Below are 57671 nucleotides of genomic sequence, written 5' to 3' on the forward strand. Positions count from 1 at the left end.
AAATGTTTTTCTGGTTTTTTCTAACCCTTTATCATATTTCTCTTGTACTTCGACTTCTTCTGGTTCTTGTTGTTCACCAGTAAAAGCACGCTTGATTTTATCAAAAAAGCCCATATGATCCCCCCTAATCTAAAACAAATTTTTCGATAACTTTGGCTACACCATGTTCTAAGTTACTTGACGTAACATAATTCGCTGCTTCTTTAACAAATGGGACGGCATTTGCCATGGCAACACCCATTCCAGCGTATTCAATCATCGGCAAGTCATTTTCTTCATCCCCAATTGCCATGATCTCAGCTGGTTCTAAACCTAAATCTTTTGCTAGTAAAGAAATACCATAAGCTTTTGTCACACCTTTTGGCATAAATTCTAAAAGCATACTGCGGGTCTTGATGATTTCATAACGTTCATGAAATTCGGCTGGTATTTCTTTGATCTTAGGATCTAATTCCGCTTGCGGATAGGCAATAACTGCTTTATTCAACACAAACTCGTCTGTCAGATCTGCTAAATTTGCCGGTTGAAACTGCAATAATTTATTTAATGTGTTGTATAAAGATTTTTTCCCTGGTGCAGTCGGTAATTGTAAAACCACATGATCTGATAATATATCTAAGGGCAATGCCAATTTTTGCGCAAGATCATATAAACGATGGATATCAGCAACTTCCATCACTTTTTTCTCAATGATTTCTCCTGTATCGTTTTTTTGAACAAGACCACCATTGAAGGTGATGCTATAATCCCCTTCGTCCACTAATCCTAACTCTTGCAAATAATGAGCCATTGCTACTAAGGGACGACCAGTACATAAAACGATCTTAACACCTTTTTCTTTTGCTTTCGCTAAAGCTTGCTTATTCTCATCTGAAATTTGTTTTTCTTCATTCAATAATGTACCGTCTAAGTCGATCGCAATTAATTTAATCATTTATTTCCTTACACCTTCGTTTCCATTTTTCCTTCTTCATTGATATCTTCCATACGGACAGACACAATTTTTGAAACACCTGATTCTTGCATGGTTACTCCATATAAAACATCGGCAGCTACCATGGTACCTTTTCGGTGTGTGACCACGATGAATTGAGTGTCATCTTGGAAATCACTTAAATAACGTCCAAATCTTTTCACATTTGCTTCATCTAACGCAGCTTCTACTTCGTCTAAAATACAAAATGGAACAGGACAAACTCGGATGATTGAAAACAGCAAGGCGATAGCAGTTAATGCTCTTTCCCCTCCAGAAAGCAAGCTCAGACTTTGTAATTTCTTGCCTGGTGGTTGCACTTCGATTTCGATCCCTGTTTTTAATAGATCCGATGGGTCAGTCAATACCAATTCTGCGCGACCACCACCAAACATATTAGGAAAGACTACTTTAAACTCTTGCCTGATTGCTTCAAAGACTTCTTTAAAGCGAGCCCGTACTTCAGCATCCATTTCTTCCATTGTTTCAAACAATTGGTTCTTTGCAGATAACAAATCATCACGTTGTGTGGCTAAAAACGTATGTCGTTCATTCACTTGCTCAAATTGCTCAATCGAACGGATATTCACTGGTCCAAGGTCTGCGATCTGCTCTTTTAAGACTGCTACTTTCGTGCGACTACTTACAATATCGGAAGTTGGCTGGTAATCAGTGACAGCTTTTTCAAAGCTGATTTGGTATTCCGTTTGCAAATAGCTCAGCTGATGATCCAACAACATTTCTGCACGGTCTTTTTGCACTTCCAGTTTCGATTGTTCTGTTAGCTGTTGCTTTTGTTGTTGGTTTTTTTCAGCAAGTACTGTTTCAAGCTGATCGATTTCTTTTTGCGTACGTTCTCGTTGTTCCTTCACTGCCACTAGTTCTGCTTGTAGTTCTTCACGCTGTTGCGCAAGTTCCGTGATTTGGCTCGCTAAACTTTCTTCAGTGATTTCATGATCAGAAAAATCTGCAGTCAATGTTGCTAATTGTTGCTCTAAACTTGTCTGACGTTCAAGTGCTTCATTTTTTTGAACACGTGCTCCACGTAATTGGATCTGTAAATGATTGAATTGCTCTTTCAAGACAGCTAAATCTGCTTGTTCCTGTGCTTTTCGTGCTTGGACTTGTGATCGTTTTTCTTCCATTTGATCACTTTCTTGGTTCAGTGATTTGATCTCTTCATCGATTTGTTGTCGTTGTTGTTCGATTTCCTTTTGTCTTGCCGTTAACTCTGCTTGTTGTTTTTGATATGTTTCGATGAATTGTTGCAATTCTCTCGTTTCAAAGTTTGAGAGTTGCTTTTCTTTTTCAAAGCGTGCTAAGTCATTCGTGATATTTTGCAGTTGATTCGTTATTTCCTGCTCTTCAAACCGCAATTGTTCATTTTGCGTACGCAACTTTTCTTGTTTTTGGCTCAAGTCAGCGACTTTGGTTTGTAGTTCTTGAACAATTTTTTCTTGATTTTGCAACTGCTGATCTGCTTGTTCATATTCAGCTGTCAGCTGTTTCAATTCTTGATTTTGAGAGAAGAGACTGCCTTGATTTCCCCGTTTATTTGCTCCACCCGTCATGGAACCACCAGCATTCATCACGTCTCCTTCCAGAGACACTACTCGGTATTGGTATCGTATGGTCTGAGCAATAGCATTGGCACTAGTTAGATCCTTCGCTAATAAGATCGTTCCCAATAAATTGTGGACCACGGTTTGAATTTCTGCAGGGAATGTCACCTGTTCACTTGCGATACCTAAAAACCCATCTACCGCTGCTGCTTGCGAAAGAACGTGCGCAGGTAACTGTCTAGGTTTAATCGTTGTTAACGGTAAAAAGGTCGCTCTACCCCCTCTTTGCTTTTTCAAATAAGTGATTGCTTGACGTGCATCGTGTTCGTTTTCAACAATGACGTGTTGCGCTGCTCCACCTAGAGCTGTTTCGATTGCAAGGGTAAAAGAGCTAGGTACATCAATCAACTCAGCGACTGCACCTACGATACCAGATAATTGTTGTTTATGTTGTAAAACTAACCGAACGCCCTGGTAAAAACCAAAATAGTTTTCTTGGATTTCTTGTAAACTTTTTTGGCGTGCCTGTAATTGTTGGACTTGGTTCATCAATTGGTACATTTTAGGTTGTTCATTGGTTAATTTAGTTTGTACTGTTTTCCCTTTTGTTTGAACTTCTTCCAACTCATGTTGGTTCTTAACTAAAGCTTGTTGAAGATTTGCTTGTTTTTCAGATAGTTCCTGTTTTTGAGAGGATAACGCCAAGACAGAGGCTTCTACTTCTGATTGCTTCGCTAATGTTTGTTTACTTTTGGACGTTTCTTGTAAATATTGACGTTCAAGATATTTCAATTCATTTCCGACATTCGCTTGTTCTTGCATCAAATCAACATATTGATCTCGTAATTCAGATAATAATTCCTTCGTTGATTTTTGATATTTTTCCAATTCTTGTTGTGTCTTCATCAACTGTTGTTGTGCTTCTTGGATTTCTGTTTCTTTTTCAGTTGTTTCTTTTGTCAATTTTTCCTGAAGTTCCTCAAAATGCGCTACTTTCTTTTGCGCCTCGGCCAAAGAAGCCTGATATTCTTGCGTACTCTTTTGTGTATGCTTTGTCCGCTCTATTAAGACATCTTTTTGCCCTTCTGCTTGTTTTAATCTTTCAGACAATGCCAACAGACTTTGTTGACCTTTTTCAATTTGACGGTCTTTTTTGGCGTTTTGCTTTCTTTTTTCTGATAGTACGGCTTCTTGCGATTGGATATGTGTCGCTAATTTTGTCAGCTCTTGATTGAATTGTGTCAGCTGAGTTTGTTTTTCTTCCCACTCTTTTTTCGCTACGTTGATCTCCGTAATCATCAACGCTATATCCGTTTGGGTTAATTCTTCTTTTAACTGCAAAAATTTCTTAGCGATTTCACTTTGCTCAGCTAGAGGTGTTAATTGCTCTTGCAACTCGTAAATAATGTCTTGTACTCGACTAAGATTATCTTCTGTTTCAAATAACTTTTGTTCCGCTTTTTTCTTGCGTTGTTTATATTTTAATACACCTGCTGCTTCTTCAAATATTCCCCGACGGTCTTCTGGCTTACTACTAAAAATTGCTTCTACTTTCCCTTGTGAAATGATCGAAAACGATTCTTTTCCTAAACCTGAATCTAAGAACAGTTCTTGGATGTCTTTCAATCGACAAGGTTGTTTATTGATAAAAAAATCACTTTCGCCTGTTCGTCGATAGCGACGAGTCACGCTGATTTCTTGATAATCCAATGGTAAATAATGATCGGAATTATCCAAAAGTACTGTAACTTCTGCCACATTCAAAGGCTTACGAGAGTCTGAACCAGCGAAAATAATATCGGGCATTTTCCCCCCTCGAAGGCTCTTAGCAGATTGCTCGCCTAAAACCCAGCGGATTGCTTCAGTGATATTACTTTTGCCACTCCCATTTGGTCCAACGACGGCTGTCACACTATTTTCAAAATCAATCACTGTTTTATCTGCAAAGGATTTAAATCCAGCTATTTCAATTCGTTTTAAATACACGAAGCGTTCCCTCACTTACTTTTACAGTGCTGCCAGTGCATTTTCTGCAGCAGCTTGTTCTGCTAGTTTTTTCGATTTTCCTTGCCCAGTCCCAATCAACTTGTCATCTACATAGACTTCGATCCAAAAAATCCGTTCATGTGCCGGACCTTCCTCTTTTATTAATCGGTATTCAATAAATACATCACCTGATTTTTGCAACACTTCTTGCAACTTCGTTTTATGATCCATCTCATGTGAAAAAGCACCTGCTTTGACTTTTGGAAAGACAACTGTTTGAAGAAAGGCATGGGCTGCTTCAAACCCTTGATCAAGGTACAAAGCACCTAGAAAGGCTTCAAATAAGTCACAAAGAAGAGCTGGTCTGGTTCTTCCCCCAGAATTTTCTTCTCCTTTACCTAACATGATATATTTATCAAATCCACATTCTTTGGCAAACTTGGATAAACTATCTTCACGAACGATCGCCGCACGTGTCTTTGTTAGTTTCCCTTCTGGGATATCTGGATATAAACGATATAAATATTCTGAAACCATTAATTCTAATACGGCATCTCCTAAAAATTCTAATCGTTCATTATCTGATAATTGAAGGTTGCGATGCTCATTCACATAGGATGAATGGGTAAAAGCTTGTTCAAGTAAATTGAGATCGTGAAAAACGATAGTATACTTTTCTTTTAATTCATTTGTCAGCTGATTGTCCATTTTTCACATTCCTTTATGGATATTTTTTCAATACTTCCTTATTATACTGGTTTTTGTCTAAATTTGAAATGGTTCCGACAAAAGGTAAGTAAAGGTTTAATAAACCTCAAGAATCCAATGATTTTTTCGATTAAAGAATTTATTAGCTGATCATTTGATTGATTTGATAAATAGTATTCAAAAGTTGCCAGCTATACGAAAAGACCTCCCAAACCGTTTCCGTGTTTGGGAGGTCTTTCTCATTGCCAGATTCGTTCAATACTTTCGCTAAACGGCATGTATGTCCTTATTTTAAGAACGTGATTCTGCTGTTACCGTTACTTTCGCCCATGGATTTGGTGCATCATATGACCAATCCCAATCTTTAGTACGATCGCTCACTGGTAGTACTTCATTACGGAACAATGTTGGAATTGCGAAAGCTTCTTCAAATGCATATGCTTGCCATTTTTTATATGCTTCTTTTTGGTAATCTGCATCAAATGCTTCACTTGAATTGATATCATTGATCAATTTCGTATTTTCTTCTGATTCAAAACGAGTGTAGTTGAATGCTGCATTTGGTCCCCATAGTCCGTTTGGATTTGGATCAGTTCCTGTACTCCAAGCTGCTTGATATACATCAATTTCAGGATCGTCATTTTCTAATTTATCGTAGAATGAGTTAAATTCGATTAAACGTCCAGTCGTGTATTTCACATCTAAGCCGATTTTTTTCCATTGTTGCACATAGTAATCAGATAATGGTTGCGCTGTTTCGCCACCTGACATTGAAGCAAAGTTGATCGTTAATTTATTTCCGTCTTTATCTTCACGTAACCCATCACCATCTACATCTTTATAGCCAGCATCATCCAATAATTTGTTTGCTTTATCGATATCTTGCGTAAATCCTTTTAGATCGTCATCGTGGAATGATTCAAATACAGGAGGAATCAATGAAGTAGCATTGCTTCTTAACCCTGCATAGAAACGTTCTCCTACTGCATCGTTATCTAATGCATAACCCATTGCTTGTCGCAATGATTTATCTGCCATTTTAGAATTTGGATCGTATTCAACACTGCTCTTTTCAGCATTCCATTTACCTAATTTGAAGCCTAAGTAAGTGTATGATGTTTGTTCACGTCCTAAGTTTGTGTAACCTGAGACATCTTTATATGTGTCATACGTATCTGTAGGCATTTGGAAAATCATGTCATAAAGTTTTGAGTTCAAAGCTTCTGTTGCACTAGCAATCGGCAATGATTTCATCGTGATTTTTTTCAATTGTGGTTTGCCATTCCAGTAATATTCATTTGGTAGATACTCTACTGATTCTCCTGCAACGATATTACTCATGTAATATGGACCAAAAGTCACTGGATTTTTACGTACTTGATCACTTGATTCCATGTCTTTGATTGCTACACCTTCAAGTGTGTGTTTTGGAGCTGCATATGCCCAAATCCCACCACCTGATTGAAGCATACTTGGTTCCACTTTTTTATATTCGATTTCAACTGTCTTATTGTCCACTTTTTTGATACCTGAGATTGTCGGAGCGCTACCGCTATGGTATTCTTCCATCCCAACGATGTTTCGGAAGTTATCATCATAACGGATACCTGTATAATCCTTGTTACCGATAATTTCATAAGGGAAAATCACGTCATCTGCGGTTACATCTTTACCATCTGACCATTTTACATTGTCTTTTACTTTGATCGTTGCTTTTTTCGTCTCTTGGTCTAAATCTAAACTCGCTGCACCATCATTTGTGATCTTGAAGTCCGCATCATTTGTAAATAGTGCTTCATGAGAAGGTGCCATAAATGCTGCATCGTAAGAATCTTGATAAAATTCCCATTGGAACAATCCTTTGAATTGACTATCGGTTGCTACTGCAGCCTCCAATTCGCCATCTTTTATTGCATCTTTATCATTTTTCGTTGAGATTGGAAATGTTAATTCCTTCTTCTCACCGTTATTTGCTGAACTCCCAGAAGAGTTAGAACCTCCGCCGCTTCCACAAGCAGCTAATGCCATTACTGAAAAAAGTGTAACAACGCCTAAAATTGATTTCTTCATTCCTTATTTCCCCCTTTGCTTTCTTCTTTATCCTAATCGTTGGCGTGCATCGGCAGAACGCTTAAACGCTTGTCCAACATAGTTTATACTCAACATCAATACTAAAATTAGAATTGACGCAGGTAACCAGATCCATTGTCGATTCACTAAAACCTCACCGTTGCTGGCATAACCGATTAGTGTTCCTAAACTAGGAACATTTGCTGGTAAGCCAAACCCTAAGAAAGTCAAAGTGGTCTCGATCCCAATATTTGCTGCAAAGTTCATCGTTAAGTTGGTAATGATCAATGAACTTAAGTTAGGCATGATTTCACGGAACATGATTTTAAAATCACTTGTTCCCATTGTTTTTGAAGCACTCACATAATCACGCCTTGCTTCTGATAAAGTTTTACTTCTGAATAATCGAGCTTTAGCAACCCAATAAAATGCACTCATAATGAAGATGAACGACCAAACATTATATCTAGAGATAATCGATACAAATACGATAATAATCAACATAATCGGTAAAATCATAATGAAGTCAACGATACGCATCAAAATATTATCGATGATCCCCCCATAAAACCCAGAAATGATCCCTAGTCCAACCCCGATAATCGAAGTGATGACTGTGATTGCAAAACCAATGGTGACGGAGTTTCTTGCACCGATAATCAGTTGTCCTAAAACATCCCGACCACCTTCATCTGCTCCTAAAATAAATTTTGTCCCCTCGGTAGAGATAGCACCTGGAGCTGCATATTTATCAAAGATGCTGACATACATTACTTTATCTTGGTCTGTAAATAACGCACCGATAAAGATAACTAACAATAAAATAACGAGTAAACCTAATGAAAAAATGGCGATTTTATCTTTTTTAAATTCACGGGCAATCATTCGTAATCCCATTGGCGGGATACTTTCTTGCACAACGTCTTTCTTTTTATCACTCATTTGTCTTTTCTCCTTTCTGATTGAATTTTATTGGATACGGATACGTGGATCAACAATGCTCATGATGATATCTGAAAGCAAGGTTCCGATCAACGTCGCAATTCCTAAAATCAATACTAAGGAGGTAATAACTGTATAGTCACGTTGTCCGATCGAATCAATAAACAATTTACCGACTCCTGGGTAGCCAAAAATCTTTTCAATAACTACTGAACCAGCAATCAAGGAAGTAATTTCATAACCCATTTGTGAAGCCATCGGCAATGCCGCGTTTCGGAAAATATGACGACTAAATACTTTATTGGTTGGTACCCCTTTTGAACGGGCAGTTCGCACAAAGTCTAAAGATTTTGAATCAATGACTTCGCTACGTAAATACTGAATCGTTACAGCTGTAGCTAAAAAGGCTTGAGTGATCGATGGTAAAATGATGTATTTCATGCGATCAATCAACTGGGTGAAAAAGCCCCCTTGGATTCCTAACGTCTGGGAGCCGCTGGTTGGGAACCAACCTAGACGATAACCAAATACAAATAACATAATCAATCCAAAGATAAATAACGGAACAGCAAAACTAAAGAAATTGTAGATTACAACAGCTTTATCCAAAAATGAGTTTTGGTATCTGCCCGCCAACATACCTAGTGGTACAGCAATCAAATAAGTAATGATAACTGTTAAGATCGACAAGTAAAGAGTATTGACGATACGCTCACCAATCAAATCAGAAACTGAACGTTTGTATAAGAAACTTTGACCGAAGTCTCCTTGTAACGCATTCCCGATCCATCGGAAATACTGGACATACCAAGGATCATTCAAACCAGCTGCCTGTCTCATTTGCTCGATGACTGCTGGATCTTGGTTGGGGTTGATCAACCCGGTAAAAGGATCTCCAGGCATCGCTTTTGCCAACATAAAGATCAAAATACTAAGAATAATAACTTGTGGGATCATTAATAATACACGTCGTAATATCGTTTTCCACATTAGCTGGCACCTCCATCTTTCAACGCTACTTTATGCGTCGGTGTGATCGTACGGAGATCGTACACTCGACCAGTTGCATCGTAGTACTCCTTTTGATTTTGGATGTACTCACGTTCCACTCTTCGTCGATTCTCTTTGTGTAACTCCCGATTTTCGACATCAATCCGAGGGATAGCAGACAGTAAACGTTTCGTATAGATATGACGTGGATCATTATAAATATCTTCTCGTGTACCAATTTCAACGAATCGACCTTTATACATAATTGCGATATTATCACACATATGTTTCACGACTCCCAAGTCATGAGAAATAAATAAATAACTTAAACCAAATTCTTGTTGGATTCGTTTCATGAAATTTAATACTTGCGCCTGAACGGATAAATCCAATGCAGAAACTGGTTCATCTGCTACGATGAGTTTTGGGTTTGTCGCAACTGCACGTGCAACCCCTAAACGTTGACGCTGTCCACCTGAAAACTCATGTGGATATTTATACAGCGCATCTTCCGGCATCCCTACGATATCCAGTAGATTTTTCACTTTTTTCTTTTCCTCTTGATCACTCAAACGTTCAAAGTTACGGATCGGTTCTGCAATAATATCCAATACTCGCTTTTTAGGATTCAAGCTGGACATTGAGTCTTGGAAGATCATTTGAACATCTTTGTTATAGCCAATTTTTTGTCGGTTACTTTTTTTAGTGACATCTTTACCTTCATAAATGATTTGTCCTGAAGTCACTTTTTCTAATCCAACGACTGCTTTCCCTGTCGTTGATTTACCAGAACCAGATTCTCCGACTAAGCCATACGTTTTTCCTTTTTCAATAATGAAGTCGACACCATCTACTGCATATACATGATCCGTTACTCGATTAAAGAATCCACTACGAATAGGATAGTGTACTTTCAAATCGCTGATTGTAATTAATTCTGTCATCTACACCTCTCCTTTTTCGTCTCTAAAGTGGAAATGTTTGTAGCAAGAGCAACGAACCAAATGATTCGGAGCAATTTCATGAAGGACAGGGTTTTCTTCGTGATCACTGGCTGGAATCCAAGGAATCCGAGGAGCAAAACGACAACCAGTTCGTGGCATATTTTTCAAAGAAGGAACAACGCCTTCAATCACATGGAGCTCAGCTTCATGGTTCCCCTCTTGAGGAATAGAGTTCAACAATGAACGGGTATAAGGGTGTTTAGGATTTTCAAAAAGTTCTTTGACCCCAGCTACTTCAACAAATTGACCGCCATACATTACCGCTACCCGATCAGCCATTTCTGCCACAACACCTAAGTCATGCGTGATCAGAATGATTCCTGTTTTGGTTTCTTCTTGTAAGTCTTTTAATAAATCAAGAATTTGCGCTTGAATCGTTACATCTAGCGCTGTCGTTGGCTCATCTGCAATAACAATCGGTGGCTTACACGCAATCGCAATGGCGATGATTACCCGCTGTCTCATCCCCCCAGATAATTCATGAGGATATTGTCGTCCGACTCTGGCAGGATTAGGAATCCCAACTTGCTCCAACAATTCCAAGGCACGAGCTTGCCGTTGTTCAGCGTTCATTTTGGTATGATAAGATAACCCTTCCTTAATTTGATCTTCAATACGCATCAAAGGGTTTAACGCAGATAACGGATCTTGGAAAATCATCCCAATATCATTCCCGCGGATTTTGTTATACAAAGTTTCATTCAATTCAATCAAGTTTAAATCATTATATAAAATTTCGCCTGTGATCTTTGTGTTGTTTGGATCAAGTAACCCCATAATAGTAGTCGCTAATGTACTTTTCCCGCAACCAGATTCTCCAACGATTGCTAAGATCTCGTTTTTATCTAATGTAAAAGAAACGTCATCTACTGCATCGTAATACTCATCTTTAAGACGGAAGCCTGTATGTAGGTTCTGAACATCTAATAGTTGATTATCTGACAATCTAATACCCCTCTCTGCTCCCTGGTTGGAAGTTTTCTTAATAAAAAATGATATCCCACAGAATAAAACGTTTTATAATAAGCGTTATTCTAAGGATAGTGCAATATATTATTAATAATTATATATAAAACCCCTCTACAATGCAAGAAAATTTCAGTCAGTTGCCAGAATTGTCAGAAAAATCTATTTAAAATAAAGATAAATCACTTGAAAAATTAAAAAAAAGTGAGTAAAGATCCGATTGATCTTTACTCACTTTCATGCTGATGATTAGTTAAGATGATTGCTGATGTAGTCAACTGCCCCACCAACTGTTTCAATTTGTTCTGCATCTTCGTCAGAAATTTCTGTTCCAAACTCATCTTCAAGTTCCAAAACAAATTCCATGATGCTGATTGAGTCAGCTTTTAGGTCATCTTTGATATTTAATTCATCAGTTACTTTATCTGTATCAATTTCAAAATGATTTGAAATAATTTTCGCTACTTTATTAAATACTTCTTCACGTGACAATGTTTTCACCTCCAACAATTATCAAAATTGCCGATTTCCTTCACCAAGGCTAATTTTACTGACATTTTCTAAGATTGTCCACCTTTTTTTCTATAGGGTCGTCGACGAGCAACCAGAAACATTATTCTGCAGGTTTTTCGAATTGTTCAACTAACTGCCCTACCACATTGGTTTCCAACATAGTGTGGATTTGTCTGATGGTATGTCTCACTGCATCTGGTCCAGTCGCACCGTGAGTTTTGATGACTGGTGCCTTTAATCCAAAAAGAACTGCTCCGCCATGTTTTGAATAATCCATTTCTGATTTTAATGAACGTAACCCATCTTTCAACAATAGTGCGCCCATTTTTCCTTTAAACCCTTCATTTAAAATGGCAGCTTTCAAAAGGTCCATCAGATTCATGGCTGTTCCCTCAATGGATTTCAATACTGCATTGCCTGTAAATCCATCGGTTACAACAACATCTGCTGCCCCGTTCAATAGTTCCCTCGCTTCAACGTTTCCAATAAAATTCAAACTGGTTTCATTTTGAAGTAATTCGAAAGCTTTTTTAGTTAATTCGCTTCCTTTTGTTGCTTCCGTCCCATTATTCAATAAAGCAACTCGAGGTCTACCGATTCCTCGGACTTTTCTTGCATAAAATGAGCCTAAGATGCCATATTGTAATAAATGTTCCGGTTTATTTTCAGCATTTGCACCTAGATCAAGCATATCAAACCCTGCATTGGGTTGACCGACTACCGGTAAAGTAGACATCAGACCAGGGCGTTCGATGTTTTTGATACGACCAACAATAAAGAGTCCAGCTGCTAATAATGCGCCAGTGTTCCCCGCTGAAAAAATCGCGTCTGCTTCACCATTTTTGACAGCTTGTGCTGCCAAAACCATCGAAGCATTCTTTTTACGGCGAATGGCTTTAACTGGTTCATCATCACTATCGATTTTTTCATCTGTATGAATGATCGTCACATTGTGTTCTGTTGTTAGATATTTTCTTATTTCATTTTCCTTACCATAAAGGATAAATTCCACATCTGGGAAATCTTTTTGAGCTAAAGCCACACCTTCCACAATGGCTTGTGGTGCGTGATCTCCACCCATTGCATCTACGGCAATTTTCATTATTTCCACTCCTTTTTTATCATCACTATAAAGTATAGCACAGTCTATTAATCAAAATAACGATTATCTTGATTTTCCAAGTCTAAACTGCGGACCAAATGTTGGTATTCTGGCAATAGTTGCCAATCCTTTAACTGCCATAGCTTTTGTGCCTCATCACGAGCTACCTCTAATATATTACTATCTGTTACAAGATCAGCAATTGCAAATTGCGGTAAGCCTGATTGGCGAAAACCAAATACTTCTCCTGGTCCACGCAACTCTAAATCTTTCTCACTTAGAATAAAGCCATTGTTCGTTTCTGTCATTATTTTCATTCGCTCAATCCCTAATTCATTTTTAGGATTAGCTACCAATACACAATAAGAAGCATCACTACCACGTCCAACACGTCCACGTAATTGATGTAACTGTGCTAATCCAAAACGATCAGCATCCATGATCAACATGACTGTAGCATTCGGAACATTTACACCCACTTCGATGACCGTCGTTGAAACCAAGATTTGCATCTTGTTTTCTTTAAATGTTTCCATAATTGCTTCTTTTTCCTGGTTCTTCATTTTACCATGTAACAATCCGACTTCATACTGAGGCACAAAAAGCGCACTTAATTTTTCATAAATTTCAACAGCGTTTTTAACGTCTAATGCTTCTGACTCTTCAATCAACGGGCAAATGACATACATTTGATGTCCTTTCGCCAGTTCCTTCCATGTCCAATCTAACACACTATTTAATTGTGGCGTACGAACCCATCTCGTCTCTATTGGAATCCGGCCAGCTGGAAGTTCGTCAATTACCGAAACATCCATTTCTCCGTATGCAGTAATCGCTAAAGTCCGAGGAATTGGTGTGGCTGTCATAAATAAAACATCTGGACGCCAGCCTTTTTCACGGAGTACTTTTCGCTGATTCACACCAAAACGATGTTGTTCATCCGTAATAACTAAACCTAAGTGTTGAAATTCGACTCCTTCTTGAATCAACGCATGGGTACCGACAACGATATCGATTTCTCCTTGTTCCAGCAATTCGAGTAGTTCTCTTCGTTCTTTGGCTTTCGTCGAACCCGTTAACAGAGCAAGTTTAACTTCTTGCGCATCAAATAATTGAAGAAGGCTTTCCATGTGTTGTTGTGCCAAAATTTCAGTTGGTACCATCAATGCGCCTTGAAACCCTGCAGTGACCGCCGCATATAAGGCAATTGCTGCAACAATCGTCTTTCCGCTACCTACATCACCTTGCAATAGGCGTTGCATATGTTGCGGACTTCTTAAGTCACGACAAATTTCATTCGTGACTCTTTTTTGGGCATCCGTCAATTCAAAAGGTAGTTTTTGAATAAATTGTTTCAAGCGCTGGATGTCATATAAAATTTCAATGCCATTTGTTTCTGCTTTTTCCGATTTTTTAAGCCCTTGAAGTCGCATTTGAAATAAAAAGAATTCTTCAAAGACAATTCTTCGTTTTGCTTGATGGTTTTCTTCATGATTTTTCGGAAAATGCATGCTTTTAACAGCTGTTGGCCGATCCAACAGTCGATATTTCTCAACTAATCCATTGGGAAGATTCTCTTCGATCAAATCACCATACTCTTCGAAACCTCTTCGAATCAAATCGACTAAAGTTGTTTGACGGATTGATTTATTGACATGATAGATTGGAGAAAAATCATCCACCGCTTGAGAACCCAAAATTTTCATACCATTTAATGACTTCCGTTTCGCATCCCATTTTCCATAGACAGCAATTTCTTCGGATAAGATCACTTTATCTTTCAAATATGGTTGATTGAAAAAAGAAACATTGAAAACAGCATGATCCTGCATCATACGAAATTGGAGTCGATTCTTTTTGTAGCCAAAGCGACTCATTACTGGTGGTGAAACAACCAGGCCTTTTAAAGTCACTTTTTCTTGATCAAGTATTTCATTTAAATTTCTTTCTTGAATGTCTTCATAGCGAAAAGGATAATAGGTCAATAGGTCTTCGATGGTTTGGATTCCCAGACTAGCAAGACTATCCGCCCTTTTTGCTCCCACACCGGCTAACATCGTCACTGGATCATTTAAAGACCTCATATTTCACCCTCCTTTACCGTATGTTTCACTATCAATCCATTCCTTAGAAATAGGGCTGCACCAACAACCTGGTACAGCCCCCGTTCTTTTACCGTTCGTTCAGGCGAAAAGGATTGTCCTTTTCTATTCTGCAGAGAATAAATACGGATAAACCGGTTGATCGCCTTGATGAATTTCAATTTCTAAATCTGGATGTTGTTCAACTAATTTAGCTGATAATTCTTCTGCTTGATGAACCGAACCACCTTCACCTGCTAAAATCGTCACAATTTCTGTTTCTTCAGTGATCATTTTTTCTAAGGTAGCGAATGAAGTTGCCATCATGTCAGAATCTGAGATAACGATTTTCCCGTCAATCATCCCTAAGAAATCGCCCTCAGTAATTTTCACACCATCAATGGTTGTGTCACGAATCGCATGAGTAATCTGCCCACTAACGACACTTGCAAGCATTTCTGTCATAGTCGCTTTGTTTTCTTCCAACGATACTTGATCATTAAATGAAAGCATCGCAGTTAATCCTTGAGAGATCGTTTTTGATGGTACGACCGCTACTGGGATATCTGCTACTTCAGCCGCTTGATCCGCAGCCATGAAGATATTTTTATTGTTTGGTAATACGATGACTTTATCCGCATTGACTTCCTTGATCGCTTTAACGATATCTTCCGTACTTGGGTTCATCGTTTGTCCACCACTAATGACATAGTTTGCTCCTAAACTTTCAAATAACTCTTGCACTCCTTTACCGGCTGCAATCGCTACGATCCCATAAGGTGTACGAGCTGCTTTTTGTGGCTTCGCTTGCTCATCGTGTTCTAAAATCGTTTCATGCTGTAAACGCATGTTGTCGACTTTGATTTTTACTAATGAACCAAATTTTTGTCCATAATTTAATACTTCACCTGGATTTTCGGTATGCACGTGGACCTTAATGATCTCATCATCATTAACAACCAATAATGAATCACCGATTCCATCTAAGTAATTACGAAATTCTTCATAGTCAAATTGGCTATCGACGGTTGGCCCTTCACCGATTTTTACCATGATTTCTGTACAGTAACCATAATGGATATCTTCTGTTGCTAATTGACCTTGGACACTGCGATGATGCTCAGCATTGACCATTTCATCCATTTCAGCTGGTGATGGTTCATAGACTTCTGTCATTTTGAATTCACCATTCAAGGCACTTAAGAAGCCTTCATATACAAATAGCAAACCTTGACCGCCACTATCGACGACACCGACTTCTTTTAACACTGGTAACAAATCAGGTGTTTTCGCTAAGGCACGTTTCCCACCTTTTACCACAGCCGTCATCACTTCAACAACGTCGTCACTTGTTTTAGCTTTCTTTTCTCCTGCTTTTGCAGCTTCACGGGCTACTGTCAAAATGGTTCCTTCAACAGGCTTCATGACTGCTTTATAAGCTGTCTCAACGCCATGCGTAAAAGCCGCAGCTAAATCTGCAGCGTTTAACACTGTCACATCAGGTATTTGCTTTGAAAAGCCTCGGAATAATTGAGACAAAATAACTCCTGAATTTCCTCTGGCTCCCATTAGTAGGCCTTTTGATAACATTGCTGCTAACTCGCCTACTTTTTCAGAAGTAGAATCAGCAACTGCTTTAGCTCCACTTGTCATAGATAAATTCATATTTGTACCTGTATCTCCATCAGGAACTGGGAATACATTTAACGAATTGACATATTCTGCATTTACTTGCAGACGATTCGCGCCCGCCTGAACCATTTCCTGGAATTGGCTTGCACTGATTTCTGTTACACTCACCTAGATAATCCTCCTTCAGATCGACTGCTGAATCATTCAGCAAGCCTTCTGCCTAGTCTGGCAGTACACGAACACCTTGGACGAAAACATTAACAGAATTGGCTGTTACACCTAGTAATGTCTCCAAGTTGTATTTTACTTTTTCTTGGACATTGCGAGAAACTTCTGAAATTTTTGTACCATAACTAATGATCGTATAAACATCTACTGCGATGCCATTAGCTTCTTGGCGAACAACTACTCCTCGAGAATAATTTTCTTTTCGTAGAATTTCAGTAATATTATCTTTTATTTGGTTCTTGCTGGCCATTCCTACAACACCGAACACATCTGTTGCGGCGCCACCAACAACTGTTGCAATCACATCATTGGTAATTTCAATGGTTCCAGCTGACGTTTGAATTTTTACAGCCATGAATGAGCCTCCTTAACGGGCAAAATACTCCCATTTTTCTTCTATCATATTTTATCATAGCGTCACCCGAAATAAAAGGCAGTTACCCTAAAGTACTCAAAAACCGCTGAAAATTTTAAAATTAGTCCTGTATAATTTACAATTATTCCCATGGATTGTCAATTCTTGCTATGAAAAGACACTTGCATATTACCCCTTCATATGATATGTTATTCTGGTATGAGCTGAATTATTCTATCGCTCCAAATCGAGGTAAAGGGGGAAAATTACATGGCAAAAGTTTGTTACTTTACTGGTCGCAAGACAAAAAGTGGAAACAATCGTTCTCATGCGATGAACTCAACAAAACGTACTGTTAAACCTAACTTACAAAAAGTTCGCGTTATGATCGACGGAAAACCTAAAAAAGTTTGGGTGTCAACTCGTGCTTTGAAGTCAGGAAAAGTTGCACGCGTTTAATTGAATGAAGTTTGAACCGTTCGGTGCGTGAACGGTTTTTATTTTTATTATAATGCCTTACTTTTCATAAAAGAAGTTAGTTGAAAAGCCTACAAATGATCTTGATGAACGATCATTTGTAGGCTTTTTAGGTTTTGCCAAGTCCTTAATATTAAACATGTATTCTTTTAAAAACTGGTATTTTATTATTTATAAAATCAGTTTATATAAGTTTTCTTGCCTTTTATTTTCAAAATAAACGTTATTTATTATTGTTTTTTATTTTTTTGGAAATGCCAAGTCTTTTCATGTAGTTAAAAATATGAATATGATAAACTAGAGATAACTTCATATTTCATAGAAATTTGGTGAATGAATCAATGAAAACAAAAATCAAACTTTTTTTAAAAGAAAATGGTCGTTATGCTTTTGCTAGTTTTCTGATCCCTTTTTTGATACTTGCGTTAGTTTACTTAAGTATCGGAATTTATCCAGGAAGTAGCCGAAGCATTCTTGCAAGTGATGCATTTTCTCAATTTTCAAATTTCCATGCAAGCTTTCGGAACATGTTATTAGGAAAGCAAAGTATTTTTTATACTTGGAACGCTTCATTAGGTCTGAATTATTTATCTTTAATTTCATATTACTTAGGCGGATTATTTACTCCGCTTGTTCTTTTGTTTCCTAATAATATGATGCCTGATGCTTTATATTTTCTAACTCTGCTTAAAGTTGGGTTTGCTGGATTATCTTTTTGGTTCCTTGCGCGGACGTATAAAATTCCACGTTGGGGACAAGTGGCTTTAAGTGTTAGCTATGCTTCGATCTCTTTCATTACCGCTCATTCTGAGATCATTATGTGGTTGGATGCGTTTATTTATCTTCCACTTATTATTTTGGGTATCCATCGGGTCATGGATTATAAACGACCAACATTATTATTTGTTAGTTACTTATTGCTCTTTTTATCCAGTTTTTATATGGGCTTTATGATCGGTATTTTTTCTTTTCTTTATTTTATGGCAAGGCTGTTTTCAAAATGGTCACTCTACAAAAAATCGATTGTACCTTATGGGATTACTTCCTTATTAGCTGGTGGAGCATCAATGATCATTATTCTTCCAGCAGTCTTGGATCTCCGATCAAATGGCGAAACATTAACACAGATCACTACACTAAAAACCGAAGCTACCTCATATTTGGATATCATCATGAAAAACATGATCGGTGTCTATGACACAACCAAATATGGCTCCATTCCTTTTATTTATGCTGGTTTGTTTCCATTAGTTTTATGTCTATTTTATTTTGCTAGTCGAAAAATCAACTTAAAGAACAAACTTTTGTATGGTAGTTTATTTGCTTTATTGATTGCTAGTTTCTATCTTGTACCACTCAACCTCTTTTGGCATGGTATGCATGCGCCTAATATGTTTTTGTTCCGCTATTCCTATTTGTTTTCTTTTCTCGTCCTTTTGTTAGCGGCCAAAGGATGGGAACGAATAACTAAAGAGGATCAAGGCTTACTCCTAAGTATCATCATCATTTTAGCAGCAGTTTTTGCTATCGCATGGGGACTTAAGCCTAATAATAGTTACTCTTATATTACAACGACATCGTTTGTCTTAACGATTGTTTTCTTGAGTCTTTACGCGTTAACAATTGGCTTTTTCCAGCAACCAAAACAGCCCGTTAAATACCTTAGCTTATTGTTACTGTTACTGATGACAGGAGAAGCAAGTGTCAATACGAATAGTATGATTCATGGGATATTAGACGATTGGAATTATGCTTCACGAAGCTTATATACTGATCCTGCTCCTAGCATCAAGTCACTTGTTGATCAGACAAAACAAGAATCGGATACTTTTTATCGATTAGAAAATCTTGATCCGATTTCTCCTAATGATTCCATTAACTATGGCTATAGTGGTATCAGTTTGTTTTCTTCTATTAGAAACAGGAACTCTTCTGCTTATCTAGATTCGTTAGGCTTTCGTTCAAGAGGAACAAATCTTAATATCCGCTACGCAAACAATACGTTATTGATGGATGGGTTTACAGGAATAAAATATAATATTGCTAAAAACGACAGTAGCTTTAGCAAATATGGCTTTGTGAAAGAAAGTCAGAGCGATGACTATACACTCTATAAAAATCTAAATGCTTTACCGCTAGCTTTTACAGCACCAGTAGATATTAATCACGTGGAACAACCATTAACTGACAATCTCACGAGTCAAACCAATTTGATCAATCGGCTGGCTGATTTAAATGAGCGGTATTTTACTTTCTACACACCAACTTTGAAAAGCCAACAAAACGTCACAGTAAACAAGACGTCTACCGGGGTGACTTATTCTGAAACCACGAATAACCAGCCCAAAACGCTCACTTGGGAAGTGCGTGTACCAGCAAACACACAAGCTTATCTCAGTTTGTTCCCTACTAACTATGCCCAATTAGAAAGTTCTACCGCCACGATTACTGTCAACGGTGTGTCACGAAAGACTCAGATCAGTATTTCTGGACAATATTATGATCTAGGATATTATCCTCAAGACACAACAGTTACTTTCTCTGCTAGTTTTTATGGCACAAAAGAGGTTAGCTTTATGGAACCTAAAGTTCTTGGACTTGATGTTGTTGCTTATCAAGCAGCAATGAATCAAATCAAAGAAAATGGTGTTGCTATGAAAACGACCGGCCGAACCGCCACTGGTACTGTCAACACATCCGAAGAAAGAATGCTAGTCACAACGATCCCTTATGATGCTGGCTGGTCCGCAAAAATCGATGGAAAGGCAGTCAAAGTCGAAAACTTCAAAGATGCCTTTGTAATGATCAAACTACCTGCAGGCAAACATACCGTCACTTTTAGTTACTTACCTCAAGGTTTTATCATCGGATCGATTTTGTTCGTTCTTTGTATCGGACTTTTTATCCTATATGTGTGGTATCAAAAGAAAGAGCCCAAAGTAAATAAGCGATATAAACATAGTTAATGATCCACTCAGCGCCATCATTTCTAAAATTGAAATGATGGCGCTGATTTTTACGTTGATGACTCTTGTAGTTCTGATTACTTATCTACTACCGTATTCAGTAATTTCATTATGTTCTGTTATCTTCCTTACAGGACTTGTGGAGCCTGCAATCCTTGACGTTGATTGCAGACTCGAACTTGATTCACGCCTTTTCTCCAAAAGCTCTCCTAAGCGTTGAACATCACCCTGTTGATTAGATGAACTGCCATTATTTAAATTCCCACCTCCGGAAAGAGAGGGTGAATTGTCAAGGATCCAATCGCTTATTTTTATTATTTCAACCTACAAAACATGTTCCGTCATGGCAAAACCTACCAAATAAAAAAAGACAGAAAGAAACTTTTCTTCTTTCTGTCCCAATTATTCTATCTCTCATAACCAACATCAATTTCTGATCATTCCTCAACGAAGTTAAAAAGTTAAATGTTCTGGTTTATTGATTACTTATCTGTCGTACCCAACGGCGCCCTTAGGATTATTTACCCGGCTTACAAGATTTGGAGATGCTGTAGGTCTTTCAGACTGCGAATCTATTTTGACCACCTGTGTGCCACAGTCTCCTAAAATTACTCTCAGTTCTTTTTTCTGACCATTACTCAACCTACCGTTATCTACCTTTCCATTCTCCACTTCTCCGTTATTAAACTTGCCATTATTCCCCTCTTCATTACTTAATTGTCTAGCGATTCTTTGATATATTGGGTTGTTTTGCAAGTCTCTAATATTATTCACATATGTAGATTTAGACAAAGGAACTCCACCTGTTTTTTTGGTTTGAGAGGTAAGTTGATTTAAACTGCCTGTTTTTCCTTCTTGTCCTGACTTCTCCTCACTCGGTAATATCAAAGAGGTGTTTTCTGTAAATTCTTTTTTTGCAGACTCTGCTGTTCTTTCTTGTGCTACTGGATTATTTAACTTTATTTGATTTAATACGTCAACGAATTTTCTTCTATGCTCTCCTTGATCAGAAGGTTTAGTTTCTGACGATTCCTTTGTTATTGGCACTGGTATTACTGTTGTCTGATGTATGGGCAGGTTCTTTAGGAATATGTTACCCATAGCGTTTTTAAAAATTTCTTTCTCAGTTGCTGTCATAGCCATAAACGATTTTGAACCAGTTGTTTCTCCCAATATGCTAGTTGGATTTTCCATCTTCGCACTCGATAGTACTGATGGATTATTGTTTGCCGAATTTTTTGCTGAGGCTGATGTTACTATTTTTGGCTGTATGGATGGGTTTTGTTGGAATATATTACCCATAGCATTTTTAAAATTTTCTTTCTCAGCTGCTGTCATAGCCATAAACGATTTTGAACCGGTTGTTTCTCCCAATACGCTAGTTGCATTTCCCATCTTCGCACTCGATAGTATGGATGGATTATTGTTTGCCGAATTTTTTGCTGGGTCTGGTGTTACTATTTTTGGCTGTATGGGTAGTTTTTGTTGGAATATATTACCCATAGCGTTTTTAAATTTTTTTTCTCATCTGCTGTCATAGCCATAAACGATTTTGAACCGGTTGTTTCTCCCAATATGCTAGTTGCATTTCCCATCTTCGCACTCGATAGTATTGATGGATTATTGTTTGCCGAATTTTTTGCTGGGTCTGGTGTTACTATTTTTGGCTGTATGGATGCGTTTTGTTGGAATATATTACCCATAGCGTTTTTAAAATTTTCTTTCTCATCTAGTCTCGTCTCAATAAAGGGTTTTTCCTCATGTACTTCTCCCAGTATGCTGATTAAAGTATTCTGATCTAATTTTTCATTGCTCATATCATTTATTCTCCTTTCGCTCATTAGGTTCTATTATAAAGAAAAGAATCCTCTCTTTAGCAACAACTTTTTCTTTTTTATATACTTTATGTTATTTCGATTGTTATTTTAAATAATAGTTATTTTATATTTCTATAAAATTGATCATTTAGCTACTTAGATGCTAGTAATATCTTTTTACTGTTATTATTTTTTGGAGAATTAAAACTCATAAAAAAATAAAAAAACGTTCCGTTTAGAGAAATATTTTTTCTCTAAACGAAACGTGTGAATAAAAGGTCTTTATTAATCATACACCACTTCATACAGATATAACCCTTCTGGATGAGCTGTGGGTCCTGCAGCATTTCGATCTTTTTTCGCAATGATTTCGGGTATACTATCCTCTGAAAGTCGTCCGTTCCCAATCTTCAGCAACGTACCGACAAGGATCCGAATCATCTTGTACAAGAAACCATTCCCACGAAAAGTAAATAACAACTCATCCCCGGCCTCATTGACTTCCATCTTTGCTTCATAGATCGTTCTTACTTTGTCCTCGATTGAACTTCCAGAAGCACAAAAAGAAGTGAAATCATGGGTACCTATTAAGTCAGGCAATGCTCGTTGAATTTTCGATAAATCAAGTGGATAGGGGAAATAACTTGCGTAATGCCGACGAAACGGACTGCGTGGTTTTCCAATATCGACCCGAAACTGGTAAGTTTTTTCTTTTACTAAATAGCGCGCGTGAAAATCATCTGAAACGATCTCAACGGCTTTAACTGCGATATCTTCTGACGATTGCGTATCTAATGCAAAACGCATACGTTCTAAAGGTCGTTCTTCAGGATAATCAAAATGGATCACTTGCCCCATCGCATGGACCCCTGCATCAGTACGGCCAGAACCAAAGACAGTGATCTCTTTTCCATTGGCCATTTTCTTTAGCGTTTTTTCCATTTCCTCTTGGACAGTACGACCATTTGGTTGCTTCTGAAAACCATTAAAATGGGTACCATCATAGGCAATAATTGCTTTATAACGTGTCATACTTTCACCTACTCATCAACTTCTTAAAAAGACTAATGCAATGGTCATCAAGACAAAAACAACAAGGACCATCGTATCTCGTTGATGCCAATGCAGTATGCGGTACTTTGTTCTTCCTTCACCACCTTGGTATCCTCTTGCTTCCATGGCAGTCGCTAAATCTTCTGCCCGGTTAAAACTGCTAACAAACAAAGGAATCAGTAAAGGAATAACTGCTTTCATTTTTTGGACTAGACTTCCTTCACCAAAATCAACCCCACGGGCTCGTTGTGCATTCATGATTTTCTCTGTTTCATCCATCAACGTTGGTACGAATCGTAGAGCAATCGAAAGCATCAACGAAATTTCATGCACCGGAAAGCGAACTGCTTTTAATGGGCGAAGTAAATACTCAATCGCATCAGATAATTCCAAAGGTGGAGTCGTTAATGTTAATAAGGTAGACATAAAAATGATTAGTACAAATCGGCAAAAAATAAACAGCCCATTCATTACACCGAACTCCGTAATATTGAAGATTCCCCAACTCCAGTAGGTAGCACCACCGCTAGTAAATAATACTTGGAGTGCCACTGTAAATAAAATCAACCAGATCAAAGGACGGATGCCTCGGATGAAAAATTTGAAATCTACCTTTGAGAGAAAGACAGCAAGTAAAGTGAAAACAGCTAATAACGCATAAGTCTGCCAATTATTTGCCAAAAAAATAATTCCAATAAAGTAGAAACTTGCTAATAACTTTGCTCGAGGGTCTAATCGATGGATCAAGGAATCTCCAGGCATGTATCGACCAAAAATTAATTTATTCATCATAAGGTTGTCCCCCTACTAATGCTACGAGCTGATCTGCTAATTCATCTGCAGTGATTGGAAGTTCGGAAAAAAGCGCTGTTCGACTATTCAGCTTTTCCGCAAATTCTGTCGCAGTCGGAACACCTAATTGCTTTTCTTTGAGCCAAGATAGATTTTGAAAAACTGCATGAGGTTGACCGCTATTTACAATCCTACCTTTTTCTAAGACATAAACATAATCAGCGTAATTTGCCACATCATCCATTAAATGAGTGACCAATACGATCGTGATTTTTTGTTCTTTGTGCAGTCGCCAGAACATATCCATCATTTCTTTTCGACCTTGAGGATCAAGTCCAGCCGTTGGTTCGTCTAATACTAGTACTTCCGGCTTCATAGCAAGTACACCTGCAATCGCTACTCGACGCATTTGTCCTCCTGATAATTCAAAAGGAGAACGCTCTAAGTAAGTTTCATCTAAACCAACTTGTTCTAATGTTTCTTTAGCTAAATCTCGTGCATCTTCCTCACTGACACCAAAGTTCTTTGGTCCAAAAGCAATGTCTTTTGCTACCGTTTCTTCAAATAATTGGGCTTCAGGAAACTGAAAAACAATACCTACTTTTTTACGAATGGGTTTTAAGTTTTTATTATTCGTATCGGGCTTGATTTGTCGATCGCCAATATGTACGATCCCACTGGTAGGTTTAATCAACGCATTCAAATGTTGCAGTAAGGTTGATTTCCCACTTCCAGTATGCCCGACTAAGGCTGTGTAGCTATTTTCTTTAATCATTAAATCAATATCAAATAATGCACGTTGTTCGAATGGTGTGTTTGGTTGATAGGTGAAATCTACTTTTTCAAAACGGATGTCCATAACCATTCCACCATCCTTTCTTCTGTCATATATTCACTAGGAACATCAATTCCTCGTTGCTTCAAGGCGCTTTTCAATTTTTCAGGAAAAGGAAGATCTAACCCTAAATTGATCAATTCTGGACCAGCAGAAAAGATTTGTTCTGGTGTGCCTTCATTGACTAATTCTCCTTGTTTCATCACTAATATCCGATTGGCATTTGCTGCCTCATCGATATCATGAGTGATAGATATGACGGTCAAATTACTTTCATCTTTGATTTTTTTAATCGTGGAAATCACTTCTTCACGACCTTCTGGATCAAGCATACTAGTAGCTTCATCTAAGATAATAATATCTGGACGTAGAGCTACGACTCCAGCAATGGCTACTCGTTGTTTTTGTCCACCAGAAAGTCTTGCTGGTTCACGTTTGGCAAAATCGATCATACGTACCTTTTCTAGCGCATCTTGTACACGGATCACCATTTCTTCTCTAGGTATACCTTGGTTCTCAAGACCAAAAGCAACATCATCTTCAACAGTAGATCCAACAAATTGGTTGTCTGGATTTTGGAAAACCATTCCAACCATTTGACGGATCGACCAGATATTTTCTTCATTAAGTGTTTGATTGCCAACTTTCACAATACCAGACTCTGGTAGAAGCAACCCATTGATTGTTTTTGCAAGTGTTGATTTCCCTGATCCATTATGTCCGATGATTGCGATCCACTCACCTTGCTTGATGGTAAATGAAATGTCTTTTAATGCTGGACGAGGGTCATCAGGTTGATATTTGTAATTAATCTTTCCTAATTCAATTATTGGCTCCATAATTACTCCTTCTCCATCCTAAGTTCCTACTAACACTATCAAAAAACACCTGATTTTTCAATTGTTTCCGTTTTAATTAAAGTGTTTTTTTACACCTTCAATTAGATGTCTTGACAGGTAATTGAAGGTACAAAAAAACACTTTATGATGAGTGCATACTCCCCAAACCGATAGATTTGGGGAGTAGCGCTGAGCTAGACTCGGAAGAGTTAACTTCCAACATCATAACACTCTAAAAGAATCATCTATAAAGTGATGTTATTAGTGTGATTTTAGACAAGTTCTAAGACAACCATTGGTGCACCATCACCGCGTCTTGGTTCTGTCTTCAAGATACGAGTGTAGCCACCTTGACGTTCAGCATAACGAGGTGCAATATCATTAAATAGTTTTTGTAAAGCTGATTCAATGACGATGTCCTCATTTTCTTCACGTACGCTAGCAACTTCATTACGTACAAAAGCCGCAGCTTGACGACGTGCATGTAAGTCTCCACGTTTGCCTAAAGTGATCATTTTTTCTGTAGTTGAGCGAACTTCTTTCGCACGAGCTTCAGTAGTCACAATACGTTCGTTAATTAATAAGTCAGTTGTTAAATCACGCAACATCGCTTTACGTTGGCTAGATGTGCGTCCTAGTTTACGATAACTCACGTTGGTTTCCCTCCTTCGTAAAAGGTTTTAATCTTCCTTACGTAAACCTAAACCTAAGTCGTGTAATTTAGCTTTCACTTCTTCTAATGATTTACGTCCTAAGTTACGGACTTTGATCATTTCTGGCTCAGATTTATTTGTAAGTTCTTGTACAGTATTGATTCCTGCACGTTTCAAACAATTATAAGAGCGAACAGACAAGTCTAATTCTTCAATTGTCATTTCTAACATTTTTTCTTTTTGTGTTTCTTCTTTTTCGACCATGATTTCAGCATTTTTAGCTTCATCAGTTAGGTTTACAAAGATGTCTAAATGTTCTGTCATGATTTTTGCAGATAAACTCATTGCTTCCAACGGTTCGATTGAACCATCTGTCCAAATCTCCATCGTCAATTTATCAAAATCTTCACGGTGTCCAACACGAGTGTTTTCTACTTGGTAGTTCACACGACGAACTGGCGTGTAGATTGAATCGACTGGAAGTACACCAATTGGCATATCTTCTTTTTTGTTTTCATCTGCTTGAACATAACCACGTCCTGGCTTCACTGTTAAGCGAGCGTGGAACGTAGCTCCTTCAGAGACGCTACAGATGTACATATCTTTGTTAAGAATTTCTACCTCACTATCAACGATAATATCGCCAGCAGTTACTGTAGCAGGTCCGGTAATATCGATTTCAAGGGTTTTTTCTTCTTGACCATACATTTTAAGTGCTAAGCCTTTAATGTTCAAGATGATTTGAGTGACGTCTTCTCTTACCCCTTTAATGGTAGAGAATTCATGCAGTACACCATCGATTTGAATATTAGTGATGGCAGCACCTGGCAAAGAAGATAATAAAATACGACGTAGGGAATTCCCTAAAGTAGTCCCATATCCTCTTTCAAGAGGTTCAACGATGAACTTGCCATAATCTTTTTCTTCATCAATTTTTGCGATTCTTGGTTTTTCGAACTCAATCATTCTTATCTTTACCCCTTTCAAAACGAAAAGTGTCTTGTTCAATGACGTTACTAATAGAACTCAAAATGAGCGGCACTCATTAAACACGACGGCGTTTTGGAGGGCGGGCACCATTATGAGGAACTGGAGTCACGTCACGAATTGCAGTCACTTCTAAACCTGTAGCTTGTAATGAACGAATTGCTGCTTCACGTCCAGAACCAGGTCCTTTAACTGTTACTTCAACAGTTTTTAATCCGTGTTCCATTGCTGCTTTTGTAGCTGTTTCTGCTGCCATTTGAGCGGCAAAAGGAGTTGATTTTTTGCTTCCTTTGAAGCCTAATGAACCAGCTGATGACCACGCTAATGCATTCCCGTGAGTATCAGTGATCATGATGATAGTGTTGTTGAATGTAGAATGGATATGTGCAATACCTGCTTCTATATTCTTTTTCACACGGCGTTTACGATTCACTTTTTTTGCTGCCATGAAGTTCTAACCTCCTTCACTTAAGAATTATTTTTCTTGCCAGCGATAGCGCGAGCTGGACCTTTACGAGTACGTGCATTGTTTTTCGTGTTTTGTCCACGAACAGGCAATCCACGACGATGACGGATTCCACGGTATGAACCGATTTCCATCAAACGTTTGATGTTTAAGTTCACTTCACGACGAAGGTCACCTTCAACTTTTAATTTATCTACTTCTGCACGGATAGCATCTGTTTGTTCATTCGTTAATTCACGAACACGAACATCTTCAGATACACCAGCATCAGCTAAGATTTTTTTAGCAGTAGTGTTACCAATACCATAGATATAAGTAAGAGAAACTACTACACGTTTATCACGAGGAATATCTACTCCTGCAATACGAGCCATATTTATTGCACCTCCAATTATCCTTGACGTTGTTTATGTTTTGGATTTGCTGGGCAAATCACCATAACGCGTCCTTTACGACGAATTACTTTACAATGTTCGCACATTGGTTTTACTGATGGTCTTACTTTCATGATAATACCTCCTGTAGTTTTACGGAGTACAATTATTTAAAGCGATAAGTAATACGGCCACGGTTTAAATCATACGGAGACAATTCAACCGTCACTTTGTCACCAGGTAAGATACGGATGTAATGCATACGGATTTTACCTGAAACAGTAGCAAGAACTTGGTGTCCGTTTTCTAGTTCAACTTTAAACATTGCATTCGGCAAAGTTTCGACGACTGTACCTTCGACTTCAATCATATCTTCTTTTGCCACGCACAGTACCTCCTTGTACTTGTTTCGCATTTTCACACGATAAAATGGCGGAAACTGCAGTTCCCACCTCAAAATTCTCAAAATGGATCATCTAGAGGATTTCTCTAGAAGTCGGACTGACATATTCTATCATAATTTATTGAACTTGACAAGAGTAACTGCTTAATGCAAGTCGGCTACGGGCAATCGTGCTATTTTTCAATAATTTTTTGGACATCAGTAAATACAGCATCGATTTCACGATCACCATCGATAGTGTTTAGCAAACCTTGTTCTTTGTAATAGGCCAAGATTGGTTCACTATTTTTGATGTTGATAGCCAGACGATTTTTAACCGTCTCAGGTTTATCATCTTCTCTTTGATAGAATTCATGCCCACCACAACGATCACATGTATCTTCAACTTTTGTAGGGTTAAAAATTTTATGATAAGTTGCTCCACAATTGCTGCAAATGAATCGGCCAGCTAAACGCTCAACCAATACATCTTCACCAACATGGATATCGATGACTGCATCAATTTTTTTGTCTAAGTCTTTTAACATTGCATCTAGCGCTTCTGCTTGCTCAAGTGTACGGGGAAAACCATCTAATAAGAAGCCTTTTTCCGTATCAGGTTCAGCTAAGCGCTCTTTCACGATTCCATTTGTTACTTCATCAGGAACTAATTCACCTTTATCAATATAAGACTTTGCTTCCAAGCCAAGAGCTGTTTCATTTTGCATTGCTGCACGGAACATGTCTCCTGTTGAGATGTGAGGAATATGATAAGCATCAATGATTTTTTCTGCTTGTGTTCCTTTACCTGCGCCTGGTAGCCCCATTAAAATGAGGTTCATTGTTTTCCCTCCTAATAAATGTGAGAACGTGTGTTGAGGAAAAACCTCAACACGCTTTCTTACTCGATAAATCCAACGTACTTACGTTTCAGCATTAAGCCTTCTAACTGTTTCGCAGTTTCTAAAGCTACACCGATGACGATCAGTAAGCTAGTACCACCTAACCCAATGGACTGAGGCAGATTCCAAATCATTTGAGCAATGATCGGTAATAAAGCCACTAAACCAAGGAAAATCGCACCGACTGTACTTAAACGCATCAATAAGCTTGAGACATACTCTTCAGTTCCTTTACCAGGACGTACGCTTGGTATATAGCTTCCTTGTTTTTGTAAGTTTTCCGCTAATTTCTCAGGGTTTACTTGAACAAAAGCATAGAAGAATGTGAATGCGACGATCAAGATCGTATAAATAGTTGCACCAGGTGCAGTATTATAGTTAAAGATCTGCATCATTATTTTATACCAGTTTTCAGCCCCAAATCTTCCACTCAATGCTTGTAAAACCGCATTAGGTGTCGCAATAAACGAACTTGCAAAGATAACCGGGATAACCCCAGCCGCATTGACTTTCAACGGTAGATAACTACTTGTTGGCGCCCCTGCTACACGTTTCGTATATTGAATTGGGATTTTGCGTTCAGCTTGTTGGAAAAATGTAACGCACGTTACGATCAATAGGATTGCAACGATTAAAATAGCAATGAAAATTGCAGATTTCCAGATATCTGATTGATTGATATTTACGAAATAGTCTTCATAAATTTCTTTTACACTTTCAGGAAGTCGAGAAATGATCCCTGCAAAGATGATCATTGATACTCCGTTACCGATTCCTTTTTCTGTGATTTGTTCTCCTAACCAAGTGACAAACATTGTACCCGCAGTCAAAATCAGACCGATAGTAACATAGGTTGAAACGTTAGGGTTATTCACAAAACCTAGTTGAGCATACTGGTTAAATCCAGCAGTGATCCCAACAGATTGGACAAATGCCAATACTAATGTCAGGTATCGAGTTGCTTGATTCAACTTCTTACGACCAACCTCCCCTTGTTTTGACCATTCAACAAAACGTGGCACGATATCCATTTGTAACAATTGGATAACGATCGAAGCTGTAATGTAAGGCGAAACCCCCATTGAGAAGATGGAGAAGTTTTGCATCGCACTACCACTCACCAAGTTCAACATGTTGAAAAAAGGCAAAGAAGAAAGGTTTTGCAATGAACTAGCATTTACTCCGGGCACAGTGATATGTGCACCTAAGCGAAACACAAATAGAACAAAAACAGTAAATAGGATTTTGGATCTAATGTCTTTTACTTTAAAAGCATCTTTTAACAGTTTGAACATTAGATCACCTCAATTGACCCACCAGCAGCAACGATTGCTTCTTCAGCTGCCTTAGAGAATTTTGCGGCTTTCACAGTCAATTTCTTAGTTAACTCACCGTTAGCTAATACTTTGATTCCAGATTTTTCGTTTTTCACGATTCCAGCTTCTACTAAAGCAACTGGAGTTACTTCAGCACCATCTTCAAAACGATTTAGTACATCAAGGTTGATGACTGCATAATCTTTGCGGTTCACGTTTGTGAAACCACGTTTTGGTAAACGACGGAATAATGGAGTTTGACCCCCTTCAAATCCTAGACGTACACCACCGCCTGAACGAGCTTTTTGACCTTTTTGACCACGTCCAGCAGTTTTTCCGTTACCAGAAGAAGTACCACGTCCAACACGGTTACGTACTTGTCGTGAACCTTCTGCAGGTTTTAATTCATGAAGTTTCATAGGTTTGGCACCTCCTTAATATTCTAGTTCATATTTCTTACTATATACTAGGTTTGTTTAATTAGATTTCTTCAACGTCCACCAAGTGAGAAACAGTGTTGATCATGCCTTTGATTGCTTCATTAGCAGGTTTAACCACTGAGCTGTTAATCTTTGTAAGACCTAACGCTTTTACTGTATCACGTTGGTTTTGAGGACGTCCGATAATACTGCGTTTTAAAGTAACTTTTAATTCAGCCATTATTTTTGTCCTCCTTATCCGATTAATTCTTCAACTGATTTGCCGCGAAGTTCTGCAACTTCTTCTGCACGTTTCAATTGTTTCAAACCTTCAACAGTTGCACGAACAACGTTGATTGGTGTATTTGAACCTAAAGATTTAGAAGTGATATCTGCTACCCCTGCTAATTCCAATACGGCACGAACTGGTCCACCAGCAGCAACCCCAGAACCTTCAACAGCAGGTTTCATTAGGATTCTACCACCACTAAAAGCACCGATGACTTCGTGTGGGATTGTTGAACCAACCATAGGTACTTCAACTAAGTTTTTCTTCGCATCTTCAATTGCTTTACGGATTGCTTCAGGTACTTCTTGTGCTTTACCAGTACCAAATCCTACATGTCCGTTTTTGTCACCGACAACAACTAAAGCAGCAAAACGTAGACGACGTCCACCTTTAACAACTTTTGTTACACGGTTAATTGCAACAACGCGGTCTTCTAATTCCAAATGTTTTGGATCGATATAAACCATGAATGGTATTCCTCCTTTTCCTAAAATTCTAGTCCATTTTCGCGAGCAGCTTCAGCTAAAGCTTGCACACGGCCATGGTAAAGGTATCCACCACGGTCAAAGACTACTACTTTAATGCCTTTTTCAGTTGCACGTTCAGCAACTAATTTACCGACAGCTTGTGCTGCTTCTGTTTTTGTTCCACCTGAAATTTCTTTATCCAAGGTAGAGGCACTTGCTAGCGTTACACCCGCTACGTCATCAATAATTTGAGCGTAGATGTTTTTGTTAGAACGAAAAACGTTCAAGCGTGGGCGCTCAGCAGTACCAGAGATATTGTTACGTACACGACGATGTCTTTTCTGACGTGTTTTGTTCTTATCTGGTTTTGTAATCACAATTGTCACCTCTTTAATTTTATTGTACTGCACTTAGGCAGAAACACCAAAGTCTCGAAAAATAGAAGCTGCGGCACAAGTTAAATCTCTTTTGAATGAAGGTAAACTTCTGCAAAATCCTTTTTTCCTGCTGCTGGCTTCTATGCAATTTTTCTAAACTATTTACCAGTTTTACCTTCTTTACGGCGTACATATTCGCCAACATAACGAATACCTTTACCTTTATAAGGTTCTGGAGGACGAGTTCCGCGAATGTTCGCAGCTAATTCGCCAACTTCTTCTTTGTTCGCACCTTTAACAATTACTTGTGTGTTAGCTGGTACTTCAACAGTTACGCCAGCTGGTGGTGTGATTTCTACTGGATGTGAGTAACCTACGTTCAAGACAAGTTTTGATCCTTGTAATTGCGCACGGTACCCAACCCCGATCAATTCTAATGCTTTTTGGAATCCTTCACTAACACCTACAACCATGTTGTTGAAGTTAGCACGAGTTGTTCCATGGATTGTTTTCATTTCTTTACTGTCATTTGGACGAGTGAAAGTCACTTCGTTTCCTTCGATATTCATTTTGATATCAGAAGAGAAAGTACGTGTTAATTCACCTTTAGGTCCTTTAACTGTAATGTTGTTTCCATCTTGAGTAACTGTTACTCCTTCAGGGATCACAACAACTTTATTTCCAATACGGCTCACTTAAAGACACCTCCTTGTAAATTCTAGTTGATTACCATACGTAAGCGATAACTTCGCCGCCGATATTTTTTTCACGAGCTTCTTTATCAGTAACAACACCTTCAGAAGTCGAAATGATTGCGATACCTAAACCGTTCAATACTTTTGGTACTTCGTCAGCTTTGACATAAGCACGCAAACCTGGTTTAGAGATACGTTTTAAGTTAGTGATAACACGTTCGCCGTTTTTACCAAATTTTAGGAAAACACGGATCACGCCTTGTTTGTCATCTTCGATATATTCAACATCACGAACGAAACCTTCACGTTTTAAGATTTCAGCGATGTCACGTTTAATTTTTGATGCAGGAACTTCTAAAGACTCATGTTTAACCATGTTTGCATTACGGATACGAGTTAGAAAATCTGCAATTGGATCTGTCATGACCATTGATCTTTTACCTCCTTCTTATGCGAATTTACTTTTTTACCAGCTAGCTTTCTTCACGCCGGGAATTTGACCTTTATAGGCAAGTTCGCGGAAGCAAATACGGCAAAGATGGAACTTACGATAAACTGAATGTGGACGTCCGCAACGTTCGCAACGAGTGTAAGCTTGTGTTGAATGTTTTGCAGGGCGTTTGTTTTTAGCAATCATTGATTTTTTAGCCACGTAGTTCGCCTCCTTTAATTATTTTTGGAATGGCATGCCTAATTGTGTCAACAACTCACGAGATTCTTCATCTGAGTTAGCTGTCGTTACAATAACGATGTCCATACCACGTACTTTATCTACTAAATCGTAATCTACTTCTGGGAAGATCAATTGTTCTTTAATACCTAAAGTATAGTTTCCACGACCGTCAAAGGCTTTTTTACTTACACCATGGAAGTCACGTACACGTGGTAGAGAAACTGAAACCAATTTGTCTAGAAATTCGTACATTCTTTCTCCGCGCAAGGTAACTTTTGCCCCAATTGGCATTCCTTCACGTAAACGGAATCCAGCGATTGATTTTTTAGCTTTAGTAATCATTGGTTTTTGTCCAGTGATCAAAGTTAATTCTTCAACTGCTTTATCTAAGTTTTTAGCGTTTGATACCGCATCACCAACACCCATGTTGATGACGATTTTTTCAACTTTAGGTGTTTGCATAACAGAGCTATAGTTAAATTTTTCCATCAATGATGGAGTTACTTCTTTAAGATATTTTTCTTTTAGGCGGTTCATTCAGTAAGCCCCTCCTTCCTTAAACTTATTTATTATCTAAAACTTCACCGGTTTTTTTAGAAACGCGGACTTTTTTGCCATCTACTTCTTTGTAGCCAACTCGGCCAGCTACGCCAGTAGAGTCGATCACCATCACGTTAGAAACATGAATTGGTGCTTCCATCTCAACAATTCCACCTTGAGGAGCAGCTTGAGAAGGTTTTTGGTGTTTTTTAACAACATTCACACCTTCGACAATGACTTTATCTTTTTTCGGAAACGCTGCTAATACAACGCCTTCTTTATTTTTGTCTTTTCCAGTGATAACTTTAACTTTATCGCCTTTTTTAACAAACATAACTGTTTCGCACCTCCTTTGATAAGTGTCTCAAGATTATAAAACTTCTGGTGCTAGTGAAACGATCTTCATGAAGTTGTTTTCACGTAGTTCACGTGCAACCGGCCCAAAGATACGCGTTCCACGAGGGCTTTTATCATCACGAATAATCACTGCAGCATTTTCATCAAATTTAATATATGAACCGTCTGTACGACGAGCTCCTGATTTTGTTCGAACGATAACGGCTTTTACGACGTCACCTTTTTTGACAACCCCACCTGGCGTTGCTTGTTTAACCGTAGCAACGATCACATCACCGATGTTAGCAGTTTTACGACCAGAACCACCAAGGACTTTGATCGTCAAAATTTCACGTGCGCCTGAATTATCAGCGACTTTTAAACGACTTTCTGCTTGGATCACGTTGTGTATCCTCCTTTCAGATTTTGCATTCAATCTATATAGGAAAATCTCGTGTTATTAGATAATAACTGCTTCTTCGACTACTTCCAACAAACGGAAACGTTTTGTAGCTGATAATGGACGAGTTTCCATAATTTTCACGATGTCGCCAACTTTAGCTGTGTTGTTTTCATCATGCACTTTGTATTTCTTAGAATAGTTCATGCGTTTGCCATAGATAGGGTGGTTTTTCTTTGTTTCAACAGAAACTGTAATGGTTTTATCCATTTTGTCAGATACCACGCGACCTTGATAAACTTTGCGTTGATTTCTTTCTTCAGTCATACGCTTAATGGCCTCCTTCCATAATTACTTAGCTTGTTCACGCAATACAGTTTTGATGCGTGCAATCGATTTACGTACTTCTTTAATACGTGCAGTGTTTTCTAATTGACCTGTTGCTAATTGGAATCTAAGATTAAACAATTCTTCTTTTAATTGTTTTTCTTGATCAAGCATTTCGGCAGTGGTTAATTCTCTGATTTCTTTAACCTTCATTCGATTCACCACCCATTTCCTCACGTTTTACGATCTTAGTTTTCATTGGTAATTTGTGAGAAGCTAGACGTAACGCTTCACGAGCCACTTCTTCAGACACGCCTGCAATTTCAAACATGATTTTACCACGTTTTACTGGTGCAACCCATCCTTCAGGTGCCCCTTTACCAGAACCCATACGTACCCCAATTGCTTTGGCAGTATAAGATTTGTGAGGGAAAATTTTAATCCATACTTTCCCACCACGTTTCATGTAACGAGTCATTGCGATACGAGCAGCTTCGATTTGGCGGTTAGTGATCCAATGTGAATCAACAGCTTGCAAACCGTATTCACCGAATGCTACTTCTTTACCACCTTTGGCTTCCCCGCGCATTTTTCCGCGGAATTCACGACGGTGTTTTACACGTTTAGGTACTAACATGATTATTTCCCTCCTTTCTCAGTGTTTTTTTAGTTGGAAGAATTTCTCCACGATAGATCCACACTTTAACTCCTAGTTTTCCGTATGTTGTATCTGCTTCTTCCCATGCGTAATCAATATCCGCACGTAATGTGTGAAGAGGAACAGTTCCTTCTGAGTATCCTTCTGAACGAGCGATGTCCGCACCGTTTAGACGTCCAGATACTTGAGTTTTGATCCCTTTAGCGCCAGCACGCATTGAACGTTGGATGGCTTGTTTTTGAGCGCGACGGAAAGCAACACGATTTTCTAATTGACGTGCGATTCCTTCACCTACTAATTTTGCATCTAGATCTGGTTTTTTGATTTCCACGATGTTGATATGGATTCTTTTACCAGTTAATTTATTTAATTCTTTTCTTAGGTTTTCGACTTCAGATCCGCCTTTACCAATAACCATACCTGGTTTTGCTGTGTGAATTGAAATGTTAACACGGCCTGTAGCACGTTCGATTTCAATTGTTGATACAGCAGCATCAGCAAGTTTAGTTGAAATAAATTTACGGATTCTTAAATCTTCGTGTAAGAACTCTGCATACTCTTTTTCAGCATACCATTTAGCATCCCAGTCGCGGATGATGCCTACACGCATTCCAATTGGATGTACTTTTTGACCCACTGATTATCCCTCCTTATTTTTCTGATACGACTACCGTGATATGACTTGTACGTTTGTTGATTGGAGAAGCTGATCCTTTTGCACGTGGACGGAAACGTTTCATTGTTGGTCCTTCGTTAACAAATGCTTCAGATACTACCAAGTTTTCAACATCTAAGTCAAAATTGTTTTCTGCATTCGCAACTGCTGACATCAATACTTTTTCAATGATTCCAGCAGATTTGTTTGGTGTGAATTTCAAGATTGAAATTGCATCCGCAACACTTTTACCTCTGATAAGGTCAATTACTAAACGGGCTTTTCGAGGTGAAGTGCGAACTGTTTTTGCAGTTGCTTTAGCTGATGTGATTTGTTCTGCCATTTGGTTTTATCCTCCCCTCAATTAGCGTTTCGTTTTCTTATCGTCTGCAGCATGGCCACGATAAGTTCTTGTTGGTGCGAATTCACCTAGTTTGTGTCCTACCATATCTTCTTGGATGTAAACTGGTACGTGTTTACGTCCATCGTATACTGCGATGGTATATCCAACAAAACTTGGGAAAATGGTCGAACGACGAGACCAAGTTTTGATAACTTTTTTCTTTTCAACCCCTGCTTGAGCTTCAACTTTGTTCATTAAATGCTCATCAACGAAAGGTCCTTTCTTTAAACTACGACCCATGGTGAACCTCCTCTCAAAATGTGCGACACATGGTCAAAGAAATTATTTATTTTTACGACGACGAACAATAAGTTTGTCTGATTTAGCTTTTTTATCACGAGTTTTGTAACCAAGTGCTGGTTGTCCCCAAGGAGAAACTGGTGCTTTACGTCCGATAGGAGCTTTACCTTCACCACCACCGTGTGGGTGATCGTTAGGGTTCATTACGCTACCACGTACAGTTGGGCGTTTACGCATCCAACGAGAGCGTCCAGCTTTACCGATGTTGATCAATTCGTGTTGTTCGTTACCTACTGAACCGATTGTTGCACGGCAAGCAGCTAAGATCATACGAACTTCACCAGAGTTTAAGCGGATCAATACGTATTTGCCTTCTTTACCAAGTACTTGAGCACTTGTACCAGCAGAACGGATTAATTGTCCACCTTTACCAGGTTTCATTTCAATATTGTGGATAACAGTACCAACTGGAATGTTTTCTAAAGGAAGAGCATTTCCGACTTTGATATCTGCATCTGGACCTGAAACAAGTTTCATTCCAACTTGTAGTCCTTTTGGTGCTAAGATGTAAGCTTTCACTCCATCTTCATAGTGTACTAACGCGATGTTAGCTGAACGGTTTGGATCGTATTCGATCGTTTGAACAGTTGCAACAACGTTATCTTTATTACGTTTGAAGTCGATCACGCGATATTGGCGTTTGTGTCCGCCGCCTTGGTGACGTACAGTGATGCGGCCGTTATTGTTACGTCCAGCATGGTTTTTCAATGGTTGTAACAATGATTTTTCAGGTGTTGATGTTGTGATTTCAGCAAAATCAGAACCTGTCATGTTACGACGACCATTTGAGGTAGGTTTGTACTTTTTAATCGCCACGTTTTTCCCTCCTAATTTAATGAGTTATCTAGTAAGTGCTTATTCAGCAGCTTCGAATAATTGGATTTCTTTTGAATCTTCAGTCAATGTAACGATCGCTTTGCGACGTTTTTTTGTATATCCTGCATATTTGCCCATACGTTTGAATTTCGCACGTACGTTCACGATGTTCACGTTTTTAACTTTTACGTCAAAAGCAGCTTCAACCGCTTGTTTTACTAAAGTTTTGTTTGCACGAGTGTCCACTTCAAAAGTATATTTCTTGTCATCCATGGCAAGCATTGATTTTTCAGTGATCACTGGGCGTTTGATTACGTCTAGTAAGTTCATTATGCAAGCACCTCCTCAATTTGAGTAAGAGCAGTTTGTGTTGCTAACACTTTTGTATTTGAAACAACATCTAGAACACTTACGTTATCAGAAGTTACTACAGTTACGTTTGGTAAGTTACGTGCTGATAAAGCAGCAAAGTCGTTACCATTCTCTAGAACAACCAATACTTTAGAGTCAATAGATAAGTTAGCAAGAACTTGTTTAAATTCTTTTGTTTTTGGTGCATCGAAGCTTAATCCTTCAATTGCTACCAAGTTGTTTTCAGCAACTTTTTCTGACAATACAGATTTCATTGCTAAACGACGAACTTTTTTAGGAAGTTTGTAGCTGTAAGAACGTGGTGTTGGTCCAAAGACTACGCCACCTCCACGCCATTGTGGTGAGCGGATTGATCCTTGACGAGCACGACCAGTTCCTTTTTGACGCCATGGTTTACGTCCACCGCCTCGAACAGCACTACGGTTTTTAACCGCATGTGTTCCTTGTCTTAATGACGCACGTTGCATAACGATTGCATCGTAAACAACACTTTCATTTGGTTCAATTCCGAAGATTTCTTCGTTAAGTGTGATTTCACCGTTTTGGCTTCCATCTTGTTTGAATAATGCTACATTCGGCATTCCTTAGTTCCTCCTTTCTTCCTACTATTATTTAGCTTTCACAGCTGATTTGATAGTGATTAATGATTTTTTAGCTCCAGGAACATTTCCTTTAATTAAGATAACGTTTCTTTCTGCATCAACGCGAACAACTTCCAAGTTTTGGATTGTTACGCGGTTGCCACCCATACGGCCAGCAAGACGTTTGTTTTTGAATACACGGTTAGGTGCAACTGGACCCATTGACCCAGGACGACGATGGTAGCGAGAACCGTGAGCCATTGGTCCGCGGCTTTGGCCGTGACGTTTGATAACCCCTTGGAATCCTTTACCTTTCGTAGTACCTGTTACATCAATAATGTCTCCTGCTTGGAAAACATCTACTGTAATTTCTTTTCCTACTTCATATTCTCCTAGCTCAACATTTTTGAATTCACGAATGAAGCGCTTAGGAGCCGTGTTTGCTTTTGCAACATGACCTTTCGCAGGTTTGTTTGATAAAACTTCACGCATATCTTGGTAACCAACTTGAATAGCTTCGTAGCCATCAGTTTCCATTGTTTTCACTTGTAGCACTACGTTTGGAGTAGCTTCTACAACAGTTACTGGAATTAATTCGCCAGATTCAGTGAAGATTTGTGTCATTCCCACTTTTTTCCCTAAGATTCCTTTGGTCATGAGTACACCTCCATTAATTTTATTTTAATATTATAGTTTGATTTCGATGTTAACACCAGATGGTAAGTCTAGCTTCATCAAAGCATCAACAGTTTTTGGTGTTGGGTTCACAATGTCGATAAGACGTTTGTGTGTACGCATTTCGAATTGTTCGCGTGAATCTTTGTATTTGTGAGTCGCACGAATAACTGTGTAAAGACTGCGTTCAGTTGGTAATGGAATTGGACCAGACACGCTAGCTCCAGTTCTTTTTGCAGTTTCCACGATTTTATCCGCCGCTTGATCTAAAATACGGTGTTCATACGCTTTTAAACGGATACGAATTTTTTGTTTTGCCATCTTGTTCCCTCCTTCGCCTATTTTGAAAAGTAGACATAGCTCCACGAAAATTTCCGTCACGCTCGTTCGTGGCAAAGCGTCCGGGCGTGTCGCAACCTCTCGTTTCTTAGCCGACGAAATCCTATAGATCACGTCTGTGACATTTACGTTTAGGTAAACGCACCTTTGTAATTATAATATATCTAAATCCACAAAGCAAGGCTTTTTTCCTGTAAAAAACAATTTGTTTTCATAATTTTTCATTTAGATAACTTTAGATGCCTCTTATCCTTAAATGTCACATTTTATTTCTACTAAACTTCCTTCCTATAGTAGTTCGCCTATCTTCAGTTATTCAAAAAAACCGCAGAACCCCCAATCATGTTGGTTTCTACGGTTTTTTATTCTATTAACTATCGGAAGTGATAGACGATCTAAGCCATACACTTTTCTTGAAAAACAAAGTTTGGATTATTTTTTTAGTTCTGTTCTTGTCGCCAAGGTTGAATATTCGCTTGACGATAGACTTTTGCTTGGTTGATTGAATGGAAGAGTTCCATCTTTTGCTTCACCACTTCTTTTGCTGCTGCGATACATTCAGGATAAATGGCATTTGGGTCCCATAGCTCTGTTGTAGCTAAGATCTCACGACACTTTTTATAAAAAGCATATTTATAGTCGGATGAAATATTGACTTTCTGAATACCGATTTGCACTGCTTTTGCAATTTCTTCGTCTGGGTTAGCAGATCCTCCATGTAAAACTAGCGGAATGGCTACTTTTTCTTTAATACTTGTTAAAACATCCATTTTCAATGCTGGCTTGACATCTTTTGGATAGATACCATGAGCGGTTCCGATTGCCACCGCTAACGAATCGATTCCTGTACGTTCCACAAATTCCTGTGCATCTTCCGGCTTCGTATAAATGACTTCCGATACACCGCCTTCTACTGAAGTACCCGTGTTACCAATCGTTCCTAGTTCGCCTTCAACTGAGACCCCGATCTTATGGCAAACATCTACCACTTCTTTTGTTAGTGCAATATTTTCTTCAAATGGCAACAAGGAGCCGTCGATCATAACTGAACTAAACCCACAATGAATCCCTCGCATGATACTTGCTAAGCTATCGCCATGATCCATATGGATAACGAAAGGCACAGTGCTGTTTTTCGCTCGGCTCACTGCATATTGGAAAAACTCATCTTTGGTAAAGTCTAATTCTGTCGGATGGACTGCAATGATTGCGGGTGCATCATTTTCTTCTGCCGCCTCAATGACTACTCGTAAAAAGTTGCTGTCAGCAACGTTAAACGCCCCTACTGCAAAATGATTTTCCTTGGCAATTTCTAACATTTGATTCATATTGATTAACATCGTCTATTTTCTCCATTTCTATGATTTATTGGTTGAACCTGATAGTTGAATGTATTGCTGAACTAACTCTTTTCCTGCTATGACTGTTTGTTGGATGAGAGTGGGGTATTCGATCGTTGGCTCCTGTTGTAGAAGCTGTTGGCATCTTTGTTGTTGCGCCTTCATAAAATCAGAACCAACATTAATCTTATTGATTCCTAACTCAATGGATTGGCGAATGTTGTCTTTTCCCGCTCCTGACCCCCCATGTAAAACTAACGGAAGTTGAGTCTTCTCTTTTATTTCTTGGACAATATCGAAACGAAAACGTGGTTTGATAATCTCCGTGACTGGAGCCATAGGAAATCGCTAAGCAGTCCACACCCGTTTCATTGATCAATCGGATTGCTTCTGCTGGGTCCGTACACATGGCATCATCTGTAAAATGGTCGCCTGTGACTGCCCCCATATTTCCTACTTCTGCTTCTACGCTCGCATCATACGTTTGGGCAAATTGAACCATCGCTCTCGTTATTTCGATATTCTGATCCAAGGGATACATCGAAGCATCCATCATGACGCTGGAAAATCCTTCTTGTAAGCACTGCTTGACAAATGCGATGTCTTGACCATGATCTAGATTAATCGCTACTTCGACTTTGGCATCCTGTGCCATACGGATGATGGGCTTCGTTAAATAATGATAATTGATGTGTTGCTTTAAGTGATCTTGCAATAAATCTATGATGATCGGCGCATGTAATTCCTCAGCAGCTTGGATCGTTGCTTTAGCTGTTTCTAGATTAAAGCAATTGATCGCCATGACAGCATAGTTTTCTTGATTTGCTTTTTTGAGCATCTCTTTCATTGACACATACATATCAAATCCTTCTCTCTACAGTTTTTAAGATAATTTAATAGAAGAAAAATCTACTTCTTCCTCTTCTTCCTCTACGACAGGGTGTTCAGCTGGCGCCTTTTTCAAAACAAACAATAGAATGCCGGTAACTGCAGAACCAATCAATAAGGCAAAGGTAAACTTCAACGGATCCGTCATTGCTGGGATAATAAAGACCCCACCAGAAGGAACTGGTGACCCAATTCCCCACGACATACTCAAACCTCCGCCAATCGCTGCACCAGCTGTACACGAAATGATCACACGAAGCGGATCAACTGCCGCTAAGGGGATAACGCCTTCCGTAATCATGCAAAGTCCCATCGGAAAAGCAATCTTAATGTTGTTTTCTTCTTCTTTTGAATATTTTGTTTGCCGAAATAACTTAGATAAAACCCATGAAATGGTGACACCGAAAGGCGGAACCATTGACGCTAACACTTTCACAGCTTCTGGTTCTTGCACACCTTCCAAAAGCATCCCATCAGCAAACAATGAGGCTACCTTATTGACTGGTCCACCAAAATCAAAGGCAGCCATCCCACCGACAATTGACCCAAAGAGGAATTTTCCAGAACCTTGTAGTCCTTGTAAAAAATCGGTCATCGCTTCTGTTGCCCAAACAATCGGCACACCTACCACGAAAAACATCAATAAACCGATACTAAGGGTCGCTAACAGTGGGATGATCATCATCGGCATCAATCCTTGTGCCCACTTAGGAACTTTGAGATATTTCACCAATAACAGGACAAAGAACCCCACCAAGTAACCGCCTAACATACCACCTAAAAAACCTGCGCCAATGGCATTGGCAATTAACCCCATAAACAAACCTGGACCAATCCCTGGGCGATCGGCAATGGAATAGGCAATCGCTGCAGAAATCACTGGAGCCAATAATCCCATGCCCAAAACCCCTAGAGAAACTAAGGCATCGGGTACAGAATAAGACGCTTGATAATCATTGATGACTTGCCCACCTGTTAAATTCCCAATAGCGATCAAGAGTCCAGCGGTCACAACAACTGGTAACATGTATGAAATAGCTGTCAGTGCATGCTTTTTTAATTGTAGTTGACGAAGCATCCAATTCCTCTCCTTTTATGTTTTACTGAGTTCTTCTTCAATTTTAGTAATCAACCCTTTCGGTGCTTTAATGACCATGTTCGTAGGAATCTCAATCACTTTTTTTCCTTCGAACCGCTCCTTGCCACCAATTTTGATATCTGCTGCAATAATGACGACATCTGCCTGCTTGATCTCCTCCTTCGATAACTCGTCTTCTGTACCAATTGTTCCTTGTGTTTCGATGTGCACTTCATGTCCTAATGCTTTTGCTGCTTTTTCTAATTTTTGTTTGGCAATATACGTATGTGCAATTCCTGAAGTACAGGCTGCTACTCCGACGATCTTCATTTTTCCTTCCTCCTTTTCTTTTAGACAGTTGGTTCTTTTGCTAATAGTTCCATTAATTCTGTTTTACTAGTTGCCTGATTCATTTTTTCGATAATGGTATCTTCTGCTAATAACATTGCTACTTTTTGTAATAATTTGATATGAACGGTATTGGCATCTGTATCTTTTACTGCAAATAAGATAATGACCTTTACAGGCTGCTCATCTAATGATTCCCAAGGGATCGGGGTCTCGACTTTACCCACAACCAAAGAAGTCTGAATGACACTCGCTGATTTTCCGTGGGGAATCGCCACACCGTTTCCAATCCCTGTGATTCCTTCTTTCTCCCGTTGAAAGACATCTGATGAAAAATCATCAACATCTTTGATAATGCCGTTTTCTTTTAGTAATTCACTTAATTCGAGAATCGCTTCTTTTTTTGTTTTCGCTTTCATTTCTAAACGTATCAGTTTTTCTGTAATCACATTTGCGATACTAAATTCTGACATTACCTGTTTTGTAACCATTTCACATCTCTCCTAACATTTGCTTCACACGTTTTTCGTCTTGCTTGGTAAATACTGAGTTTACTAATATCGTGGGAATCTTCGGTGGCTCATTCAAACAAACCGTTGTTAAAATCAAATCGATCTTACTAAATTCCGCTTGGTTTTTCTGGTACTGCCGAGAAGATAAAACAGCAATAATCTCTAATTCAGGAAAGGCTTTTTTTACTTTGACTTTCAATAGTTCTGAAGTTCCAACACCACTACTACACATGATCAATACACGTTTTTTTATTGGGGCTAACTCTTTGTATCTCACAAAGTATAATGTTAAAAATCCAATTTCATCTTTGGATATATGGTTTGTATGAAATTTTTTTTGGACCATTTTACTGACAAATTCTACTAATTGAAACGTTTCCTGGTACTCTAATTCAATATCGTGCAATAAATCATTTTTGATTGTGATCTCATGTTTTAATCGATACAATAGCGGCTGAATGTGACTATACAAATCATGTCGGTTTCGTTCTTGATCAATCGCCACTCCCATGAGCCGGCTCATCGTAGCAGAAAAAAAACGGGTGATTTCTTCAGCTTCATTTGAGATATTTTGATGTTTAATCGAACCATTTTCGATCCTGGAGGAAATCAAGTATTGAAAAAGATAAAAAGTTTCACTTTCAGGGAGAGTCGTATTTAAATATTGACCTAATTTGAGCATGACTTGCTTTGATAGTTGGTACAGTTCCTGGTTATAATGGATCAGCGCCTGATCTTCTTCATCTAAATCCCACGTATCTTCTTCTAAATACACGACCCCTTCACGGAAGCGTTTGACTAAGATATAAATATGAGAAAAAATATTCATTGCATATGGATAGGCAATTCGGCTGACTAGTTTTTGTTCGATAAACTCAACGATCGAAGTAATAAAATTGATATCAAATGAGCTGATCATTGGGTGACTAGGAACCACTTTTTTATCTTCCAATAAATGGATACTTAATAGCATATTCACTACTTTACGAATATGTTTTTCTGTTCCTTCGATACCAATTCGGGTACCTTGTCGTTTAAGTTGGAGGTGGTTTTTCATTAAAAATAAACTGATCTTAGCCAAATCATTACTAATTACCGGATCACTGACATAATACGGATGGAACAATTCATTGATTAATAACTTCTTGGGTGCCTTAAACAACAAATTAAGCAAAATCGCATTTCTTCTTTCCAAAGGTCCTTGACTCGTTCGACTTTCATTATGCGTTGCACTCACATTTAAATATTTATCGTAGTCTAACCGAAATCCTTTGCCTGCCTCTGCCAAAATGATTTCCCCGGTTTCAGACACATCATTTATCTTTTTAATCGTGCGGTAGACCGTTTTCGTAGAAACATGGGCAAATTCAGCTAACTCCTGAGCTGTAAGGGATAAGCCATGTTTAACAAAGTATTCGACCATTTCTTTCTCTCTTTTGCTTAGCTGCATTTGTTCAACCTCCTTGTTTATACTATAACGGAATTTTCTGACAACTCATTTTTTGTTCTGTCCATTACTCTGGACATTTTTAAAAGCGTTTACAAAAAATGGCAAAAAAGACAAAAAACACCGAAGCAGGCAAAAACCTGTCTTCGATGTTTTACACGATACATCAGAGTACATAAAAGTAATGAATAGACGAAACGATGAAAATAAGTAACTATTGATTGGTGTCAGTAGTTTTCTTCCTTAATTACTCTTAACATGACCAATCACAGCATTTGCTTTAACTACCCCACTAGCATCCATCGTTAGCTTCGCCACTTTTTCACCATTGGTAAAAGCAACGATCAGATCTGATTGTTTGTTTGCCGATTGTAGTGCCACCAAGTCCATGGTTGCAATTAATTGACCACGTGCAACTTTTTGTCCCTCTTCAACGTAGATCGTAAAAGGCGCTCCTTTTAAGTTCACAGTATCGATCCCCATATGCAAGAGAACTTCAATTCCTGATTCCGTTTTGATACCAACTGCATGTTTCGTTGGAAAAATATTGATAATCGTACCAGCGATTGGAGCAAACACTTCGCCATTCGTTGGTAGAATCGCAAACCCGTCTCCCATCATTTTTTGTGAAAAGACATCATCTGCCACTTCTGTGATTGGCATTAGCTTCCCATTTGCTACCGCAAAAATATCTTGGTTTTGTGGATCAACGACTGTTTTGGTTGTCACAGTAGGCGTGGACTGAGCAGTTCCTTTGCCACTACTTCCATGAATTTTTTTCATTTCATCTGCAACAAATTGGACTTCCGTTCCAACGATCACTTGAATATTTTTGGCATCAATTACTTTCAGGCCTGGAACGCCAGTCGCTTTGATTTTCCCTTGATCAACTTTTGCCGTATCTTTTACATACAAGCGTAAACGTGTCGTGCAATTGTCAATGGAAACAACGTTCGCTGCACCACCTAATGCTTGATAAAGTTGATTAGCTAGCGTGGCAAATCGATTGTCACCAGTTGGCACTGTTCCTACTTCCCCATTTTCTGCAACTCCAGTATCTTCTTCACGCCCCGGAGTCATCAAATTGAATTTTTTGATGACAAATAAAAATGTAAAGTAATAAATCACACCCATCGCCAAGCCTAATACCAATAGCATTAATGGTTGATTGGCAATAGGTACACGTAAGCTTAAGAAGAAATCAATAAAGCCGGCGCTAAAATTAAAGCCCGCTGTCCAATGGAAGGTTGCTGCGATAAACATCGAAATCCCTGTTAAAGCAGCATGAACGACGTACAATGGCCAAGCGACAAACATAAATGAAAATTCTAACGGTTCAGTCACCCCTGTAAAGAAAGAAGCGAAAGCGGCAGCTAACATCAAAGATGCGGTCACTTTTTTCTTTTCTGGTCGCGCACATTGATAGATAGCAAGTGCACCAGCAGGTAACCCAAACATCATGACCGGGAAGAAACCAGCTTGGTACATACCGGTGACTCCTTTTACCCCTTCACTTGCCCAGAATTTACCGATATCATCAATTCCAGCTAAATTGAACCAAAAAACATTGTTCAGTGCATGGTGTAAACCAGTTGGAATCAGCAAACGGTTGAAGAAGCCATATAGACCAGCACCTAACGCGCCCATTCCAGAGATCAATTCACCGAAACTAACCAATGTATCATAAACTGGTGGCCAAACAAAAATCAATAAAGCAGAAATAATTGCCATTAAACCAGCTGTTACGATTGGTACTGCTCGTTTTCCACTAAAGAAAGATAACGCCATTGGCAATTTAACTCCGCTGAAGCGATTATACATCGCACCAGCGACTAAGCCTGCCAAAATTCCAATAAATACATTTTTATTATTGATTGCATCAAAAGCGATATTCACTTTTTCAACATCCACTTTAGTAAACAATGCGACAGAAGCACTATTGACTAATGTGACTGGTGCTAAAAAGGCGATCAATCCTGCCAATGCTGATGAACCATCTTTGTCCTTAGACATCCCCAATGCTAACCCAACAGCAAAAATGATTCCTAAATTATCTAAGACTGTTCCTCCAGCTTTGATCATAAAAGCGGCAAAAATGTTATTGCCACCCCAACCAGTCGGATCGATCCAATAACCAATCCCCATGAATAAAGCAGCTACTGGTAGGGTTGCTACTGGTAACATCAAGGAACGTCCCATTCGTTGTAAGTATGTTTTCATTTTGTTCTCCTATTCTGTTGTCCCTCGCAAGCGTTCGATATGAATAACTAAATAACCAAGTTCTTCGCTTGTAATAGACATTTGATATTGTTTAGTTAAAAGTACTCGAATTTTTTTTGCGACTGCATAACTTCCTGAATATTTTCGTTTGACTATCTCAATAATCTCCTCGTCTAAGACCGCATACTGCTGATTGTGATACCGTTGGATCAACAACCGAAGATGGTTTGCTAAACGAGAATAATTCAGTGCCATTTGTTCGGAATGGATATCGATCCTCAGCTCTTTTTCAATCAACTGGATAATTTCCGACACGATCGTGACTTCGCGAATGCTACGATGATTACTAGTTTGTCCGCTATGACCACTATGGATATGTATCGCTATATAACCCGCTTCATCATATGTATAAGGAATAGCTAAAGTGTGATTCAAATAATCAACTGCCCATTGCGCAATACTAAATTCTTCGTGGTACAGCGCCTCGATTTCTCGCAGTAATTTATTTCGAATAACAATTCCATTACGAATATTTTCAGCAGCAAAAGCAATATGATCCGTTAACGCGATCAACACATGCTCATTCAGCTTTTTCATTAAAACTGTTTCTGCATGATCAATAATGTGTTCAGCAGCAAAAAGAAACTTTTCGTCAATTTGATTCAGCAAACTTTGTAGTTTCATTTGACTTTCTGGCTCCATCACAAACATCCGCTCAATTTCTCGATGAAAAATCAAGTCATTGCGCTTTTTATCGAATCCAACACCTTTACCAATTGCGACCTTTTCTTGTCCATCGTCATCGACTAAGACCGCATTTTGATTAAAAATCTTTTTGATTTTCATAATAATAACCCTTTTTCTGCAGAATTAAAGTTACTTCATGGACCAATCATCCTTTATCAATCTTAAGCTTGACAACAAAAAAAGCATAGAAAAATTCCACCAAAGTCTCCTTATCGACGGAATCTTCCCATGCCTAGTATGATCTAGTCACATGAAAAATAAATATGTTAACGCTTTAATTTTATCGAGGGAACGTTTTTTTGTCAACATCTTTTTTTCCTTTTGTCAAACAAAATGCTTTCATTTACTCAATAAAGTTTAAAATAAGCCATAAAAAAAGCCATGATGTCTAATGACACCATGACTTTTTATTGTCCGAATACAATGTTGCTTACAATTCAGTTGATCAAAGATTAAGCTTTGATTTCAGTAACGACACCGGCACCAACTGTACGTCCGCCTTCACGGATTGAGAATTTAGTACCGTTTTCGATAGCGATTGGGTGGATTAATTCAACTTCCATTGTTACGTTGTCGCCAGGCATAACCATTTCAGTTCCTTCTGGTAATTCAACAACACCTGTTACGTCAGTTGTACGGAAGTAGAATTGTGGACGGTAGTTAGTGAAGAATGGAGTATGACGTCCACCTTCTTCTTTTGTCAACACGTATACTTCTGCAGAGAATTTTGTATGAGGTGTGATTGTACCTGGTTTAGCTAAAACTTGTCCACGTTGGATGTCTTCACGTGCAACACCACGTAGTAAAGCACCAATGTTGTCTCCAGCTTCAGCGTAGTCTAATAATTTACGGAACATTTCAACACCAGTAACTGTTGTTTGAGCTGTTTCTTCTGCGATACCAACGATATCTACAACGTCACCAACGCGAACTTGTCCACGTTCAACACGACCTGTAGCAACAGTACCACGACCAGTGATTGAGAATACGTCTTCGACTGGCATCATGAATGGTTTGTCGTTGTCACGTTCTGGAGTTGGGATATATTCGTCAACTGCAGCCATCAATTCAAGGATTTTTTCTTCGTATGAAGCGTCGCCTTCTAAAGCTTTCAAAGCTGAACCAGCAACTACAGGAACATCGTCACCAGGGAATTCGTATTCTGTTAATAAGTCACGAACTTCCATTTCAACTAATTCTAGTAATTCTTCGTCGTCAACCATATCTACTTTGTTCAAGAATACAACGATGTATGGAACACCAACTTGACGAGATAATAGGATATGTTCACGAGTTTGAGGCATAGGACCATCAGCAGCAGAAACTACTAAGATAGCTCCGTCCATTTGAGCAGCACCAGTGATCATGTTTTTAACGTAGTCCGCGTGTCCTGGGCAGTCAACGTGAGCGTAGTGACGAGTGTCAGTTTCGTACTCAACGTGAGCTGTTGAAATTGTGATTCCGCGTTCGCGTTCTTCTGGAGCACCATCGATTTGATCGTAAGCCATAGCTTGGCCGCCGTTTTTCTTAGATAGTACAGTTGTGATTGCTGCTGTTAAAGTTGTTTTACCGTGGTCAACGTGTCCGATTGTACCAATGTTAACGTGTGGTTTAGAACGGTCAAATTTTTCTTTTGCCATTTTAAAATGTCCTCCTAAAAATACAATATATTTTTTATTTGTCTGATAGGTATGTGATAAACCAAAAGTCTATCACATGCCCATATCATCGATAATTATTTTACACGAAACTATATTAAAAATACAGTCTCTTTAGATAATCTGTCAAACAGACGATCTTGTTTTAAGAAATTATTCAGCTTTACCGCCGTTTTTCTTAATGATTTCTTCTTGGACTGATTTAGGAACATCTTCATAGTGGTCAAATACCATCATAAATGTACCGCGTCCTTGAGTTGCTGAACGCAATGTTGTTGCGTAACCGAACATTTCAGCCAATGGAACAATCGCATTAACGATTTGTGAGTTACCATGTGCTTCCATACCTTCAACGCGACCGCGTCGGCTAGTTACGTGTCCCATGATATCACCTAAGTAATCTTCTGGAACAGTAATCGTTACTTTCATCATTGGTTCTAAAATAACAGGACGTGCGTGTTTTGCAGCAGCTCTTAAAGCCATAGATGCAGCAACACGGAAGGCTGTTTCATTTGAATCGACGTCATGGTATGAACCATCGTAAAGTTTTGCTTTGATATCCACTAATGGATAGCCAGCAAGAACACCGTTATTCATAGATTCTTCTAGTCCTTTTTCAACAGCAGGGATGTATTCACGAGGAACGACCCCACCGACGATTGCATTTTCAAATTCGAAGCCTTTACCTTCTTCGTTTGGTGTAAATTCAACCCATACGTGACCGTATTGACCTTTACCACCAGACTGACGTACGAATTTACCTTCAGCTTTTGTTGCTTCACGGAATGTTTCACGGTATGAAACTTGTGGAGCACCAACGTTTGCTTCAACTTTAAATTCACGTTTCATACGGTCTACTAAAACGTCTAAGTGCAACTCACCCATACCTGAGATAACAGTTTCACCAGTTTCAACGTTTGTTTCAACTCGGAATGAAGGATCTTCTTCTGCAAGTTTTTGCAACGCAACACCCATTTTATCTTGGTCTGCTTTTGATTTAGGTTCAACAGCAACTTGGATAACTGGGTCAGGGAATTCGATTGACTCAAGAATAACCGGTGAGTCTAATGCACATAATGTATCCCCAGTTGTTGTATCTTTCAATCCAACAGCAGCGGCGATATCACCTGAGTACACTTTATCAATTTCTTGACGAGTGTTGGCGTGCATTTGTAGAATACGTCCGATACGTTCTTTTTTGCCTTTAGAAGCGTTCAATACATATGAACCACTTTCAAGGACACCAGAATAAACACGGAAGAAAGTTAGACGACCTACGAATGGGTCAGTCATTACTTTAAACGCTAATGAAGCAAAAGGAGCTTCATCGTCAGCTGGACGTGTTGTTTCTTCGTCTGTTTTTGTATCGATCCCTTTGATTGCTTCGATATCAACTGGAGAAGGCAAGTAATCAAGAACGGCATCCAACATTAATTGAACCCCTTTGTTCTTGAACGCTGAACCAGCTAATACAGGGAAGAATTCAACATTAATTGTTGCACGGCGGATACCAGCAATCAATTCTTCTTGTGTGATTTCTTCACCTTCAAGATATTTCATCATTAGTTCTTCGTCTGTTTCAGCAACAGCTTCGACTAATTTTTCGCGCCATTCTTGAGCTTGTTCTAAATATTCCTCAGGAATTTCAGTTTCTTGAATATCTGTTCCTAAGTCATTTGTATAGATTTCAGCTTTCATTTTAACCAAGTCGATGATACCAGTGAAGTTTTCTTCAGCACCGATTGGCAATTGGATTGGATGCGCGTTTGCTTGCAAACGATCATGCAATGATTTTACTGAGTACAAGAAGTCCGCACCGATTTTATCCATTTTGTTACAGAATACGATACGAGGCACTCGGTACTCAGTTGCTTGACGCCAAACTGTTTCAGTTTGAGGTTCAACACCTGACTGTGAGTCAAGTACAGTTACCGCACCATCTAATACACGTAGAGAACGTTGAACTTCAATTGTGAAGTCTACGTGTCCTGGTGTGTCGATGATGTTTACACGGTAACCTTTCCACTGCGCTGTAGTCGCAGCAGATGTAATTGTGATACCACGTTCTTGTTCTTGTTCCATCCAGTCCATTTGTGAAGCTCCTTCGTGGGTTTCACCAATTTTATGGATTTTACCAGTATAGTACAAGATACGCTCTGTTGTTGTAGTTTTACCTGCATCAACGTGAGCCATGATACCAATATTACGAGTTTTTTCTAGCGAAAATTCTCTTGCCATTTTCTTACTCCTCTCTTTATTTAAATCGATTGTAAATTGACTTTCTGCTGTCGTTTAACCCAACAGGCAGAGAGGATCTTACCAACGATAATGAGCAAATGCACGGTTGGCATCAGCCATTTTATGAGTGTCTTCACGTTTTTTAACAGAAGCACCAGTGTTGTTTGCAGCATCCATGATTTCTTTTGCTAAGCGTTCTTCCATTGTGTGTTCACCGCGCAAGCGAGCGTAGTTTACTACCCAACGAAGAGCTAAAGTTGTACGACGTTCAGGGCGAACTTCAACTGGTACTTGATAGTTTGAACCCCCAACACGACGTGCTTTAACTTCAAGAACAGGCATAACATTTTTCATAGCTTGTTCAAACACTTCTAATGGATCATTACCTGTAGATTCTTTAATCAAATCAAAGGCGTTATAAATAATACTAGCTGCAACACCGCGTTTTCCGTCAACCATTACACGGTTGATCAAGCGAGTTACTAATTTTGAGTTATAAATAGGATCTGGTAAAACATCACGTTTTGCAACAGGACCTTTACGTGGCATCCGTAACTCCTCCTTCCGAAATATTCTTCATAGTAATTGCCTTACTCTCTTAACATAGTAAGAACAAGTTTCATTTGTTTAATAATTAAAATTAAGCTTTAGGTTTTTTAGTACCGTATTTAGAGCGGCTTTGTTTACGGTCGTTTACACCAGCTGTATCAAGTGCACCACGAACGATATGGTAACGTACCCCTGGTAAGTCTTTTACACGTCCACCACGTAGTAATACTACGCTATGTTCTTGTAAGTTGTGACCAATCCCTGGGATATAAGCAGTAACTTCAATTAAGTTTGACAAACGAACACGAGCATATTTACGTAAAGCTGAGTTCGGTTTTTTAGGTGTCATTGTACCCACACGTGTTGCTACCCCACGTTTTTGAGGAGAGTTCACGTTTGTTTGAGTTTTCTTAAAGCTGTTATATCCTTTGTTCAAAGCAGGTGAATTAGATTTTTCCACCTTTGATTTACGAGGTTTACGTACTAATTGGTTAATTGTAGGCATTCCTTGTTTCCTCCTTCCCACGATTCGCGTCTAGTTCCACACATCCAGGTGGTTCTTTTTTTGCGATAAAAAATAAATGCAATTCTGCATCTTTATCAAATATGCTTTGATAAACAGTCAGCACGTCTCTTTACCAGAGACCTGTAGATAAAGCACCTTGGTTAGGATATCATGAATAAAGTACTCTGTCAACCAGTGTTATGTATTTTTTTTAGCCATTTGAAATTAAAAAAAGGACGCTATCTTTTTCCAATCATTCAATATAAAATAGCTATGAATAGAGACGAAAGAAAAGGTGGGAACAACAGATGAATTTGAAACAAGCAGCTGGAATTGAAGCAGCTAAATTTGTGAAGGACGGAATGATCGTTGGTTTGGGTACCGGTTCTACAGCCTATTATATGGTAGAAGAAATTGGTAGAAGAATGCGTGAAGAAGGATTAAACATCACTGGTGTCACTACATCGAATGCCACTAAAGAACAAGCAGAAAAATTAGGTATCCCTCTTAAGAGTATTGATGAAGTACCCGTAGTTGATCTCACGATCGATGGTGCTGATGAAATCAGTAAAGCATTTCAAGGAATTAAAGGTGGTGGCGCAGCATTACTTTTTGAAAAAATTGTTGCTACGTATTCAAAACAAGTCATCTGGATCGTTGATGAATCAAAATTAGTGGAGCAACTTGGGCAGTTCCCTCTTCCAGTAGAAGTGATTCCTTATGGCGCTCAACAATTGATGCGGATCTTTGATGAGAAAGGTTACCAACCTGTTTTACGTCAAACCGAAACAGGTCAGATAGTCAAAACAGACAGTGGTCATTACATTATTGACTTACATTTAGAAGTGATCAATGACCCTGAAGCTTTAGCAACGTACCTTGATCAACTGGTTGGTGTCGTTGAACATGGACTGTTTTTAAATATGGTTTCAAAAGTCGTTGTCGGCTCCGCACAAGGCGTATCAATTATCGACTCACCTCATCAAAAATAACAACCCTGATATTAGTTATAAAAATTAGCAAAAATAGTTCATTTTAAAAACATAAAAAAACTATCTTTTCAATGGACTTTATGCTACATTTTTACTGTTATCTATAGACAGAAAATCATTGCTAGAAAGGAATCACCATGAAGATTATTGGTTATGCACGCACAACCATAAATGATGTTGATCTTACAACACAAGTGGAGCAACTCTCTAATTTTGGTTGTCAGGAGATTTTTCACGAGACATACAAGTCTAAAGATGCGGTGTCTAATAATATTTGTTTAGAAAAAGTAATCAAGGAAATGCGACAAGGCGATACTTTAGTTATCTGTCAACTTCATCGTCTAGGGAAGTCCACTCGTCAGCTAACAGAACTCACACAATTATTCAAAGATCGTGGCTTACACCTAGTTAGTATCCAAGAAGAAATCGATACGCGTACACCGATGGGGAAAATCTATTTTCAACTAATGGAAGGATTAGCCATTATGGAGTGCTCTTTAATCAAGGAACGGACACTTGTTGGGTTAGATGAAGCACGTAAAAAAGGTAAAATCGGGGGTCGTCCAAAAATCGATCCAAAAACAATTAAAAAAATTCGTCGGCTTTATTATGAAAAAAAAGAAACGATCCAATTAATTTCTACTAAATGTGGTGTATCAGTCGGAACCTGTTATAAATATATCAATCTTCCAGAAAAAGAGATTCAGCAATTATCTTAAACGACTGCCTACATCTTGATATTCTTTCATTTAAAAATGGATTGGCGCAACAAACGCAGACTGTCTGCTAAAGACGAATCAACTGTATATAATGAATAGGTAGGTGGATCAATGACAGTGCAGCCATTGACCCACCTACCTCTGTTTATCTGTCACTGTAAGAATTATTTTTGTTTTTTATCTGTCTATCTTCTGATTTTCCCTTTCATTAACTTCATTTTTCAATGGAAATCTAGTCAAAAAAATTGTACAATAAAGCAGAACTGAAATTTTCAGAAATATAACCTATTTTAAAGGAGAGCTAAACATGCCAAAATTAGTTTTTTCTCGTCATGGTCTTAGTGAATGGAATGCATTAAACCAATTTACTGGTTGGGCTGACGTAAACTTAGCACCAGAAGGAATCGAAGAAGCCAAAGAAGGCGGACGCAAAATCAAAGAAGCTGGAATTGAATTTGATGTTGCTTACACTTCAGTTTTAACTCGTGCCATCAAAACATGTAATTTGATTTTAGAACACTCAGATCAACTTTGGGTTCCTCAAATCAAATCATGGCGCTTAAACGAACGTCATTATGGTAAATTACAAGGATTGAACAAAAAAGAAACAGCTGAAAAATATGGAGATGACCAAGTACACATTTGGCGTCGTTCATACGACACTCTTCCTCCATTGATGGACGAAAGTGACGAAGGTTCTGCTGCAAACGATCGTCGTTATGCAATGTTAGACAAACGCGATATTCCTGGTGGCGAAAACTTGAAAGTTACTTTAGAACGTGCTTTACCATTCTGGCAAGACGAAATTGCTCCAGCTTTACTAGACAACAAAACTGTTTTAGTAGCTGCACATGGTAACTCTCTACGTGCTTTAGCAAAACACATCGAAGGAATTTCTGATGAAGATATCATGGATCTTGAAATTCCAACTGGTCAACCACTTGTTTATGAATTAAACGATGACTTGACAGTTGCTAAAAAATACTATTTATAATAAATAAAAAAAGTGGGCAAGCGATTCAATTGAATCACTCGCTCACTTCTTTTATTAATCTGCGATTGCTGTTTCTAATCCGACTTCGATCATTTCGTTAAATGTCGTTTGTCGTTCTTCTGCAGTTGTTTCTTCTCCGGTAAGCAAATGGTCACTCACTGTCATGATTGCTAATGTTTGGACATGATATTTTGCTCCCAAATAGTATAAAGCAGCTGCTTCCATTTCCACACCTAGCACACCTAATTCAGCTAATTTAAACGTTTCTGTTGAATCATCTTTATAAAATGAATCTTCCGAGAGAACATTTCCTACATGTGTGGTAAATCCTTTGTCTTTTGAAATTTCATACGCCTTCAACAATAAATTAAAATCACTGATCGGCGGAAAATGAAAGGCTTGGAAATTTTTCTCGATCATCGAAGAACTAGTAGCTGCTCCTTGGGCTAAAACAAGATCACGAACATGGACATCTTTAGATAATGCACCACATGTACCCACTCGTATCAATTTTTTCACACCGTATGAATGAATCAATTCATGGGCATAGATCGTCGCTGACGGCATCCCCATCCCCGTTCCTTGTACCGAAACACGTTCGCCTTTGTAGGTTCCAGTAAAACCTAACATCCCACGAACTTGGTTGTAACATACTGGATCTTCTAAAAATGTTTCAGCAATATACTTTGCTCGTAAAGGATCGCCTGGAAGTAGTATTTTATCAGCGATCTCTCCTTGTTTTGCTTCAATGTGTACGCTCATCTGACACTCTCCTTGATTCAGTTATAGTAATACTAATACTTCTTTAATCAATGCCTTAAATGATTGTTTGACACGTTGCGTTGTTTCCACCACTTCTTCATGGTTAAGGTTCGCTTGCATGCCTGCTGCTAAATTAGTGATACATGAAATGCCGAGAACTTTCAATCCGCTATGTGCTGCAACGATCACTTCTGGCACAGTGGACATTCCGACTGCATCTGCTCCCATCGTACGTGACATCCGAATCTCTGCTGGTGTTTCATATGTTGGTCCAGAATAGCCCATATATACCCCTTCTTTAAGAGTCAAATCTAATTGGCTCGCAGCCTCTTTGGCTACTTCACGGTAAGTTAAGGTATACGCCTCGCTCATATCAGGGAA

The 57671-nt window shown here is 38.7% G+C and carries 66 protein-coding genes and 2 pseudogenes (2 of these 68 running past the window's edge); 5 read left to right on the forward strand and 63 right to left on the reverse strand.

The annotated features are described in order from the left end of the window. The 14 genes from ftsY to EHR_RS04000 all read right to left on the reverse strand — a co-directional run. Positions 1–114, reverse strand: partial view of a signal recognition particle-docking protein FtsY gene (ftsY, locus tag EHR_RS03935; RefSeq protein ID WP_010736810.1) — the start only. Its footprint begins 888 nt before the window's first position; only the first 114 of its 1002 coding nucleotides appear in the window; the start codon lies at positions 112–114; the stop codon falls past the left edge of the window. Between the two features lie 10 nt (positions 115–124). Next, complete coding sequence (locus EHR_RS03940; RefSeq protein ID WP_010736809.1) at positions 125–934, reverse strand: Cof-type HAD-IIB family hydrolase; 810 nt, start codon at positions 932–934, stop codon at positions 125–127. 8 nt (positions 935–942) lie between these two features. Continuing rightward, entirely contained in the window at positions 943–4521 is a 3579-nt protein-coding gene (gene smc, locus EHR_RS03945) for a chromosome segregation protein SMC (protein WP_010736808.1), read from the reverse strand. A gap of 21 nt (positions 4522–4542) precedes the next feature. Beyond that, on the reverse strand, positions 4543–5229 hold the full coding sequence (gene rnc / locus EHR_RS03950; protein WP_010720414.1) for a ribonuclease III: 687 nt from the start codon (positions 5227–5229) through the stop codon (positions 4543–4545). A gap of 291 nt (positions 5230–5520) precedes the next feature. Continuing rightward, positions 5521–7299 (reverse strand): oligopeptide ABC transporter substrate-binding protein, encoded by a 1779-nt coding sequence (locus EHR_RS03955; protein WP_010720415.1) that lies wholly within the window; start codon positions 7297–7299, stop codon positions 5521–5523. Between the two features lie 27 nt (positions 7300–7326). Then, positions 7327–8241, reverse strand: coding sequence for an ABC transporter permease (locus EHR_RS03960; protein WP_010720416.1), 915 nt, complete (start codon positions 8239–8241; stop codon positions 7327–7329). A 27-nt stretch (positions 8242–8268) separates the two neighbouring features. Next, positions 8269–9231: an oligopeptide ABC transporter permease gene (opp4B, locus tag EHR_RS03965; RefSeq protein ID WP_010720417.1), complete on the reverse strand. Its 963-nt coding sequence runs from the start codon at positions 9229–9231 to the stop codon at positions 8269–8271. Next, on the reverse strand, positions 9231–10175 hold the full coding sequence (locus EHR_RS03970; RefSeq protein ID WP_010720418.1) for an ABC transporter ATP-binding protein: 945 nt from the start codon (positions 10173–10175) through the stop codon (positions 9231–9233). The genes opp4B and EHR_RS03970 overlap by 1 nt, the downstream gene beginning before the upstream one ends. Next, on the reverse strand, positions 10176–11180 hold the full coding sequence (locus EHR_RS03975) for an ABC transporter ATP-binding protein (RefSeq protein WP_010736807.1): 1005 nt from the start codon (positions 11178–11180) through the stop codon (positions 10176–10178). Positions 11181–11450: 270 nt separating this feature from the next. Further along, the gene (gene acpP, locus EHR_RS03980) at positions 11451–11693 is read right to left on the reverse strand and encodes an acyl carrier protein (protein WP_010720420.1); all 243 of its coding nucleotides are present in this window, start codon (positions 11691–11693) and stop codon (positions 11451–11453) included. Between the two features lie 121 nt (positions 11694–11814). Next, positions 11815–12816, reverse strand: coding sequence for a phosphate acyltransferase PlsX (gene plsX, locus EHR_RS03985; RefSeq protein ID WP_010736806.1), 1002 nt, complete (start codon positions 12814–12816; stop codon positions 11815–11817). Between the two features lie 47 nt (positions 12817–12863). Continuing rightward, entirely contained in the window at positions 12864–14900 is a 2037-nt protein-coding gene (gene recG / locus EHR_RS03990) for an ATP-dependent DNA helicase RecG (RefSeq protein WP_010736805.1), read from the reverse strand. A gap of 123 nt (positions 14901–15023) precedes the next feature. Continuing rightward, positions 15024–16697, reverse strand: a complete 1674-nt coding sequence (locus EHR_RS03995; protein WP_010720423.1) for a DAK2 domain-containing protein — start codon at positions 16695–16697, stop codon at positions 15024–15026. Positions 16698–16749: 52 nt separating this feature from the next. Continuing rightward, positions 16750–17112, reverse strand: coding sequence for an Asp23/Gls24 family envelope stress response protein (locus tag EHR_RS04000; protein ID WP_010720424.1), 363 nt, complete (start codon positions 17110–17112; stop codon positions 16750–16752). Positions 17113–17382: 270 nt separating this feature from the next. Between EHR_RS04000 and rpmB the strand changes: the two genes are divergently transcribed. Both rpmB and EHR_RS04010 read left to right on the forward strand, forming a co-directional pair. Further along, a complete protein-coding gene (gene rpmB, locus EHR_RS04005; RefSeq protein ID WP_010720425.1) occupies positions 17383–17571 on the forward strand; it encodes a 50S ribosomal protein L28 in 189 nt (62 codons plus the stop codon). 359 nt (positions 17572–17930) lie between these two features. Then, complete coding sequence (locus tag EHR_RS04010; RefSeq protein ID WP_010736804.1) at positions 17931–20555, forward strand: YfhO family protein; 2625 nt, start codon at positions 17931–17933, stop codon at positions 20553–20555. Positions 20556–21041: 486 nt separating this feature from the next. On the opposite strand, the gene EHR_RS04015 is transcribed toward EHR_RS04010, so the two are convergent. The 47 genes and pseudogenes from EHR_RS04015 to rpsL form a co-directional block, all read right to left on the reverse strand. Then, complete coding sequence (locus EHR_RS04015; protein WP_133158736.1) at positions 21042–21950, reverse strand: hypothetical protein; 909 nt, start codon at positions 21948–21950, stop codon at positions 21042–21044. Between the two features lie 62 nt (positions 21951–22012). Continuing rightward, complete coding sequence (locus tag EHR_RS04020) at positions 22013–22372, reverse strand: hypothetical protein (RefSeq protein WP_014834361.1); 360 nt, start codon at positions 22370–22372, stop codon at positions 22013–22015. Positions 22373–22657: 285 nt separating this feature from the next. Continuing rightward, a complete protein-coding gene (gene truA, locus EHR_RS04025; RefSeq protein WP_010736802.1) occupies positions 22658–23404 on the reverse strand; it encodes a tRNA pseudouridine(38-40) synthase TruA in 747 nt (248 codons plus the stop codon). Between the two features lie 15 nt (positions 23405–23419). Next, entirely contained in the window at positions 23420–24217 is a 798-nt protein-coding gene (locus EHR_RS04030; RefSeq protein WP_010720435.1) for an energy-coupling factor transporter transmembrane component T family protein, read from the reverse strand. Next, the gene (locus EHR_RS04035; protein ID WP_014834362.1) at positions 24207–25076 is read right to left on the reverse strand and encodes an energy-coupling factor ABC transporter ATP-binding protein; all 870 of its coding nucleotides are present in this window, start codon (positions 25074–25076) and stop codon (positions 24207–24209) included. The genes EHR_RS04030 and EHR_RS04035 overlap by 11 nt, the downstream gene beginning before the upstream one ends. Continuing rightward, positions 25052–25891 (reverse strand): energy-coupling factor ABC transporter ATP-binding protein, encoded by an 840-nt coding sequence (locus EHR_RS04040; protein WP_010736800.1) that lies wholly within the window; start codon positions 25889–25891, stop codon positions 25052–25054. The genes EHR_RS04035 and EHR_RS04040 overlap by 25 nt, the downstream gene beginning before the upstream one ends. 272 nt (positions 25892–26163) lie before the next feature. Beyond that, positions 26164–26544 (reverse strand): 50S ribosomal protein L17, encoded by a 381-nt coding sequence (gene rplQ / locus EHR_RS04045; RefSeq protein ID WP_005880733.1) that lies wholly within the window; start codon positions 26542–26544, stop codon positions 26164–26166. Between the two features lie 27 nt (positions 26545–26571). Continuing rightward, a complete protein-coding gene (locus tag EHR_RS04050) occupies positions 26572–27510 on the reverse strand; it encodes a DNA-directed RNA polymerase subunit alpha (protein ID WP_005880735.1) in 939 nt (312 codons plus the stop codon). Positions 27511–27589: 79 nt separating this feature from the next. Beyond that, positions 27590–27979 (reverse strand): 30S ribosomal protein S11, encoded by a 390-nt coding sequence (gene rpsK / locus EHR_RS04055; protein ID WP_002288714.1) that lies wholly within the window; start codon positions 27977–27979, stop codon positions 27590–27592. Positions 27980–27999: 20 nt separating this feature from the next. After that, positions 28000–28371 (reverse strand): 30S ribosomal protein S13, encoded by a 372-nt coding sequence (gene rpsM / locus EHR_RS04060; RefSeq protein WP_014834363.1) that lies wholly within the window; start codon positions 28369–28371, stop codon positions 28000–28002. A 17-nt stretch (positions 28372–28388) separates the two neighbouring features. Further along, entirely contained in the window at positions 28389–28505 is a 117-nt protein-coding gene (rpmJ, locus tag EHR_RS04065; protein ID WP_002288710.1) for a 50S ribosomal protein L36, read from the reverse strand. A gap of 32 nt (positions 28506–28537) precedes the next feature. Continuing rightward, positions 28538–28756, reverse strand: coding sequence for a translation initiation factor IF-1 (gene infA / locus EHR_RS04070; protein WP_002288695.1), 219 nt, complete (start codon positions 28754–28756; stop codon positions 28538–28540). Positions 28757–28947: 191 nt separating this feature from the next. Continuing rightward, a complete protein-coding gene (locus tag EHR_RS04075) occupies positions 28948–29595 on the reverse strand; it encodes an adenylate kinase (RefSeq protein ID WP_010720438.1) in 648 nt (215 codons plus the stop codon). A 59-nt stretch (positions 29596–29654) separates the two neighbouring features. Further along, complete coding sequence (gene secY, locus EHR_RS04080) at positions 29655–30950, reverse strand: preprotein translocase subunit SecY (protein ID WP_010720439.1); 1296 nt, start codon at positions 30948–30950, stop codon at positions 29655–29657. Continuing rightward, positions 30950–31390 carry a 50S ribosomal protein L15 gene (gene rplO, locus EHR_RS04085; protein ID WP_010720440.1) on the reverse strand — a complete coding sequence of 147 codons (441 nt, stop codon included), beginning with the start codon at positions 31388–31390 and terminating at the stop codon, positions 30950–30952. The genes secY and rplO overlap by 1 nt, the downstream gene beginning before the upstream one ends. Positions 31391–31451: 61 nt before the next feature. After that, positions 31452–31631 carry a 50S ribosomal protein L30 gene (gene rpmD, locus EHR_RS04090; protein WP_010720441.1) on the reverse strand — a complete coding sequence of 60 codons (180 nt, stop codon included), beginning with the start codon at positions 31629–31631 and terminating at the stop codon, positions 31452–31454. A gap of 14 nt (positions 31632–31645) precedes the next feature. Continuing rightward, positions 31646–32146, reverse strand: coding sequence for a 30S ribosomal protein S5 (gene rpsE, locus EHR_RS04095; RefSeq protein ID WP_002288681.1), 501 nt, complete (start codon positions 32144–32146; stop codon positions 31646–31648). 20 nt (positions 32147–32166) lie between these two features. Beyond that, the gene (gene rplR / locus EHR_RS04100) at positions 32167–32523 is read right to left on the reverse strand and encodes a 50S ribosomal protein L18 (protein WP_005880747.1); all 357 of its coding nucleotides are present in this window, start codon (positions 32521–32523) and stop codon (positions 32167–32169) included. Positions 32524–32681: 158 nt separating this feature from the next. Continuing rightward, entirely contained in the window at positions 32682–33218 is a 537-nt protein-coding gene (gene rplF, locus EHR_RS04105; RefSeq protein ID WP_010720442.1) for a 50S ribosomal protein L6, read from the reverse strand. A gap of 31 nt (positions 33219–33249) precedes the next feature. Further along, the gene (gene rpsH, locus EHR_RS04110) at positions 33250–33648 is read right to left on the reverse strand and encodes a 30S ribosomal protein S8 (protein ID WP_002288675.1); all 399 of its coding nucleotides are present in this window, start codon (positions 33646–33648) and stop codon (positions 33250–33252) included. Positions 33649–33684: 36 nt separating this feature from the next. Then, positions 33685–33870, reverse strand: coding sequence for a type Z 30S ribosomal protein S14 (locus EHR_RS04115; RefSeq protein WP_002356214.1), 186 nt, complete (start codon positions 33868–33870; stop codon positions 33685–33687). 18 nt (positions 33871–33888) lie between these two features. Further along, complete coding sequence (gene rplE / locus EHR_RS04120) at positions 33889–34428, reverse strand: 50S ribosomal protein L5 (protein WP_002288671.1); 540 nt, start codon at positions 34426–34428, stop codon at positions 33889–33891. Positions 34429–34453: 25 nt separating this feature from the next. Further along, positions 34454–34765 carry a 50S ribosomal protein L24 gene (gene rplX, locus EHR_RS04125; RefSeq protein ID WP_010720443.1) on the reverse strand — a complete coding sequence of 104 codons (312 nt, stop codon included), beginning with the start codon at positions 34763–34765 and terminating at the stop codon, positions 34454–34456. Between the two features lie 36 nt (positions 34766–34801). Then, positions 34802–35170, reverse strand: a complete 369-nt coding sequence (gene rplN, locus EHR_RS04130; protein ID WP_002288669.1) for a 50S ribosomal protein L14 — start codon at positions 35168–35170, stop codon at positions 34802–34804. Positions 35171–35227: 57 nt separating this feature from the next. Further along, positions 35228–35494, reverse strand: coding sequence for a 30S ribosomal protein S17 (gene rpsQ / locus EHR_RS04135; RefSeq protein ID WP_010720444.1), 267 nt, complete (start codon positions 35492–35494; stop codon positions 35228–35230). 24 nt (positions 35495–35518) lie between these two features. Next, on the reverse strand, positions 35519–35707 hold the full coding sequence (gene rpmC, locus EHR_RS04140; protein WP_002288664.1) for a 50S ribosomal protein L29: 189 nt from the start codon (positions 35705–35707) through the stop codon (positions 35519–35521). Beyond that, positions 35697–36131 (reverse strand): 50S ribosomal protein L16, encoded by a 435-nt coding sequence (gene rplP, locus EHR_RS04145; protein WP_010720445.1) that lies wholly within the window; start codon positions 36129–36131, stop codon positions 35697–35699. The genes rpmC and rplP overlap by 11 nt, the downstream gene beginning before the upstream one ends. Before the next feature lie 2 nt (positions 36132–36133). After that, positions 36134–36789 (reverse strand): annotated as a pseudogene (rpsC, locus tag EHR_RS04150) (30S ribosomal protein S3). 13 nt (positions 36790–36802) lie between these two features. Continuing rightward, positions 36803–37150, reverse strand: coding sequence for a 50S ribosomal protein L22 (gene rplV / locus EHR_RS04155; RefSeq protein WP_002288657.1), 348 nt, complete (start codon positions 37148–37150; stop codon positions 36803–36805). 21 nt (positions 37151–37171) lie between these two features. Further along, complete coding sequence (rpsS, locus tag EHR_RS04160; RefSeq protein ID WP_010720447.1) at positions 37172–37450, reverse strand: 30S ribosomal protein S19; 279 nt, start codon at positions 37448–37450, stop codon at positions 37172–37174. 42 nt (positions 37451–37492) lie between these two features. Continuing rightward, positions 37493–38326 (reverse strand): 50S ribosomal protein L2, encoded by an 834-nt coding sequence (rplB, locus tag EHR_RS04165; protein WP_010720448.1) that lies wholly within the window; start codon positions 38324–38326, stop codon positions 37493–37495. 39 nt (positions 38327–38365) lie between these two features. After that, the gene (gene rplW / locus EHR_RS04170) at positions 38366–38656 is read right to left on the reverse strand and encodes a 50S ribosomal protein L23 (protein WP_002290449.1); all 291 of its coding nucleotides are present in this window, start codon (positions 38654–38656) and stop codon (positions 38366–38368) included. Then, positions 38656–39279: a 50S ribosomal protein L4 gene (rplD, locus tag EHR_RS04175; protein WP_010720449.1), complete on the reverse strand. Its 624-nt coding sequence runs from the start codon at positions 39277–39279 to the stop codon at positions 38656–38658. Before rplD ends, rplW begins: the two co-directional genes overlap by 1 nt. A 27-nt stretch (positions 39280–39306) precedes the next feature. Beyond that, on the reverse strand, positions 39307–39936 hold the full coding sequence (gene rplC / locus EHR_RS04180; protein ID WP_002290445.1) for a 50S ribosomal protein L3: 630 nt from the start codon (positions 39934–39936) through the stop codon (positions 39307–39309). A gap of 30 nt (positions 39937–39966) precedes the next feature. Then, complete coding sequence (rpsJ, locus tag EHR_RS04185) at positions 39967–40275, reverse strand: 30S ribosomal protein S10 (protein WP_010720450.1); 309 nt, start codon at positions 40273–40275, stop codon at positions 39967–39969. 458 nt (positions 40276–40733) lie between these two features. Continuing rightward, a complete protein-coding gene (locus EHR_RS04190; RefSeq protein WP_010736799.1) occupies positions 40734–41633 on the reverse strand; it encodes a ketose-bisphosphate aldolase in 900 nt (299 codons plus the stop codon). Between the two features lie 18 nt (positions 41634–41651). Then, positions 41652–42492 (reverse strand): annotated as a pseudogene (locus tag EHR_RS04195) (class II fructose-bisphosphate aldolase). 24 nt (positions 42493–42516) lie between these two features. Continuing rightward, entirely contained in the window at positions 42517–43599 is a 1083-nt protein-coding gene (locus EHR_RS04200; protein WP_010720453.1) for a PTS fructose transporter subunit IIC, read from the reverse strand. A 15-nt stretch (positions 43600–43614) separates the two neighbouring features. Beyond that, a complete protein-coding gene (locus EHR_RS04205) occupies positions 43615–43929 on the reverse strand; it encodes a PTS fructose transporter subunit IIB (RefSeq protein WP_010736797.1) in 315 nt (104 codons plus the stop codon). Positions 43930–43949: 20 nt separating this feature from the next. Continuing rightward, a complete protein-coding gene (locus tag EHR_RS04210) occupies positions 43950–44438 on the reverse strand; it encodes a PTS sugar transporter subunit IIA (protein ID WP_010720455.1) in 489 nt (162 codons plus the stop codon). Position 44439: 1 nt separating this feature from the next. Beyond that, on the reverse strand, positions 44440–45909 hold the full coding sequence (locus EHR_RS04215) for a BglG family transcription antiterminator (protein WP_010736796.1): 1470 nt from the start codon (positions 45907–45909) through the stop codon (positions 44440–44442). Between the two features lie 240 nt (positions 45910–46149). Next, on the reverse strand, positions 46150–48126 hold the full coding sequence (nagE, locus tag EHR_RS04220) for an N-acetylglucosamine-specific PTS transporter subunit IIBC (protein WP_010736795.1): 1977 nt from the start codon (positions 48124–48126) through the stop codon (positions 46150–46152). Positions 48127–48135: 9 nt separating this feature from the next. Continuing rightward, a complete protein-coding gene (locus EHR_RS04225; protein WP_010736794.1) occupies positions 48136–48972 on the reverse strand; it encodes a PRD domain-containing protein in 837 nt (278 codons plus the stop codon). A 353-nt stretch (positions 48973–49325) separates the two neighbouring features. Next, positions 49326–50513, reverse strand: a complete 1188-nt coding sequence (tuf, locus tag EHR_RS04230; RefSeq protein WP_010720459.1) for an elongation factor Tu — start codon at positions 50511–50513, stop codon at positions 49326–49328. 171 nt (positions 50514–50684) lie between these two features. Then, positions 50685–52769, reverse strand: a complete 2085-nt coding sequence (fusA, locus tag EHR_RS04235; RefSeq protein WP_010720460.1) for an elongation factor G — start codon at positions 52767–52769, stop codon at positions 50685–50687. Positions 52770–52847: 78 nt separating this feature from the next. After that, positions 52848–53318, reverse strand: a complete 471-nt coding sequence (gene rpsG / locus EHR_RS04240; protein ID WP_010720461.1) for a 30S ribosomal protein S7 — start codon at positions 53316–53318, stop codon at positions 52848–52850. 91 nt (positions 53319–53409) lie between these two features. Further along, complete coding sequence (gene rpsL / locus EHR_RS04245; protein WP_002294318.1) at positions 53410–53823, reverse strand: 30S ribosomal protein S12; 414 nt, start codon at positions 53821–53823, stop codon at positions 53410–53412. 308 nt (positions 53824–54131) lie between these two features. Between rpsL and rpiA the strand changes: the two genes are divergently transcribed. The 3 genes from rpiA to gpmA all read left to right on the forward strand — a co-directional run bounded on the left by rpiA (position 54132) and on the right by gpmA (position 56528). After that, on the forward strand, positions 54132–54815 hold the full coding sequence (gene rpiA / locus EHR_RS04250; RefSeq protein WP_010736793.1) for a ribose-5-phosphate isomerase RpiA: 684 nt from the start codon (positions 54132–54134) through the stop codon (positions 54813–54815). A gap of 137 nt (positions 54816–54952) precedes the next feature. Further along, positions 54953–55534, forward strand: a complete 582-nt coding sequence (locus tag EHR_RS04255) for a recombinase family protein (RefSeq protein WP_010720463.1) — start codon at positions 54953–54955, stop codon at positions 55532–55534. Between the two features lie 307 nt (positions 55535–55841). Continuing rightward, positions 55842–56528: a 2,3-diphosphoglycerate-dependent phosphoglycerate mutase gene (gene gpmA / locus EHR_RS04260; protein ID WP_010720464.1), complete on the forward strand. Its 687-nt coding sequence runs from the start codon at positions 55842–55844 to the stop codon at positions 56526–56528. Between the two features lie 54 nt (positions 56529–56582). Here gpmA and deoD read toward each other — a convergent pair whose 3' ends face one another. Then, positions 56583–57290, reverse strand: a complete 708-nt coding sequence (gene deoD / locus EHR_RS04265; RefSeq protein WP_010720465.1) for a purine-nucleoside phosphorylase — start codon at positions 57288–57290, stop codon at positions 56583–56585. Between the two features lie 21 nt (positions 57291–57311). After that, on the reverse strand, positions 57312–57671 hold the end of the coding sequence (locus EHR_RS04270) for a purine-nucleoside phosphorylase (RefSeq protein WP_010736792.1). 459 nt of this gene lie beyond the right edge of the window; the window shows 360 of its 819 coding nt (coding positions 460–819); the start codon falls outside the window, past its right edge — the gene reads right to left on this strand; the stop codon is at positions 57312–57314.

It is taken from the genome of Enterococcus hirae ATCC 9790, from assembly GCF_000271405.2.
GTDB lineage: Bacteria > Bacillota > Bacilli > Lactobacillales > Enterococcaceae > Enterococcus_B > Enterococcus_B hirae.

What these genes read in the sequence shown, in the direction of transcription:
- EHR_RS03940 (WP_010736809.1), bottom strand. Translation starts at nt 934, where the DNA reads ATGATTAAATTAATTGCGATCGACTTAGACGGTACATTATTGAATGAA.
- rnc (WP_010720414.1), bottom strand. Translation starts at nt 5,229, where the DNA reads ATGGACAATCAGCTGACAAATGAATTAAAAGAAAAGTATACTATCGTT.
- EHR_RS03955 (WP_010720415.1), bottom strand. Translation starts at nt 7,299, where the DNA reads ATGAAGAAATCAATTTTAGGCGTTGTTACACTTTTTTCAGTAATGGCA.
- EHR_RS03960 (WP_010720416.1), bottom strand. Translation starts at nt 8,241, where the DNA reads ATGAGTGATAAAAAGAAAGACGTTGTGCAAGAAAGTATCCCGCCAATG.
- opp4B (WP_010720417.1), bottom strand. Translation starts at nt 9,231, where the DNA reads ATGTGGAAAACGATATTACGACGTGTATTATTAATGATCCCACAAGTT.
- EHR_RS03970 (WP_010720418.1), bottom strand. Translation starts at nt 10,175, where the DNA reads ATGACAGAATTAATTACAATCAGCGATTTGAAAGTACACTATCCTATT.
- plsX (WP_010736806.1), bottom strand. Translation starts at nt 12,816, where the DNA reads ATGAAAATTGCCGTAGATGCAATGGGTGGAGATCACGCACCACAAGCC.
- recG (WP_010736805.1), bottom strand. Translation starts at nt 14,900, where the DNA reads ATGAGGTCTTTAAATGATCCAGTGACGATGTTAGCCGGTGTGGGAGCA.
- EHR_RS04000 (WP_010720424.1), bottom strand. Translation starts at nt 17,112, where the DNA reads ATGGCTGTAAAAATTCAAACGTCAGCTGGAACCATTGAAATTACCAAT.
- rpmB (WP_010720425.1), top strand. Translation starts at nt 17,383, where the DNA reads ATGGCAAAAGTTTGTTACTTTACTGGTCGCAAGACAAAAAGTGGAAAC.
- EHR_RS04010 (WP_010736804.1), top strand. Translation starts at nt 17,931, where the DNA reads ATGAAAACAAAAATCAAACTTTTTTTAAAAGAAAATGGTCGTTATGCT.
- EHR_RS04015 (WP_133158736.1), bottom strand. Translation starts at nt 21,950, where the DNA reads ATGGGAAATGCAACTAGCGTATTGGGAGAAACAACCGGTTCAAAATCG.
- EHR_RS04020 (WP_014834361.1), bottom strand. Translation starts at nt 22,372, where the DNA reads ATGAGCAATGAAAAATTAGATCAGAATACTTTAATCAGCATACTGGGA.
- truA (WP_010736802.1), bottom strand. Translation starts at nt 23,404, where the DNA reads ATGACACGTTATAAAGCAATTATTGCCTATGATGGTACCCATTTTAAT.
- EHR_RS04030 (WP_010720435.1), bottom strand. Translation starts at nt 24,217, where the DNA reads ATGATGAATAAATTAATTTTTGGTCGATACATGCCTGGAGATTCCTTG.
- EHR_RS04035 (WP_014834362.1), bottom strand. Translation starts at nt 25,076, where the DNA reads ATGGACATCCGTTTTGAAAAAGTAGATTTCACCTATCAACCAAACACA.
- EHR_RS04040 (WP_010736800.1), bottom strand. Translation starts at nt 25,891, where the DNA reads ATGGAGCCAATAATTGAATTAGGAAAGATTAATTACAAATATCAACCT.
- EHR_RS04050 (WP_005880735.1), bottom strand. Translation starts at nt 27,510, where the DNA reads ATGATTGAGTTCGAAAAACCAAGAATCGCAAAAATTGATGAAGAAAAA.
- rpsK (WP_002288714.1), bottom strand. Translation starts at nt 27,979, where the DNA reads ATGGCAGCAAAAAAAGTGAATCGTAAACGCCGTGTGAAAAAGAATATA.
- rpsM (WP_014834363.1), bottom strand. Translation starts at nt 28,371, where the DNA reads ATGGCTCGTATTGCAGGAGTAGATATTCCTCGTGATAAACGTGTAGTA.
- rpmJ (WP_002288710.1), bottom strand. Translation starts at nt 28,505, where the DNA reads ATGAAAGTAAGACCATCAGTAAAACCAATGTGCGAACATTGTAAAGTA.
- EHR_RS04075 (WP_010720438.1), bottom strand. Translation starts at nt 29,595, where the DNA reads ATGAACCTCATTTTAATGGGGCTACCAGGCGCAGGTAAAGGAACACAA.
- secY (WP_010720439.1), bottom strand. Translation starts at nt 30,950, where the DNA reads ATGTTCAAACTGTTAAAAGATGCTTTTAAAGTAAAAGACATTAGATCC.
- rplO (WP_010720440.1), bottom strand. Translation starts at nt 31,390, where the DNA reads ATGAAACTTCATGAATTAAAACCTGCAGAAGGTTCACGACAAGTACGT.
- rpmD (WP_010720441.1), bottom strand. Translation starts at nt 31,631, where the DNA reads ATGGCTGAATTAAAAGTTACTTTAAAACGCAGTATTATCGGACGTCCT.
- rpsE (WP_002288681.1), bottom strand. Translation starts at nt 32,146, where the DNA reads ATGGTTTATATCGATCCAAAACATTTGGAATTAGAAGACCGCGTTGTT.
- rpsH (WP_002288675.1), bottom strand. Translation starts at nt 33,648, where the DNA reads ATGGTCATGACAGATCCAATTGCAGATTTTCTAACTCGTATCCGTAAT.
- rplE (WP_002288671.1), bottom strand. Translation starts at nt 34,428, where the DNA reads ATGAACCGCCTAAAAGAAAAATATCTTAAAGAAGTAACTCCATCATTG.
- rplX (WP_010720443.1), bottom strand. Translation starts at nt 34,765, where the DNA reads ATGTTTGTTAAAAAAGGCGATAAAGTTAAAGTTATCACTGGAAAAGAC.
- rpsQ (WP_010720444.1), bottom strand. Translation starts at nt 35,494, where the DNA reads ATGACTGAAGAAAGAAATCAACGCAAAGTTTATCAAGGTCGCGTGGTA.
- rpmC (WP_002288664.1), bottom strand. Translation starts at nt 35,707, where the DNA reads ATGAAGGTTAAAGAAATCAGAGAATTAACCACTGCCGAAATGCTTGAT.
- rplP (WP_010720445.1), bottom strand. Translation starts at nt 36,131, where the DNA reads ATGTTAGTACCTAAACGTGTAAAACACCGTCGTGAATTCCGCGGAAAA.
- rplV (WP_002288657.1), bottom strand. Translation starts at nt 37,150, where the DNA reads ATGGCAGAACAAATCACATCAGCTAAAGCAACTGCAAAAACAGTTCGC.
- rpsS (WP_010720447.1), bottom strand. Translation starts at nt 37,450, where the DNA reads ATGGGTCGTAGTTTAAAGAAAGGACCTTTCGTTGATGAGCATTTAATG.
- rplW (WP_002290449.1), bottom strand. Translation starts at nt 38,656, where the DNA reads ATGAACTTACTAGACGTAATCAAACGCCCAGTGATCACTGAAAAATCA.
- rplD (WP_010720449.1), bottom strand. Translation starts at nt 39,279, where the DNA reads ATGCCGAATGTAGCATTATTCAAACAAGATGGAAGCCAAAACGGTGAA.
- rplC (WP_002290445.1), bottom strand. Translation starts at nt 39,936, where the DNA reads ATGACCAAAGGAATCTTAGGGAAAAAAGTGGGAATGACACAAATCTTC.
- rpsJ (WP_010720450.1), bottom strand. Translation starts at nt 40,275, where the DNA reads ATGGCAAAACAAAAAATTCGTATCCGTTTAAAAGCGTATGAACACCGT.
- EHR_RS04190 (WP_010736799.1), bottom strand. Translation starts at nt 41,633, where the DNA reads ATGTTAATCAATATGAATCAAATGTTAGAAATTGCCAAGGAAAATCAT.
- EHR_RS04200 (WP_010720453.1), bottom strand. Translation starts at nt 43,599, where the DNA reads ATGCTTCGTCAACTACAATTAAAAAAGCATGCACTGACAGCTATTTCA.
- EHR_RS04205 (WP_010736797.1), bottom strand. Translation starts at nt 43,929, where the DNA reads ATGAAGATCGTCGGAGTAGCAGCCTGTACTTCAGGAATTGCACATACG.
- EHR_RS04210 (WP_010720455.1), bottom strand. Translation starts at nt 44,438, where the DNA reads ATGGTTACAAAACAGGTAATGTCAGAATTTAGTATCGCAAATGTGATT.
- EHR_RS04215 (WP_010736796.1), bottom strand. Translation starts at nt 45,909, where the DNA reads ATGCAGCTAAGCAAAAGAGAGAAAGAAATGGTCGAATACTTTGTTAAA.
- nagE (WP_010736795.1), bottom strand. Translation starts at nt 48,126, where the DNA reads ATGAAAACATACTTACAACGAATGGGACGTTCCTTGATGTTACCAGTA.
- EHR_RS04225 (WP_010736794.1), bottom strand. Translation starts at nt 48,972, where the DNA reads ATGAAAATCAAAAAGATTTTTAATCAAAATGCGGTCTTAGTCGATGAC.
- tuf (WP_010720459.1), bottom strand. Translation starts at nt 50,513, where the DNA reads ATGGCAAAAGAAAAATTTGACCGTTCTAAACCACACGTTAACATTGGT.
- fusA (WP_010720460.1), bottom strand. Translation starts at nt 52,769, where the DNA reads ATGGCAAGAGAATTTTCGCTAGAAAAAACTCGTAATATTGGTATCATG.
- rpsG (WP_010720461.1), bottom strand. Translation starts at nt 53,318, where the DNA reads ATGCCACGTAAAGGTCCTGTTGCAAAACGTGATGTTTTACCAGATCCT.
- rpsL (WP_002294318.1), bottom strand. Translation starts at nt 53,823, where the DNA reads ATGCCTACAATTAACCAATTAGTACGTAAACCTCGTAAATCAAAGGTG.
- rpiA (WP_010736793.1), top strand. Translation starts at nt 54,132, where the DNA reads ATGAATTTGAAACAAGCAGCTGGAATTGAAGCAGCTAAATTTGTGAAG.
- EHR_RS04255 (WP_010720463.1), top strand. Translation starts at nt 54,953, where the DNA reads ATGAAGATTATTGGTTATGCACGCACAACCATAAATGATGTTGATCTT.
- gpmA (WP_010720464.1), top strand. Translation starts at nt 55,842, where the DNA reads ATGCCAAAATTAGTTTTTTCTCGTCATGGTCTTAGTGAATGGAATGCA.
- deoD (WP_010720465.1), bottom strand. Translation starts at nt 57,290, where the DNA reads ATGAGCGTACACATTGAAGCAAAACAAGGAGAGATCGCTGATAAAATA.